This is a genomic window from Kitasatospora sp. LaBMicrA B282, assembly GCF_050325825.1.
Classification (GTDB): Bacteria; Actinomycetota; Actinomycetes; order Streptomycetales; family Streptomycetaceae; genus Kitasatospora.
On the sequence record NZ_JBNQTI010000002.1, the window covers coordinates 1 to 57,671 of the forward strand.

A 57,671-nucleotide genomic window follows, 5' to 3' on the forward strand; every position below is an offset into this window, starting at 1 on the left:
TACCCGCCGCGCCAGGGCCGGCCGGCAGCGGGCACGGCGGGGCGCCGCCCGGCCCGACCGGAGGGACGGGCGGCCCGACAGTCCCGGTCTACCAGTGGGGCCAACCACGCCGCCGGAGTCCAGCCAACCAACTCGGCACCGCACAACCACCCTCATCCCCCGCGCTCGGTCAGGCCCCGACACCGACCCGGCCAGCCACACCCCCGGGGCCACCGGCCGCCACCGGCGGCCCCAACACCGGGCGGCCACAGCAACAACCCAGTGCCCCCGCCGGACCACCGGGGACACCGCCGCCGGCTACCAGGTCCACAGCCCCCACCGCCTTGCGCCCCGCCCGCGTCCCGACTCCGCCTCCACTTCCCCGCCCCGCAGTGCTGCGCCCGCCGCTCGACAGCGGGCCGCCGAATGGGACCCGTCGCCCTAGGAAGCCGAAATGATCAACCGCCTCGACGGCGATGAGCCGTGGACGTCACTGGTCAAGATCCCTGCCGACGTCGACAAGGACGACGCTGTCCTCGGGCCGCTCACCGCTCGCCAGGCCGTCCACCTCGGGGCGGTAGTGGCGGTGCTGTGGCTCGGCTACCAGGTCAGCAAGCACCTGGTGCCACCCCTGCTCTTCGCCGCCATGGCGCTGCCGGTCGGCACGGCCGCGACGCTCGCCGTCCTCGCCCGCCACGATGGCCTGCCCTTCGACCGCTGGTTGCTCGCCGCCTGGCGCCACCATCGCGCGCCCAGGCACCTCACGCCGACCGGCGGCAGGACCACAGCCGGCGTCCTGCCCTGGCAGCACGAAGTCACCCAGCACCACCAGGTGCCCGAACGCATCGGCAGGTTGGCCCTGCCCCTCGCCGACGTCCGCGAGGATGGCCTGCTCGAACTGGGTCCCGCCGGGAGCGCTGCGCTCAGTGAAGCCAGCACGGTGAACCTCGCGTTGCGCACTGGCGGAGAGCAACAGGTCCTGATCGCCGCGTTCGGCCGCTGGCTCAATGCACTCAGTGGGCCGGTCCAGATCCTGCTGCGCACCCGTCTCCTCGAACTCGGCCGGACGGTGTCGGCGTTGCGACAGGTCGCGCCCGCCTTGCCGCATCCGCTCCTGGAACAGGCGTGCCTGGATCATGCCGACTTCCTCGCTGCCCTCACCCATCAGCACGAGCTGTTGCAGCGTCAGGTGCTGATCGTGCACCGCGAGCCCGGCCTCGACCGGGGAGCCGACGCACGGGCTGTCCGTCGCCGGGAGGAGAGTGCTGCGCTGCTGGCCGCAGCCGACGTCCCCGCCCAACCTCTCACGGGGCGCGCGGCGTTCGCAGTACTCGCCTCGGCCTGCGATCCCGACGCCCCCCAGCACCCCGATCCAGCGCTCCCCCACACGCCCGTGACCACCGCAACCGCCTTCGGAGAGGTCTGGTGAACGTCATGCTCCTGAAGCCGCATCAGGAAAGGCACGAGGCAGGGGGGCTCGGCCTCGGCCCGGACTCGGTTCAGGTCGAGTCCCGGGTCATTTCCGTCGGCGACCTGCTGGCCACCACCTTGATCGTGACGGGCTACCCCGCCGAGGTCATGGCGGGCTGGCTGGATCCGCTGTTCACCTACCCCGGCCGCCTCGACGTCTCCCTCCACATCGAGCCCGTCCCACCCGCCGTGGCCAGCGACCGGCTGCGCAAGCAGCGGGCCCGTCTGGAATCCAGCCGCCGCAGCGGCCAGCGTCACGGCCGGCTGGAGGACCCCGAAACCGAGGCCGCTGCCGAGGATGCCGCCGAGCTCGCCTGGCGCGTCGCCCGCGGTGAAGGAAAACTCTTCCGCGTCGGCCTCTACCTCACCCTCTACGCCGCAGACCGTGAATCCCTGGCCGGCGAACTCTCCGCCGTGCGCGCGCTCGCCGAGTCCATGCTGCTGCGCTGCCAGACCGCCACCTGGCGCGCCCTCCAGGGCTGGACCACCTGCCTGCCGCTCGGCATCGACCAGCTGAACAGCACCCGCACGATCGACACAGCTGCGCTCGCCAGTTGCTTCCCCTTCTCCTCCCCCGCCCTGCCCGCGGCCGACCCGAGTGCAGCGACCGGCGTGGGCGAGGTCCTCCTCGGGCTGGACACCGCCGCCTCCGGACTCGTGCTCTGGGACCGGTTCGCCCAGGACAACCACAACTCCGTCACCCTCGCCCGCTCCGGCGCCGGCAAGTCCTACCTCACCAAACTCGAAGCCCTGCGACTGCTCTACCAGGGCGTCCAGGTCTTCATCATCGACCCGGAGAACGAGTACACCCGCCTCGCGCAGGCAGTAGGCGGCACCCTGATCTCGCTCGGCCAGCCCGGCACCAGCATCAACCCGCTCTCTCTCACGCTGGACGGCAGCGCCGACCAGCTCACCCGGCGCGCCCTGTTCCTGCACTCCTTCCTCGCCGTCCTGCTCGGCACCACCCCGTCCCCGACGGAGAAGGCGCTGCTGGACTCGGCGATCCTCGCCGCCTACCGGCAGGCCGGAATCACCCTGGACCCGCGCACCCACACCGCCGCGGCGCCCCTGCTCGCCGACCTCGCCGACGCCCTGACCGCTGCCGGTCCGGAGGGCGAAGCCCTCGCCGCCCGCCTGGCGCCCTACACCACCGGCACGCACCGACAGCTCTTCGACGGCCCCAGCACCCCGCACGCCAACACGCACCTGACGGTGTGCTCACTGCGCGACGTGCCGGAAGAGCTGAAGACCGCCGCGATCATGCTCACCCTCGACCGGATCTGGCAGACCGTCACCAATCCGCACGACCGGCGCCCCCGGCTCGTCGTCATCGACGAGGCGTGGCTGATCATGCACGACGCCCACGGTGCCCGCTTCGTCTACCGGATGGCCAAGTCCTTCCGCAAGCACTGGGCGGGCCTGTCGGTCGTCACGCAGGACACCGCCGATCTTCTCGCCACCGACCTGGGCAGGGCCGTCGTCGCTAACGCCGCCACCCAGATCCTGCTGCGTCAGGCGCCCCAGGCCATCGCCGCGGTGACCGAGGCGTTCCGCCTCTCCGCGGGCGAGGCCGCCTACCTCCTGGCCGCGGGCAAGGGCGAGGCCCTGCTCTCCTCCGGCCCCGGACGGAGGGCCGCGTTCACCGCCCTCGCCTCCGGCATCGAACACGAGCTGATCACCACCGACCCCGGCGAACTCGCCGACTCCAGCTCCTCGGGAGGGGATCGGTGACAGCCGATGGGGGGCCGCTCGGCCACCTCCTCACCGACCCGGGCCACTGGCTGCCCACCACCCTCACCTCAGCGAGCACCATCAACTGGTCCGTGCTCCTCCCCTCGGTCGTGGTGACAGCCGGTGTCGCGATCGCGCTGCGTCGCGTGCTTCACCACAAGCAGCAGGTCAAACTGACCGCCCACGGCAGCACACTGACCGTGCTCTGCCCGCCCAAGGTCGACCCGATGGCCGCGGCAGCCTTCTGGAGCCACCTGGTCGGCCTGCTCCGCCCCTGGTACGGGCGGCTGTTCTCCGGGCAGCCGCACCTGGCCTTCGAGTACCACTTCACCACGGGCGGGCTGACCATCAGGCTCTGGGCACCGGACTCGGTACCGCAAGCACTGCTGCGCCGGGCCGTCGAGGCAGCCTGGCCCGGCGCCCAGGCCCAACCCGAGGACGGCCCGGTTCCGCTCGGCAAGGAGCAGCTGTTCAGCACCGGCGGCGCCCTGCGCCTGGCCCGCCCGGAGATCCTGCCACTGCGCACCGACCACGACAGCGACCCACTGCGCGCGCTCCTCGGTGCCGGCCTCGCCCTGCAACCTGGTGAGTCCGCCACGGTCAGCGTCCTCGTCCGGCCCGCGACCGGGGCGCGGGTGCGCCGGGCCAAGAACCGGATCAAGCGCATGAGGACCGGCGCTGACGGGCCCGCCCGGGCGGGCCGAATGCTCGACGTCCTGAGCCACCAGCCCTCGCGTACCACGGCCGGCTCGCGGGATCCGGAGCAGTACGCCGAGTTGCGCTCCGCGCTCACCAAAGCTGCGGGACCGCAGTGGGACACCGCAATCCGATACGCGGTCACTGTCCCGGTGCGACCCAAATCCGCCGATGCGGTGGACGGGGAGCAAGAGTTGCGCGCAGCCGTCGCTGCGGCAACGGCCCGGGCTCGCGGGCGGGCGCACGCCGTCGCCTCCGCTTTCGCCGTGTACTCCGGCCGCAACTTCTACGCCCGTCGCCGACTGCGCCGCCCCGCGGAGCGCTTGGAAGCACGCCACTTCCCGCTACGCGGAGATCTGCTGAGCATCCCCGAGCTCGCGGCCGTCGCCCACCTTCCTCTCGATGGTTCCGCCCCAGGCGTGCAGCGCGCAGGAGCCCGCTCCCTCCCTCCCGTCCCGGCCATCCCGCTGCCCGGACCGAGCGTCAAACCGGTGGGCACAGCGGACGCCGGACCCGCCCGTGCCATCGGGCTGGCCGTCGCCGACGGGCGGTACCACCTGCACATCCTCGGCTCGACCGGCTCGGGCAAGTCCACCCTGATGGCCAACATGATCCTCGATGACGCCCGCGCCGGCCGCGGGGTCCTGGTCGTCGACCCCAAGGGGGACCTCGTCACCGACGTCCTCGACCGCCTGCCCCAGTCCGCGCTCGGCCGCACCGTCGTACTCGACCCCGGCGACCACGCGGCCCCGCCCAGGCTGAACGTGGTCGAAGGCTCCGATCCCCACATCGTCGTGGACAACCTGCTCGGGATCTTCGGCCGCGTCTTCGCCTCCTTCTGGGGCCCGCGAACCGACGACGTGATGCGTGCCGCCTGCCTGACCCTGCTGACCTCGCCCACCACCCGCGACAGCGTGACGCTCGCCGACGTGCCGCGCCTGCTGACCGAGCCGACTTACCGCCGGCGCTGCACCGCGGGTGTCGAGGACCGTGTTCTGCGCGGCTTCTGGGCCTGGTACGAGGAGCTCTCCGAACCCGCCCGTGCCGTGGTCACCGCCCCGTTGCTGAACAAGCTGCGCGCACTGCTGCTGCGACCGTTCGTCCAGCAGACGATCGCCGGCGGGCCTTCCACCTTCGATCTCGCCGAGGTCCTCGACGGTGGGGTCGCACTGGTCCGGCTCCCCATGGGCGTACTGGGCGACGAAACCGCTCGTCTTCTGGGCTCGTTCGTGGTTGCCAAGACCTGGCAGGCCGCCCGTGGCCGCGCCGGGACTGCTGAAGCCGAGCGTCGGGATGCGGCCGTGTACCTGGACGAATGCCACAACTTCCTCACGCTGCCGTACCCGCTGGAGGACATGCTCGCCGAGGCACGTGGCTACCGGCTCGGCTTCGTCCTCGCCCACCAGAACCTTGCTCAACTCCCGCGACACCTGCGAGAAGGTATCTCGGCGAACGCCCGGTCGAAGATCATCTTCAATGCCTCCCCCGAGGACGCTCACGACCTCGAACGCCATATGGCCCCGGGGCTCAACGCCCACGACCTCTCGCACCTCGGCGCCTACCAGGCAGCCGCCCGGCTGGTCGCCACCGGGGCCAATACTCCCGCCTGCACCCTACGCACCATCCAACTGCCGTCCCTCACTCCTGGACGGGCCACCGCCGTCCGCCGCTCCTCCCGCGCCGCTTACGGCCCCGACGCAAGGACGTGACAGCACCCATGACCACCACCTCGACGAGCCGCCCCCGCGGTCGCGTCCCGCTCGACGCCCTGATTCGGCGCCTGACCGCCCGGGACATCTGGGTCCTGGAGATGCTGCTGGAGCACACCTACCTGACCTCCACCCACCTCACCCAGCTTCTCGGGGTCTCCCGACGTTCCGTCAACCGCCGTCTGGCCACCCTCACCGACCTCGGCCTCCTCAGCTCCTTCCGCCCTCACCACCGCCCCGGCTCCGCCCCCGAACACCATCTCCTCGGCGCCACCGGCGCCAGCCTCCTCGCCGCCCGCTACGCCACTACACCCGCTGCCCTCGGCTGGCACCGCGACCAGGCCACCCGCGCCCTGTTCTCCCCGTTCCTCACCCACGACACCGGCTTGCGAACCTTCTTCATCCAGCTCGCTCGACCCACTACCGGCGGCCAGCTCACCGGCTGGTGGTCGGAACGGCGCTGCGCCCGGCTGTGGGGTGACCTCGCCGCCCCCGACGGCTACGGCCACCACACCGGACCGCACGGGCAGACCGCCTTCTTCGTCGAATACGACACCGGAACCGAACCCCTGCCCCGGCTCGCCGCGAAGCTCGACAACTACGCCGAACTCGCCACCGCCACCCGCACCCGACCCCTGCTGCTCTTCACCCTCCACAGCACCACCCGCGAGATCAACCTCCACCAACGCCTCAACCACCACCCAGCCCTCAACCGCATCAGCGTCGCGACCACCGGCCGCGACCAACACCACCCTGCCGAGCGCGCCTGGCTCCCCCTCACCCACAGCGCAGCCCGCGCCAACCTCGCCGAACTTCCTGGCGCCTGGCCCGAGCACCAGCACCCGGCTCGGGCCGCCTTCACCGAGGAGCAGTCGACTCAACCGAGCACCGGTGCGCGCCATATCCCCGCTCCCGGGCCGGTGCCGCCACCCCACAGCACGGCCGTCGACCGACTCCGATAACCGGCAACTGACATGGAGTCCACCGCCGCCCGTATCGGCATCGCGGCCGGAGCCGGCTGCCTTGCCTTCCTCACCGTCATCACAGCCGCGGCGACCGCCGCAGTCTCCACCCTCGCTGGCGGCGGACTCCTCAGCTTCCTGTTCGGCGACGACAGCTCTCCCAACGGCACTGCGGCCTCCGACATCCCACCGGCGATGCTGACCCTCTACGAGCAGGCAGCGCCGGAGTGCCCTGGACTGCCGTGGACCGTCCTCGCCGCCATCGGCAAGGTCGAGACCGACCACGGCCGCGCCCCCGACATGGTCTCCAGCGCCGGAGCCGTCGGACCGATGCAGTTCCTCCCCGACACCTTCAACCAGTACGCCCAACCCGTCCCACCCGGAGGCGCCACCCCGCCAACCCCCTGGGACCCTACCGACGCCGTCCACGCCGCCGCCCGCCTGCTCTGCGCCAACGGCGCCCGCAACGGTCACGACCTGCACGCCGCCATCTACGCCTACAATCACGCCGACTGGTACGTCGACAAAGTCCTCGCCCAAGCCCACGACTACGCCCAGGCCGCCAGCCCGGGCGCCGCAACCAGCCCGGCCGCAGCAACAGCCATCACCTTCGCCCGCTCCAAGATCGGCACCCCCTACGAATGGGGCGGCACCGGAGATCCCGGCCACGGCTACGACTGCTCCGGCCTCACCCAGGCCGCCTACGCCGCCGCCGGCATCCAACTCCCCCGCGTCGCACAGGACCAGTACGCCGCCACCCCCAAGGTCCCCACCCCCGCCCCGCTGCTCCCCGGCGACCTCCTCTTCTACGGCACCGACCTCCAGCACATCACCCACGTCGGCCTCTACACAGGACACGGCCAGATGATCGACGCCGCCCACACCGGCACCACCGTCCGCACCGAACCCGCGCGCCACCACGACGACCGCTACCTCGGCGCCGCCCGCCCCACCCCCAACCAGCAGACAGCACGGCGGTGATCGCTGTCGATGGGACAGGTGCGCACCGCTGGGCACCCGGTGCGCACCAACAGCCCACCCCGCCAGCACCAGAAGCCGCACCGCCCGTGTCCTACCCACCCCCACGCGTTCTGCCGACCGCCACCGAGCTGCGCCACACCGGCCAAGTGATCACCCTGGGAACCTGGATCCTGATCACCGCGGTGTGCACCTTCTCCGCGATGACCGGCGCCCAGTTCATCGGTGCGCACTCTCCCTGGCCATGGTCCGGCTGGATCCTGGCCGCCGGCATCGACGCCGCCTTCGTCATGGCCCTCCAAGCCGACGCCGCACTCGCCCGCTGCGGCACCACCGGCGGCCCCTGGCCCACCGCCTTCCGCTGGACCACCGGCGCATGCTCCGTCTTCGTCAACACCGGCGACGCCGCCCTCCGCCACGATCCGGTCGGCATCACGATCCACCTCATCGCGCCTATCCTCCTGCTCGTTCTGGGCGAAGCCGGGCCTGCTTGGCGCCGCGAGCTGACCAACTTCGAACCCCCTACCACGGTGGTCACGAACCGCTCACCGACAACCCCTGATCCAACGAGACCCCGCCCCGGGTCCACCAGCGCGAACCCCGAAGGTGCCGACCAGCCCGCCCAGTTCCGTCCGCACCCGGTCACCATTTATGCCGAGCACCCGACCGCAAGCGCCCCAGATGCCCTTCCGGTGACCTCAACACCTGAGGTGGGCACCCCGCGCACCGCGTTCGGAGACCTGGTGCGCACCCCTCCCTCGGACGGCGGCACGCACGCGCCCAATGACGCCGACGAGGCCCGTGCCCGCATCCTCCAGGGCCGGTTGAACGGCCTCAGCCAACGCGAGACCGCCCGCCTCGCTCACCGCAGCCCCAGCTTCGTTCGCAAGGTCTGGACATCCCTACCGGAACAGGAACCGGCTACTGCCCCACCAAATCCCTGAAAGGCATTTCCGAGTAGCACGAGAAGGCTGCCGAATTTGTGAGACCACCTGCTGGTCGGCTAACGTTTCCGCGCGGCAAGGGCCTATAGCTCAGACGGTTAGAGCGCTTCCCTGATAAGGAAGAGGCCACAGGTTCAAGTCCTGTTAGGCCCACCAGCACTGAACGCCCGGAGTGGATACGCACTCCGGGCGTTCGGCATTCGCCGGTTCAGCCGGCTCCTGGCCCGTCGTCCGCAACGGGACGGGCGGCCTGGTAGCGGCGGGGCTTGTCACACGTCATGAACGCCTCCCCCCGGTCGACCATGGTGCTCAGGGCGTTGCCGATGGCCCCGGAGGACCGGCCGAGGACCCTGGCGATGCCGGTCGGGGTCCATTCCTGACCGGAGTTGGCGCGCAGGTGGTCCAGCACCATCTGGTGCAACTGCCCCGGCGCGAGCCTGGGCCCGCCGCTGCTCGCGGGGGCGGCCGGGCGCTTTCGCGAGCGAGGCCGCATCGTGTTGCCACAGCTGCAGGTGCAAACGTGTTCGGCGATCGCGTTCGAGGATTCGCTCCCCTCCCCCGTGGTCTGTGCCTGGGCACTCAGGTTCGGCTGGTCGTCGCTGCCAGCGGGCTCCGTCGGCCCGCTGGGGTGCATCCCGGACGCCCCTTCCAGAGGCAGGGGCTGCCCGGGGCTGTCCGCGGCGGACAGCGGCTCGGCGCCGGTCTCAACCGTCGTCGGCCCGACCGCCGCCGCACCGCTCTCGGTGTCCATGGGCAAGGTCTCGCCGCTCTCCGACACGGAGGGGCCCTCGCTGCCGCCCGTGCGCACGTCGTCGCCGCTCGGGTCGCCATCGGCCTTCGGGACCTCCGGCGTGAGCGGGGCCTCGTCATCCAACTCCGGCCACTGTGCGGTGGCCTTGGCGTTGCCGGGCACCGGCTGGTCGATCGGGGCCGCGGTGACCTCCGGGCCGACCGGGTGGTCGGGCGTCAGCTGCCGCGGGAAGCCGACGCCACCCGTGTCCGCGGCGGACTCGCCGGCGACGCTCGGCAACTCGTTGGCAGCGGAGGTGTCCTCGGCCGGCTCGGCCGGCTGGTCGACGCCTCCGGCCTGCGTGGGGGCACCCGGGTTGGTGGGGGACCAGAGGTCGGGCAGGCGGCGGGTGCGGTCGTTACCACCGAGGGCTCGGCGGGCGAGGCCTCGCTGCTCGAGGGTGACGAGGGCCTTGCGGGCCGCGGACGGGCTGACGCCGGCAGCGAGGGCCAGGAAAGCGGCGGTGACGCCCTGCTGGCCGCAGAGCTCGGTGTAGATGTCGGCAGCGGCACCCGTGAGCGCGGTGACCGGCTGGATTGTGGTCGGGATGGAGTTGGTGATGGTGTCGGACATGTTGCTGGCTCCTCGGCCTGCTCGGCGGGTTGGGACGCCTGGGGCCGTCGGCGAGATACGGCCCCAGGCTGGTGAAGGGTGGGTATCAGCGGCGGCCGCAGCCGGAGTGGCCGCAGCCACGGCAGAACCCGCCGGTGGCGCAGGCGCACGAGCACCCGGCGGTGCGCCTGCGCTGCGGCGGCACCCGGTCGATGTGGCCGTCGATCACCGCGAGTACGGCCGGGCGGGCGGGGTTGGGGCGGACCGCGATGAGGATCAGGTCGGCGAGGTCGGTGCGCGTGGCGGTACCGGTGGCTCGGGCGAGAGTGAGGTCCAGGCCCGGGGCGAGGGCTCCGGTGACCGGCAGCGCGAGGCTGAGGGCGATGCGCAGGGTGAGTTCGCGCTCGAGCAGCAGCTCGTACCCCCCGGGCAGGCCGCCGGCCTCGTGCTGGGCAGCCATGGCGAGTGCTCGGTGGAGCGTGCGGACCTCGGGGGCGGTGGTGCGCAGGAGGATGGCGGCGCGGCGGGCCGCGCCGTGGAGGAGGTGGGCGAGTCGAGGCGTGGCCGGGGCGTGGCCCTGGGGCAGCCGGCCGGCCTGGTTGGCGGGAACGTCGGCGGCGGGGGCAGGAAGGTGGGCGAGCGCCGTGAGAAGCGCGGAGCGGCGCACGGGTCGGGGCCAGGCGCGGTCCCGGTTGTCGAGACCTTGGGCGAGGTTGAGGGTGAGGAGCCCGCAGGGTGCGAGGTGGGCGGCATCGGCGAGCCGGAAGACGGCTTCCCGGCGGAGGAGTTCACGGTGGCCGGGCACGGAGACGTTGGCGGAGGCGGCGGTCTGGGCAGCCTGGTAGGCGGTGGCGAAGCGGTCGTCGGTGGTCAGGGCCGTGGTGACGGCCGTGGTGAGGACGGTGGCGGTGAGGGAGCGCAGGGCGTGCAGGTGCTCGGTCACTGGGGTCTCCTGACGGTTGGTCGGAGGTTTGGTGGGTGGGCCGAGGCCTGGTTGGCCCCGGCCCGGTTCGCGTCACCGTGCGGCGGACATTCGAGATCGGCCGTGCGGTGGGCGGTGGCCCGGCGTAGCCGCGTGATGCGGTGCCGGTGTGTGGTGTCGCTCAGGCGGCGTGCGGCGCGTCGTCGTCCGGTTCGCGGTGGAGGGCGACCCAGGCCTCGGCGGGCAGGTGGCCGATCTGGCCGCCGTCACCGATCCACACCGTGCCGAGCCGCTCGGCGACCGTGGTGCTCGGGGCGCTGGTGGGCGGGATGTCGGGGGTGGGGGTGACGGGTCCGACGTAGTGCTCGAAGGGCCACTCGGGGGACAAGGCGAGACGGACGGGGGTGTGCGGGTGCAGGCCGGTGAGGCTGGCGAGCAGGTCGGCGACGGTGAGGTGGAGCTGGGTCACGGCAGGAGTTCCTTCCTGGTCGGCTGGGCTGGGTCAGTTGGGGGTGTGGAGCTGGTCGTAGGTCTGGATGAGGCGCTGGAGGTGGCGGGCGTGGACCTGGGCGATGCCGCCCATGAGGTCGAAGGCGACGGCGTTGACCGCCGTGTTCGGGATGTCGTTGGTGGGGCTCAGCACGCCGGCTCCGGTGAGGGTGTCCAGGCGGTGGGTGATGTGGCCGAGCCCGTCGCGGAGGTAGTCGACGGCGGCGTCGAGCTCGCGGGCGGTGTGGGCGATGAGGCGGGCGATGCCGTCGAGTGCGTCGCCCAGGGCGGTGCCCTCATGCGGACGGTGGGTGCGATGGGCTTCGAGCACGCGCAAGGCCATCGAGACGCCGGGCTGCCAGATGGGGTCGGGCGCGGTGGGCTGGGCGTCGGTGGTCATGGTCGGGTCCTCTCGTTGTGGTGCTGACTGGCTGGCGCGCTGGCCGGGGCGGTTGGTCATCAGGTGCCTGACCGCCTGGCCAGCTGCAGCGTCCTCGCGGCGGGGTTCAGGTCCTCGCCGCTGGAGGGTGGACAGAGGAGGTCATGAGCAGGAGGTGGCTCGCCCAGTGCTGGGTGCACTTCCTCCAGTTCGTGTCCGGGCCTTCGGGCTGGTACGGGACTGCGGGCCCTGGCATCCTGGGAGGTGGTGCCGCCCCCGATTCGAGCGGGGACGGCACCGCCTGGCTTTGTGTCAGGCGCGGGTGACGACGTCGCGGCAGATGCGCGGGATCTGGTGCTCCTCCCGGATCAGCGGGATGGGGTCAACCACGGCCTGGCAGAAGGCGGCGATCAGTCCCGTCGGCGTACTGGTACTGAAGTCCGCGGCCCACAGCCGCCGGCGGTAGGGCGCGGGGGCCGCCCACACGGCCCACCGCGCTACTCCGCCGAGGATCTCGCGCTCGATCCCGCCGGAGGCCCGCACGCGCAACTCGAGTCCGGCAAGGCCACCCGGAGCCGTCCACAGCTCAACCGCGTGGCCGATGCCGGTCGTCGGGTCACGGTCCCAGCCGGCCTCCCGGAGAACCGTCAGGACCCGCTCAATGCCGTCACGGTGACCGTCGTCGGGCTCGGCGAACGCCGGGTCGTCGGGACGGTATTCCGCGGCCCAGCGGGCGGTGAAGGCGCGCACGAACTCGTAGGGCAGGTCATCGGAGAAGGTGGCCATCCAGGTCCGCGGGCCGTAGTGGTCGGGGCGCACCCAGGCCTTCCAGATTCCCACCGGCTCCGGGTTCTCCTCCGGCAGGAACCCGAAGTAGGCACGGCCGCACGGGCTGGTGACGTGCATGTTGGCGACTTCGTCGGCCCAGACGTGCCATCCGGCGTCCGCCAACGGGGTCATCACCGACTCCGCCAGCGGGCGCTCCGGCGCGTCCTCTTCCTCACCGGCGCCGGCGAGGAAGCGGGGGGTGATGCTCAGCTGGCGCGCCAGCTGGGTACCCGGGGCAAGCGGCTGCGAGACCGAACCGGCCGAGGCCGGCTTGGGCGTGAGGTCGAGGCGGTTGATGGGCGGGGGCACGAAGGCGGCGGGGACGGGGGGCGTGCTGGTCATGGTGCTGTTCTCCGTTCGGATTTGCGGTGGTGCGGGTGGGCGTGGGGTCAGCGGGCGATGGGCTGGGGCAGGGTGCGCACCATGGCACTCAGCCCCATTTCAGGCTCTCTTTTCATTGGGATGCGGACACAATTCACCCGCCATGCCAATTTCGTGGTTTCTGGTGGAATTTCCACCCCCGGGCGTTCCGGGCACATTTAAAAGGTAGCTCGACCACGGGACGATGTGAAGTCGTTGCCCAGGCTTGGAAATGCTGGAGTTTCGAGGATTTCACGACACCTTGTGTCGTCGAATTCCGGCGGCTCGACGCATTCGCTCGTCGAATCGGGACCGCACGACCGATTGACAGGACACGCCCCGCCACGGCGGCCCGAATATCACCCGTTCGGGGGATAAATGGTGCCCCAGAGCGCCGGCGGTTCCGCCCCCGGGCAGGCACCCCCGGGCAGGCACCCCCGGGCAGGCACCCCCGGGCAGGCACCCCCGGGCAGGCACCCCCGGGCAGGCACCCCCGGGCAGGCACCCCCGGGCAGGCACCCCCGGGCAGGGCGCTCGCCCACCGCTTCGCGGGGGCATCGCGCCTGCCAAGGCCGCACCATTCCGCTGGCCCGCCAGCAGTCACAGGTCATGGCGGCCAGGAAGACGCCGGAGATGTTCGCGAACCGGGACGGGACCAGGCAGGCGGGCGGCGCGCAAGACCGGGTGGGACCTACCCACCAGGTATTGAGTCTGGCTGCGCCGGGCTTACCCAGCTGGCCCGTGACCTGCGGCTACGGCGCGGGACAGGGCGTCCGCCCTATGACTCGACACCAGGAGGGACGTCCATGGAACGACACCCATGGCTGGACACCCCACAGGCCACCGCGTTCGCCACTACACCGACGGCGGGACAGCCCTTGAGTCAACACAGCCCGGTCCCCGCATCAAGCAAGCCCAGACTCATCGCGGAACGGGAGCACCAGTCCCCGGCCGAACAGCTCGGTTCCCTGCCACCGGGTAGGGCCGCTGCACACCCGCACGACTCGGAATTGGCTGGGAAGGCGTGGGAACCAGGAGGTCCTGGAACGCCCGAGTGGCGGCCGGCGTGGGGCGCTCGTCGATCTCAGCCAGCTTGGTGCGTAGGCGCTCCTGCGTGCGGCGAACAGCCTCGCTGCGGCCCAGTGCGGTGTGTTGACGGGCGAGGCGCAGGTGGAGCTGCTCGTTGTACGGGTCGTGGTCCAGAGCACGTTCGAGCAGACCGAGGGCTTCCTCAGGGTCGCTCGCACTGGCGGCGAGGGCGCCCAGAGCGTTTAGGACGCGGCGGCGAGTGTCCTCACGCGGGGCGGTGAGCCAGGGGCGGTCCAGGCCCTGGCAAAGTTCGCCGTGGTAGAGCTCGACGGTCCGGCGGTGGGCGGCGGTGCGCTCGGCCGGGTCGGTCGTGGTGGCCGCGCGTCGAGCGACAGCGTGGAACTGTTCGAGGTCGGTCTCGACGAGTGCGGGGTCGAGCCGCCACAGGCCACCGGCTTGTAGGAGCACCGGCGCGGAGGTGGTTGCGCCGAGTGCGGTTCGGAGCGCGCCGCGGATGCTCTTCTTCGCAGTGTGGAAGGCCTCGGTGCCCGTGGTGGCCAGTTCCTTCTCGGGCCAGATGGCTTCGAGGACGGCGTCCTTGGTCGAGCCGGTGGGGCGAGTGGCGAGGTAGGCGAGGAGTTCCCCGGCGTAGCCCGTGAGGCCGCGAGTGATCAGTTCTCCTCGGACGGTGGTGGCCAGGGGGCCGAGCAGGCTGATGCTGACCGGCCGCCTCGCCGGTACGTCGTCTGATGGCACTGGCGGAATTTTGCGTGGGCTGGATTGCTCAGACGAAGGGCTCGATGGCGCCCCAGGAGAGGCATCGGACTCACTCAGTGTTCCCAGTTTCTCAGTTTCCCGAATTCCTTCCGAGGTATCACCTTTATCGTCCTCGGAATTGGGCACTGAGCTCTCTTTGGCCTCAATCAAAGAACTGTCACCCAGTTCTGGTGCCTCTGTCAGCGGAGACGCTTCTACGGGCTGTCGAGGATCTGGGACCTGCTCATCAGCCTGCGGCAGGAGGGCAAGAAGGATGTCCGCGGTGGCAGTCGGCACGTGGAAGAGACGGAGCGAGTCCGGTTCGTGCGTGCTTGTGGCAGTGGCGCTGCCGTCGGAGGCCACGTAGTAGACCAGCGCGTCGGCTGGTGGGACGGCTGCGTCGGTCAGCACCACGGCCGCGAGGCCGTCAGCGCGGCCGACTTCGACGAGTGTCCGCAGGCGCTGATGGTGGCGCGGCTCATAGCCAGTGAGCAGGATGAGCAGTTGGGGGTCGGCTTGGTCGGCTGGACCTGTGCCTTCGTGGTGTTGGCGAGCGCGGTGCAGGTGCTCGTCTTCCAGTGCGCTGATGGCGGCTTCGGTGTCGGGCACGAGACGGCAGTGGTGGAGCCGGCTGTCAGGGAGGCCTGGCGCCAGGCGAGCGAGCTCCGTGCGGGGCAGCAGCACGCGTGCGGTCGCGGTGAGCGCGCTGACGAGCAGCGCGCGGGCAGCGTCCTCGGCGCCGGGGCCGGCGAGTGCAAGCATCCGGTGGTCGTGCTTGGTCAGCAGGTCGAGAAGGCCTTGCTCCTTGGTACCGCGGGCCCCGACGGGGACGTCGGGAGTCTCGGCTCCGGGCGGGACGCTGGTGGCGGCGAGGTCCTGCTGGTGCCGGCTGATGCCGCGCATCGCTGCGACGAGGGACGTCTCCTCTGGGCGGGGCTCGTTCGCGCTGGTCACGTCGTCGAGTTGGAAGTCGCGGCGCCGGAGGAGGGTTCGCCGGACAGCGGCTGCGCTGAGGGTGGCGGCCACCGTGAGCGCGAGGTAGCCGGCCCCGCTGGGCAGTTGGACTCCGGTCGCACGGGAATGCTGCGGTACGACGGTGGGGCGGTCTGACTGGCTGGTCTGCCCTGCTGTGTGCGGTGCCTGCGCGGGCGTCGGTCGCGCAGGCCGTCCGGCAGGCGTAGGCGCCGGAGCCGGGGCTTGGGTGGTGCTCGGTGGGGCTTGGACGGGCGCCGGTGGGGCGGGGCTGGGGGTCGCCGGGGGCCCGGATGGCAGGAGGAAGGTCCAGCCCGGAGTGATCCTGTCTGGATCGCTGAGGCGGGTACCGTCAGCCTGAAGTCTCTGCTTGTTGAGTGCGTAGATCTCACGCCAGCGCAGGGGGTTGTCGAGGTGGCGCTCGGCAAGGTCCCAGAGGGTATCGCCGAGCTGGACCGTGCAGGACGCGGCTGGCTGAGCCGCCGGGCCCGCCGACGCCTTCGGTGCCTGGTCGGTGATCGGCGCGGCGACCGGGACGGCGGGCGCGGTGGCGACGACCGGGGCGGTCCATGCCGCGAGTGTGGTGCTGGTGCGAGCAGCGGGTGTGGTTCGCAGGCTGGTAGCGATGGCGAGGGCGATCGTGCCGACGAGCAGCCCGGCGATGGTACGCCGGGCGGTCAGCGCGAGGAGGTTCGGCCCGGCGCCGTGGCTGAGGGTGGGGAAATTGGCGGCTTGCCAGAGGACTTCGCGAAGCGTCTGCAGCACGAGGTAGGTCCACAGCAGCCAGCACAGGCAGTAGAGGATCTGCAGGAGCAGGACCGCAGAGAGTGGGTTGGCGGCCCAAATAGTGACTTCGGCGAGGTCGGGGACGTGCCGAGGTCGGAACGGGGCGGCCCAGACGAGCAGGGCATACGGGAGGCCGGCGAGCAAACCGAGCAGGGCGGCCCCCGCCGCAGCGGCGCGTAGGAAGGCGGCGATGCGGCCGACGTGCGGGGTCACTGGCCGGTCTCCTCAGCGTGCGCGGTGGCGGTGGCGGTGACGTTGATGGTCGTGATGCCGAGGAGTGTGAGGATCTGGGTGCGCTGGGAGCGGTGGACGGTGACGGTCACCTGGTCACCGCGGGCGGACGCGCTGCCGGTAGCGCCTGCGGCGCGGAGGTAGGCGGTGGCGGCCTGCTCCGCGTCGGTGCTGCTCAGGGCGAGAGTTTGTTCGTCGCGGAGTTGTTTGAGATCGAGGTGGCGGGCCCCGTCGCGGGCGGCCTCCTGTGCTTCGCCGTAGGCGCGGACTCGTGCGCTCAGGGCGAGCCCACCGTCGACGGTGAGGCCGAGCAGGGCGAACAGACCCACGACGATGACCACGGTGAAGGCTGTCACCGTCCCCTCGTCCCCACTACGGCGCCTGCCGGGCGTGCGACTTCTCACCGGCTCTCCTCCGCACGGTAAGTCTCCATAGGTACGGCGAACGTCTCGGTGAGTGTGTGGGAGCCGGGCCAGGGCAGCTCGGTCAGACCGGCGAGGTCCGCAGTGCAGGCCACGGTGGCGCTGACCTGGCCGCCGGGCCGGAATGCAGTGGTGTCCACGGCGACCGAGAGTCTGCTGCACCCGGTCCCGGCGTCCGCGAGGGCCGCAGCTGCCGATGAGTTCGCCGCGGTGCTCGCCGCTGCCGGGTTACGCGCGAGAGAGGCGGCACGAGCTGCCTGATGGGCTGCATCCGCGACATCAAGGCGGGCCGAGACCAATCTGCCGGCCCCGACGGCCGCCACGAGCAGCGTGATCAGCACCTGGGTGATCAGGACCATCTGCACTGAGGCCGATCCGCGGTCTCCGCGCCGGTGCAATCGGGTGGGCAAGGGTGGGCTCCTCCGGATCAGGCTGTGGAAGACGAGAGGCTTTCGACAGGCCCACTGGCGTGGGCTCGGACGTGCAGGTGGAGAAACGGCAGCACCGCCATCACCCCGCCGGTTACCTCCGCACTCACCTCACGACCGGTTCGCCGCACGGTTACCTGTGGATCTGTCAGGGATCCTGATCTGACCTGCTTGAGAAAGGACTGCCCATCGGCACGACCCGCTGCAGCCGTTGCGTGTTCGGCTCTCGCAGTAGCCAGCGCTCGAGCGGCCGCCGCCTGGGCGACGTGCTGAGCGTGCTCGGCCATCCCGAACTGCATGACGACCGCGATCAGAAACATCAGCAACGCGATACTGCAAGCCACTTCAGTCGTGCTATCGCCTCGATCCCGGTCTGGTGGACCTGGTCTACGCATTGGGGCTCCTAGAAACTGATGCCGTTAACCTTGTCCATGACCTTCGCCATCAGTGCGCCGAGCGCGGCAATCGCCCCGATGACCACCAGGGCGGTGACGACGACGGTCTCCGTGGTGTAGCCGGCGTCCGGCTCGGCCTTGGCTCGAGCGCGCGCGTCGGCGAACGTGGCGGCGACGCGACGCCCGACCGCAGAGGCGAGGGAACGGGCGTAGGTGAGCGTGTCACGCATCGAGGTTCTCCTTGTCGAAAGGGTGGTGCAGGGACGGACGGGTTCAGAGGCCGGAGAGGGCGTGGGCGAGGGCGGGGTAGCCGATGAACAGCAGGAAGCCCGCGGACAGCACGACGACTGGCAGGCTCATGCGCTCGGTGGCGGAGGCTGCTTCGGCTTCCGCCTCGGCCAGTAGGTGTGCGCGTAGCGTGGCGGCCTTGCTGGTCAGCGACGCCTTGACCCTGGCGCCTTCCTGGCCGGCCAGCGCAGTTGTGGCCGCGAGTTCGGAGAGCTCTGGCACGCCGAGGCGCTCACCGAGTTCCCCGAGCGGTTCCCAGGGTGGCGTGCGGGTCAGCTCGGCCTGCGAGAGGGCGCGGCGGAAGGCCGTGAACGCGGGCCCGTGCCCGGCTGCCGCCGCCGCAGTCAGGGCCTGCTCCACGCCAGCGCCGCCGGAGAGCGCGACGACGGTCAGGTCGAGGAACATGGAGAGCGCGTGACGGACTTCAGCCCGGTACCGGTCCGCTCGCTGACGCAGCGACAGATCTGGGGCGAGGAACAGCACAGCGGACACCACCACCGAGCCCCAGGCAGGAACCAGCAGCGGGAGGCCCTCCCCCACGATCGCCAGCAGCACGGTGGCGAACCAGGGCATCAGGACGCCCGCCACCGCGGCGGTCGCCTTCTCAGCAAGGTGCCGCTCAACCGGGATCCCGAGGGCCCGCAGGTCAGCCGCGATCTTCTTTCCGGGCAGGCGGCAGCGCAGCAACAGCGGCACGCACCGCTCACCCAGCCGTGCCGACCAACCACCGGCCTCTACAGCGGCACGCCGAGGGGGTGGCGGTGCGCTGGGGGTGAGGGCCCGGGCAAGGGCAGGGACAGGTGGGCGCCAGCCGAGCCATGCCCACCACACGCCGGCCCCGAAGCCAGCGCCGATTAGCAGGTACATCATGCGGCGGCCTCCGTCCCGGCACCGGCGAGCACGCGGGCGGGCTCGGTGAAGGTCGCGATCCGCCGCAGCCAGGTGAACGCGAGCGCGAACAGCCCCGCGATCACGAGCAGGACCAACTGCCCGGTGGCGGTGTCGAACGGCTGCAAGTAGGAGCGGTTGAGAACGATCAGCGCAAGGGCCATGCCGAGCGTCGTGGCAACGACGATCCGTACCGAAGTCCGGATCCGGGCCCGGGACGTCGCGGTCCGGGCTCGCATCAACGCCTGCTCCCGCGCGGAGCCGGCCAGGCCCGCGAGCAGGTCGGCGAGCCGACCGGACTGCCGGCCGGCGGCGCCCAGGAGCGCGATGACGACGAGGTCGCCGAGCGGATCCGCGAGGTCTGCCTGCAGTTGCCGCAGCGCGTCCGGCAGACGCTGACCGCGCCGGATCGCCTCGGCACAGGCCGCAACCTTCGGGCGAACCGGGAGCGGAGCAGTGGCGGTGGTCGCCAGCAGAGCCTGCTCCAGGCCGGCGGCTGCAGCGAGGGTGTCGCGCAGTTGCTCGGTCCAGGTCGCGATCGCCTCGATCCGGGCCACCGCCTTCTCGTGCTCCTTGTCACGGCCCAGCACCTTGGGCAGCCACCAGGCTGCCGCCGCGGTGAGCGGTCCCGCTACCGGCCAGCCGGTCACCACCAGCATTAGAAGCGTCACGGCCGCCGTGACCGCGACCCGTCGTCCAGGGCGCGCCGGGCGGTGAGCCCGCCACAAGGCCACCAAGCGCCCCTCGGGCCGGTCTGCCGGTGGCTCCGCCGGGCGGAGACCGCTGTGCAGCAGCCACGCTCCCCCGCCGAATCCCGCACCCAACAGCAGCACCAGCAGCAGGCGGGCGCTCACAACCCCCACCCGCCAACGGCGTCGGGGCGCTGGTAGCCGACTGCGATCAGGTCCTCCATGGTCGAGGTGCGCAGCGGGGCCGCCGGCACGGCACGTCGGTCGGGGCCGGGGCGGTAGACCTCGTTCGAGATCAGCTGGCTGCCGTCCGCGTCAACGATCTCCCTGATCGAGGAGACCGCGCGCCGCCCGGCGGCGTCGCGGGCGAGGTGGATGACGAAGTGGACGGCAGAGGCGACCAGCAGGTTCGTGGCCTCCAGACTCAGCCGCTCGGGCGCCTGCACCGCGTATGCGGCCAACTTGCTGAACACTCCGCGTGACGTGGAGGCGTGGATCGTGCTGAGGGAGCCGTCGTTCCCCTGACTCATCGCGTTGCACATCGGCACGACCTCGGCGCCGCGGATCTCGCCGACGATCACCCGATCAGGTGCCATCCGAAGACCCCAACGAACCAGCTCCGCCTGGTCGATGGCCCCTTCTCCCTCGATGTTCGCCTCGCGGGCCTGCAGCGGGACCACATCCGGGTGCAGCCCGTCGAGGTGGAGCCCGAGCTCGAAGGTGTCCTCGATCGTCACCAGTCGCTCGTGGGCCGGGATCTCCGACGTCATCCCTCGCAGCAGCGTGGTCTTTCCGACGTCCGTGCCCCCCGCGATCACGAGGTTCTTCCGCGCCAGAACCAGCGCCCGCAGGAAGCCCTCCAGCTCTGCATCGAACAGGCCCAGGGTTCGCAACTGCGGCAGCGTCGCTCGCGGGTAACGGTGGATGCGGACCGACAGCGAGACCCTATCGGACACTGCCATCACTGCGAACATGCGCTGCCCGCCGGGCAGTTGCAGGTTCAGCCGCGGCACGGCTCGATCGAAGCGGCGCTCCTCGGTTCCGCCGCGGGCCGCGAGCGTACGGATCAGCTCCGCCAGCTCCTCGTCCGAGGAAGCGATCGGCCCAACCTGCTCCTTGCGGCCGTCGGCGTAACGGACGAACACCCGGTCGCACCCGTTGGCGTGGATGTTCTCGACCCCCGGGTCGTCCAGGAGCTTCTGGAGCCCGCCGAGCCCGAACAACGCATCGTGCGCCGCTCGCAGCACCCGCCGCTCCGCGTCCCCGCTCAGCGCCGGACGCCCCTGCGCCAACAGGCCCGCAGTGAGCCGCTCCATGGCGTCGCTCAGCAGCCGCTCGCCCACAGCCCGCCGCTCGTGCACCGACCGAGGCGGCTGACCCGTCTCATCCCTATCCTGCGCGTCGGCCACCAGCTGCTTCGCGACCTCGGTTCGCAACCACTCGCTGAAGTCCTCCTCGCGCTTGCGGCCCTCCTCGCCGGCAGTCGGTGCGGGAGGGTACTGGGGGATCACGCTCATCCTTGATCACCTCGCAGAGCCGTAGCCAGACCCACCGCCGAAGCCGTTCGCGGAAGCTGCTCAGGTTGGTGGGACCCAGCCACGGGGACGTGCAGAAGCCGTTCGAGCTCGACTGCCAGGCTGCAAGCGGCATCGAGCAACGGGTACCGAGCTGCCGGCCGCCACCGGCGCTTCGGCGGCGTCGCCCCGCGCAGCAGGGCCGCACTGACCGCATCGCGCGGCAGCATCACACACGCCGACACGTCCAGCGCCACCGTCACCTCCCGCGCGGGCCAGCGGCAGGGCCCGACGAGCGCAACCACCACGGCTCTGCCCAACCCACGCAACCGTTGCGCGACTTCGGCCGTGTGTGCGAGCGCCTCCACCGCGCCCTCGCTCACCAACACGACGACACCCGCGGCACCGACCACCTCCGCGGTACCGGGCGCGGTGGTCAGCCGACCGCAGTCCGCCAGCACCAGCGTTCCGGCGAGATCCGCGCGTGCCCACGCCGGCGAGAGCGCGCCCAGGGCGGCAGTGCACTGCGCCGACTCGGCGGGCGCGGCCACCACCTCGACACCGCCGGGCAACCGCTGCGCGTGCTCGGACACCAGCGACGCGGTAAGACCCAACCGGCGGGCGGCCGCCGCCATGCTGACCAGTCCGGGGCTCTCCGGCAGGCCAAAGCGCAGCATCGCGTCTCCCCCGGCCACGTCGGTCTCCGCCACCACCGGCCGCACCTCACCCGGCCAGGCGGCCGCCAGGGCCAGCGCACACGTGGTCACCCCGGGCGCACCCTTCGCCGATCCGAGAACAATCAGGCCCATCAGTGCTCACCGTCCGCGCCCGCGGACCCCAGAAGCACCACCGCAGGCTCCTGCAAGGCCACCAACCGGCCCGCCTGGGCGGTAGGCACCTGTAGCGTCGCCACCGCTTCGTCCGACGACCCGCCGGCCGGCCGCACATCGATCGTCATCGCCTCCACTCCCGCCGCAGCGCTGGCGGGTGCTCCGGCCCCGCCCGGTGTCGTGGCCGGGTGGGCCTCGTACACCGCCACCCGGTCACCGGCGTCGAGGATCGGCGGGTAGCGGCCTTCCTTCAGCGCCAGCGGCACCACCGCGGTGCCCGGCGCGGTCGGCCCCTGACCCAGCAAGCCCTCCGACAGCAGCAGACCCGCCGGCAGCGAGGCGTTCACCCTCCGCCCCACCACCTCGTCCCGACGAGCGGCCGGCACCGTCGCGGCCCCGGCCTCCGCCGACAGCAGCACCGGCCGCACGTCGTCAGCCGTCAGCACCTGCCCGGCAACCACTGGTCTTGCCAGCAGCAAGACCTGGCTCCGGTGCCCAGTCGCGATCGCCAGCGCCCCGAACATCAGCGCGCAGACCACCATCACCGCGAGGCCCGTGAACAGCCGCAACCGATCGCGCCGCTTCACTGCCGCGATCCGCACCTTCTCCCCCGCCACGGCCGGAACGCCGGACGTCGCACGGCGGTCCCGAGCCGACGGAATCCTCAACTGCACCATCACCACACCTCCTCAGCTCTCGAAGACATGAATGCGCAGCTCACCGGCCGCCGTCAGCGACCACCAGCGACTGCACCTCGACGACCCTCACCTGCACCACGGACCGCGCCGTCAGATCGGGGAACGACCCTCCCCGGCCGGCGCCCGACCACGCCACCGACCAGTGCGCCGTCACCACTACCTGGAAGGCCCCGCCTGGTTCCCCGGCCGACGGCCGCGAGAACGTGTGCCCGCAGTCCGGAGAGGCCGCATCCGGCTCCGATCCCGGGCCGTACGGAGTCCCCGGCCCCGCACAATCAACCGGATCGGTCCCGTCCCCCAAGTCCCAGGTCACCGACGACGGCTTGGCCGTCGCCTGGACCTCCACGCCGGGTACCTCGACGCTGGAGTGCACCGGCGCCCACGAAGCCGCGTCGACCCACAGCCACGAGGGGACTCCGACAACCTGAGGCGACTTCTCCGACGGCGACATCCGCACCGCGGGTGCGGGCAACTCCAGCTTTTCGACGGCCTGCTGAGCCAGAACAGCTGGATCGACGGGCAGCGGCTGGTCGGTGGGCTTCTGTTCGCCGAAGTCGGTCCACAACGGGCCACCGGTCAGCGGAGTCGACCCAAAACCGCCCTGCGGAAGCGTGCCCCCGCAGTCCAGCTCGTACCACTGGCCCTGATGTCCGTCCCCGAGCGTCAATACGCCGGTCACGGGCTTGCTCAAGCAAACGGGCTGTCCCGCACCCGAACCACCGGCAGCCGCCGGCGCGGCCTGGAGCCCTGGCCTTCCCGCAGTCGCTGATGACACCGTCGCAGAAAGCTGACACGCCCCCTGCGTGCAAGACGTAGAGCCGGAGCCTCCCAGGGTCCCGTCGGCCACCGCCGACGGCACGCCCGCCGCCAGACCCAGGTGGCAGACCATGCCGAGGACGACAAGGCTCGGCCTCAACATGAGCCGACTTCCCCGATGACCTGCTGGTCCACCACCCAGGCCCCGTCAGGCCTACTGACGATGGCCGCGGCGGCGACGTGCCTGCCGCCCGGAACGTTGTCGGCGAGTTGGCCGTCCGGCTTGTACTTCAGCCAGGCACTGTCGTCCAGGCAGTCGGCCACCTCCACCCGATCCGGGTGCCCTTCCGGGCTCACCTTGGTAACCCGAGGACTCCACCGCGGCGCACCGTGGCTCACCAGGCCCCTGGCACGGAGGTCGGCCAACTTGGTGGTCCAGAAGGAGAGTGCTTGGCCGGTCATATGCGCCGCTAGCTGCGGATTCGTGTAGTCCGAAGTCGCTGCCATGGCTGTGATGTCACGCATCATCGCGTCGTAGGCCGCAAGAGCCTCAGGCGGCGCCGGCACACCGCTCCACGCTGGCGACGCCGCAGCAGTCGAGCCCGGCGTCGGCGATCCAGCGGACTCGGCAGCCCCTGCGGTGACCGCCGGAGGACCGGCCTGCACGGAGGCCTCGCGGCTGGGTGTTCCACTGCTCGCACACCCAGTCAGGGCGACGAAGCCGATGAAACCCACCGCCAACCGTGCAAGGGGCCTTCGGCCCCACACCAGAAATAGTCGCACTGCGCGCACACCTCACCCGTCGCTCTGTCCACGGAGAACCTGCGCCACGATTCAGCGGCGACCCGGCTCCATTGCACACCGAGAAAGATCACGAAGGCGATCTTTCTCACACGAGAGAGTGCAAAGTCCGACAAGCTGCCCAGCTGACTCCTGCTCCGACTCCGCGCTCCCTGCTACGGGTCTACTGCGAATCCGGACGACAAAGCCAGGGTGTCATCGGTGGGTTCACGAGCACGGAGGACAGGCTTCTCGAACTAACTGTCCATCCGGAGGGATTCTGAGCGGAAAAACTGGGCGAGATCCTCCGACAGAGCTGTCGGCGCACTTCAAGTCTTCTGACCTCAACGGGGAAAGGCGCTTCCCCGCCCACTGTTAGCCGAGGAACAGTCCCGGGCCGTCGGGCGGCACCTCCCGCCCTGCCGCGTGGGAACGCTCCGGTACCTTCGTGCCTGTCCGGGAGTGACCGAAGGGGTGGCGGCAGTGGTGGCGCGGAGCAGCGACGAGCACAACGGCTACCGGGGATTGATCCTGGACTTCGCGGGAGTGCTCACAACGGGGGTTCTGGAGTCCCAGCAGGCATGGGCCGAGCATCACAACCTGGCTCCCGGAGCCTGGCGAGCTGCCCTCAACGACGACCCCGAGGGGCGACGCCTGTATGCGGCGCTGGAGGTCGGGGAGATCAGCCAGGTCGAGTGGAACGCCAGCACGGCGCCGCTGCTCGGAGTGCAGGACGGGGCGAACCTGATGGGCCGGGCCTGGGCCGGCGTGCAGCCCGCGCTCGACATGATCAAGCTGGCTCGGGCCGCTCGCACGGCCGGCCTGACGGTCGCCATGCTCTCCAACTCCTTCGGGCTGGAGCCCTTCGACCCCTACGCCCACGTCGGGGTGTGGGACCTGTTCGACGTGACCGTGATCTCGGAGCACGAGCGGATCGCCAAACCGCATCCGGAGATCTACCAGCGCTGCCTCGACCGGATGGGGCTTCGCGGCGAGCAATGCGTCTTCGTGGACGACCACCTGGGCAACTTGCCGCCGGCCGAGGCGCTCGGCATCACGACGGTGCACGCCGACGGCCAGGGCGACACCGTGGCTCGGGTAGCCGAGCTCCTCGGACTGGTTCCGGCTGCCGGCTCCTGACCTACGGTCAATAGCTCACCGGTCCCCGGTCGTGAAGTTGACGCGGACGGGCACCGCGGCCTGGGCTCGGGGCGTAACTTCGCCTACGAGACCAGTCTGACGGAACGGAGCCGGCCATGACGCAATGGCAGGATCGCACCACGGGCGAACGGGTCAAGCTGCTTCGCGGCCCGGACATGACGCAGGAACAGCTCGCTGCCGGTGCCGGAGTCTCGGTGAAGACCGTGCAGAAGCTGGAGCAGGGCGGCAATCTGTCGCTGCCGTTCCTGCTGCGCATCGCCGGGGCACTCGGCACCGATGTCTCCACCATCCTCGGCCAGCAGTCACCCCGCCGAGGGATGGACCGGGACGAGCGCAGCGCGCTGCGGTCCATGTCAGCGGCAGTGCACGGGACCGCGATGGGCGACATCGGCGACGTGGAACCGGGACCGCTCGCCGGCATACGGGCTGCGGCCCGACAAGCCGACCGGGCGATGTGGGAGGCCCGCTATCCGGAGATGGGCGGCATCCTCTCGCTGTTGCTGCCGGAGGCCAGGGCGCTGTACGACTCCAGCACCGGCGAGCAGCGCACCGCCGCAGCCGGCGTGCTCGCCGACGCGTACCAGACGGCCGCCTACGCCTCCAACCTCATGGGTGCCCGCGACCTGGCCTACGCGGCGCTGAACTACGGGCGGGCGATGGCAGTCGGGGTGGGTGACGACCTGCGGGCGGCCCACCTGTCCTCGACCGTCGCCTGGGTGAGCCTCCGGGACGGGAACATGGCCCGCGGACTGGCGATCGCGGAGAAGGCGGCGGCCTCGATCGAGCCGCGGATGTCGGAGACCGATCCGGACCGGCTCAGTGTCTACGGCCAGTTGGTGACCAACGCGGCCGTCTCGGCATCCCGGGGTGCTGCTGGCGCGGACACTGCCCGCGACTGGCTGAGCCAGACCCACGCGGTCGCCGCCCGGCTCGGCCGGGAGTACGCCCGCGGCCAGCAGAACCAGCCCTTCGGCCCCTCGTACGCCGCAACGCAGTCCCTGTCGGTCGCCATCGCCCTGGGGGATCACGGGAAGGCACTGCGCTTGATCGACACCACTCGCCTGGACCCGTCGATGCCGTTGTCCACCCTCGCCCGCTGGCACCTCGACGTGGCGCTGGTGCGCACCGAGACCCGGCAGTGGGACGCGGCTCTGGAGGCCCTGGAGGAGGTCTGCGAGATGGCGCCGGCATGGGTCCGGCACCAAGCCCTGCCCGGTGTCATCGTCAACCGGCTGGCCGACGTCTCCGTCACGAAGGTCCGCAAGGTCGCGGCGAAGGCGGGAGTCTCGCTGAGCCTTCGCTGAGCAGCTCCCACGGGGCGTGGGAGCCGCGCAGGGGGTGCTTGCCGAACTCCCACAGCGCGGATGTTCACTGATGGTGATCGGTGCGTGACAGTAGTCGTCATGACCTTGGCCACCGGCCCCAGGCGACCCCGCGTACCGGTCGCCGTCTACCTCTGTACCGGGGAGACCGACACGGTCGAGCTCCTGGCGAACTACTGCCACCAGTACGCCAGGGCCCGGGAGTGGACGATCCACGACACTGTCCACGACCCGGACCGTCGCCAGCAGCTGGCCGAGCGGCCCGGCTGGGCCCAGGTGTTCGCCGCGGTGCGGGGCGGCGAGGTGAGCGGCATCGTCACGCTGTCGTTGCCCATGGTGGCCGCCGGGGTGGACGGATCGCCCGACTGGGAGAGCTACAGCGCTCTGAGGCAGACGATCGCCGGGCTGGGCGGCTTTCTGATCGCCATCCGCGCCGACTGGCACCTGGATGTACGCCGCACCGGCAGCGAGCTGGCCCGGCGCCACACCCTGTCGACTCGCGCCGCGGGTTGGGAGGAGCCGTGACCAGCTCCGACCAGACCAAGCACTCGACCACCCAAGGGCTCGGGCTGGGCACTCGACTCGCGGTGGTCGGTCTCTCCGGCGACCTGCCGGTCTCGCTCCGCTGTGAGCTGCCGGTCGGGTACGAGGCTGCGGGCACCGCACGCGCCCAGCTGAACCGCCACTTCGCCGACCGTTTGACGCCCGCGGAGCAGGACAGCGCGAAGCTGATCCTGACCGAGCTCGTCGCCAACGCCGTGGAGGCTTCGAGCTCCTCGGGCCTCATCTGGCTGGAGGCACAGCTTGCCGCCGGCGAGCTGCTGCTGGAGGTCTTCGACCAATCCGGTGAGGTTCCCCACCGCCGTCCGGCCGATGACCTCGCCGAGGGCGGACGCGGACTCCTCCTGGTCGAAGAGTTGAGCACCCACTGGGGCTGGCGTCCCGAGCCCGGCGGCAAGGTCGTCTGGGCTGTTGCCCGGGCCAGCGCTGCGTAGGCCGCCTCGGCGTCCGACCGACTGGAATCGAAGGAGCCCTCGTTGTCTTCACCGCTTACCCCTGCCCAGGTCGCCGCCCAGGCCCGACGGGCCCTGCTGCTGGACCTCGACGGCGTCCTGTGGGACACCCTGCCCGTCATGCAGGCGGGTTGGGCTGCGGTCCGCAGCCAGCACGGCGTGACTGTCCCGTTCTCCTCGTACCAGGCCCACCTGGGCCGCCCGTTCCACGACATCATGGCGCTGCTGGACCTGGCCGACGCCGATGCTCTGCTGGAGACCTACGAGAACGCCTGCGTGTTCGCGTCGGACCGGGCCCGGATCTTCGCGGGGATCACCGAGGCGCTGCTTGCCCTGGCCAACCGGGGGTGGACCCTCGGCGTCGTCACCTCGAAGGGCCTCCATCGCGCGCTACCGCTGCTCGCTAGGACGGGCGTGCCATTCGCGACCGTCCGCACGCCCGGCAGCGAGCGCGGCAAGCCGGCGCCTGATCCGCTGTTGATGGCGCTGCTCGACCTGCGACTCGACCCCGCTCAGGCGGTCTACGTGGGCGACATGCCGGTCGATCAGGAGTCGGCGCGGCGGGCCGGAGTCGCATTCGTCCACGCCGCGTGGGGATACGGTCGTCTCGGCGAGCCAGCCGTGGCGACCGCGGCTTCACCCGCCGAGCTGCTCCCGCTCCTAGCGGCCGAGGAACAACTGCCGGTGCCCCGGGCGGTGGCGCCGTGACGCCCTCTGGGCCCGACCAGGAGCGCATCCTCGCCCTCACCGAACTCGACCAGCGTGCCGTCGACCGCGCAACGGTCCGGTCCTGCGCCGCGCGCCTGATGACCCTGCTCAAGCTGCAAGCCGCTGATCGGGCGGCCACGCCTGGTGGCGCTTCGTGGCTCTACATCCAGGACGTGCCAGCCCGCCGCCTCGTCACCCAGCTGGTGTGGAAGCTCTTGCGTCTGTCCTCCGAACCGTCGCTCGCCAATTCCCCCGCAGTTCTCCGGCCGGCGCCCGGTGAGGGCCTGCTCGGGCTTCGACCGAGCAGCTTCAACGAGTACCGGGCCTACACCGTCACCTGGTCCGGCGTGGCCTACGTGCTGGGAGCCGATGCGGAGCGGAGTCCTCGGTACCAGCCGGAGCTCCTCCTGAGCCCGGCGGTTCTGCGCAAGCCGGCGTCACTCCGGCCCGAGCTTCCGGCCCATGCAGATGTGATCGCCCTGACCTGGTCCTCACGGCACTGGGCGACCCTCGGGCCGGTGCTGGGGGAGCTCACGGCCCGCGGCCAGGAATGCGTCCTGCTGGATCTGGCGACCGAGGAGGGCCAGCGAGCACCGGACCCGTTCCGAAACGGCATCACGGTGCGATCGGCTCCCCAGGCGCTGCTGACCGCGGTCGGGACGATCCCTGAACCGGCCTGCCGGTCCGCCGCGATCGTGGAGGTCTGCGGACTTCCCGTGCACCTCGACCGGATCGAGCACCTCGTGGTCATGCTGCTCGCGCTGACGGCTGGTGCCACCCAGCCGTCCTGGGCCGCCATCACGGCATTCGAGGGCTGGCTCGACACGCAGCTGGCTGCCCTGGACCCGCACACCCTGCTCGTCAGCAACGACATCAGTCCGCTCGGAGCGCTCGCGGTGCACACCGCGGAACGCCAGGGACGGGTGACCGTCAACGTCCAGCACGGTGCTTGGGCGGCCGACACGCTCTCCAGCCCGGCCCTGCACAGTCGACACCTGGTGGTGATGGGCGAGCGCGACCGAGCCTTGGCCGAGAAGATCGCTCACCATCCTGCGTCACAAGTGCACGTCCTTGGCCAGCCCCGCTTCGACAACCTGACCGGCGAGTCGAGTGCCGCCCAACGGCGCTACCTGGAGGAGTTGCTGGGCGCCGGCGAGGAATGCGGTTCCACCCGCCTGCTCCTCTGGGCCTGCCAGCCGTTCAGTCCCGAGCGCCTGGCTGCGCAGGCGGATCTGATCCGGGCCGGCGTGCTTGCGTCGCACGAGGCGTGGTCGTTGGCGATCGCGCCTCATCCCGCCCAGTCACCCGATTGCTTCGCCCCGATTCGGGCTCACCTCGCCCCGGTGCGGGTAGCGGTCGTCGCCCCCGAGGTCGGCGCCCGAGGCTCGCTTGCTGGGGCGGACGCGCTGGTCACCGTGGCCTCGACCTGCGGGCTGGAGGCGGTACTGCTCGGGGTCCCCGTGCTGGAGCTGCTCTGCGACGGTGTTCCGTCGCTTCGTCTGGCGACACACGGAGCAGCCACCGCCTGCTCGAACGGCGTGGACGTGGCCCGAGCCCTGGACCGGGCCCTCGTCCCGGTCGATCAGGCAGCTCGCGACGCGGTCTGCTACTGGCGCGGGACCAGCTCTGCGGACATCGCCGGGCTCATCATCTCCTCTTCGCTGCAACGCGGTTGATTCCAATCCGCTCAGCTTCGTTACTCCCACAGTTCGAGAAGGACGCCTACACCCATGTCCATCCTGATCGCTGAAACCGTCGGGGACCTCTTCGACCAGGCTGTGAAGCTGGCCAAGTCCGGCCGCCGAGCGAGCCCTCGCGGGATGCCCACCCGCGAAGTCCTGGACGTGAGCATGCGGATCACCCGGCCCCGGGCGCGGCTGCTCCTGGCTCCGCCGGTCCGGGTACTGAACCCGGCGTACGCGGTCGCCGAGACCGTCTGGATCCTCTCAGGCTCCGACGAGCCGTGGATCTACGACTACAACGGCCGACTGGTCCAGTACGCCGACGACGGAGTCCTGCTGGGCGCGTACGGACCACGCCTACGTCGCTGGGACAAGGTCGATCAACTGGCCCACGTCGTGGAGCTGCTGAAGACCGACTCGGACTCCCGGCGCGCGGTCGTCCAGCTCTACGACCCCACCCGGGACTCCGCCGACCACAAGGACGTGCCCTGCACCCTCGGCTTCCGTTTCCACCTGCGCGAGGGCCGACTGCACATGTCCACCACCATGCGGAGCCAGGACGTCTGGACCGGGATGCCATACGACCTGTTCAGCTTCACCGCGATCCAGGAGCTGGTGGCCGGCTGGCTGGAAGCGGATCTCGGTGACTACCACCACCACATCGACTCGCTGCACATCTACGAGCAGAACCTGGAGCAGGCTGACACCGACGCGCCGGCCGCCGGGTACAGCCTGCCCAGCCTCGCGGTCCCCTGGCAGGGCTTCGACACCCTGCTGAGCTCGGTCCGTGCGGGTGAGACCACCGGTCATCCGGGCTGGGACGCCATGGGAACGACGATGAGCAGCTACCGCATGTGGACCGCCGGGGAGCGGAGCCGAGCGCGGGAGACGGCGCTGGAGCTCGGCGGATCGCTCGGGAGCGCGTTGATGGTCTGGTATGACGAGCTGACTCGTCGCCGCGCCGCTGCTCCGTGGCCGGCCACCAGCGCGGCGAGGTGATCCGATGCTCTCGAGTTGTGCTGTCGTGCTGGGCCTGTGCTCGTTCACCCATGACTCGTCCGCGGCGTTGTTCGTGAACGGGGACCTGGCCGGCTTCGTGGAGGAGGAGCGGCTGTCGGGGGTGAAGCACACCAAGCAGTACCCGGAGCACGCTGTCCGGTGGCTGCTCGACCACAACGGTCTCAAGGCGAGCGACGTGACCGCCGTCGCCTACAACTTCCGCCCCGGCCCGTACTTCGCCGAGGTCCCCAAGGCCCTGGCCATGGCCCTCGGAAGTGCTACCCGGCCCCGGGCGCTGCGCAGGGCCGCCGGTTTCGCCAAGGTGGGCCAGCGCACCCGTCGCCGCCTGGCTCAGCTCGCGGTGCGCTTCCCCAATGCGCAGGTGACACCTGTCTCACATCATCGGGCGCACCAACTCGCTGCGTTCGCCGCCTCGGGCTGGTCGGAGTCGGCCGTCCTGGTGGTGGACAGCCTGGGTGAGCGGCAGACGACCACGATCGCCGCCGCTCATGTGGATGCTCGGGGACTGCCGGTCACGCGAACCATGCACGAGGTGCTCGACCCGGCGTCTCTCGGCTACGTCTACGGTGCCGTGACCGAACACCTCGGCTGGCGGCGCGGTGATGAGGAGGGGACCGTGATGGCACTGGCCGCCCTCGGCGACCCGGCACGGTTCCGTCCGCTGTTCGCGCGAGCCGTCCGCACCACCGACGACGGATTCGTTGTGGACCCGTCGCTCTTCCCGCCCCGGGTCCTGACATCCGGGTACCTCCGGACCTCGGAAGGCTTCGCTGCCGAGGCCTGTCCGGCCAGGCGTCCGGACCGACCCGTCACGGAGGTCCACCAGGATCTCGCCGCTGCACTCCAGGAGCGCACCGAGCAGATGATGCTCCACCTTGCCAGAACAGCCCAGCAGTTGACCGGTTCCCGGAGGTTGTGCGTCGGGGGTGGGGTGGCGACCAACTGCGTCAGCATCGGCCGCATCGTGGAGGCGGGCATCTTCGACGAGGTGTTCGTGCCACCGGCGCCCGGCGATGCCGGCACCGCGATCGGGGCCGGCGTCGCCGTCCACGCCGACACCGCCGGGAGCGCGCAACCGCTCACTGGTGTCGCCGGTGCCTGCTATCTCGGCCCCTCGTACCCGACGCCGGATCTCGACCTGCGGGCATACCCGGCGCTGCGGCAGGAGGAACTGGCCGTAGACGCGACGGAGCACCTGGCCGAGCAGCTCGCGCTCGGGCGGATCGTGGGTCTGTTCCAGGGCCGAATCGAAGCCGGTCCGCGCGCCTTGGGCAATCGCTCGATCCTCGCCTCCCCACTGCAGCCCGGCGTGGTCGAACGGCTCAACGCCACGGTGAAGTACCGAGAGCCGTTCCGGCCGTTCGCGCCGATGGTGCCGGCTGAGCACGCCGCGGAGTACTTCACCCTCGGTCAGGCCGCGCCGTTCATGTCGATGGCTTCCCAGGTAACCCCGGCCACCCGGCTCCACGTTCCCGCCGTCGTGCACGCGAACGGCACCGCCAGGGTGCAGACCGTCACCGAGGAGCAGAACCCCTTCGTCCATGCGCTCCTGCTGGCGTTCGGCCGGCGAACCGGCGTCCCGGTGCTGATCAACACCTCGCTCAACATCAAGGGCCAGCCGATCTGCGGTACCCCGGCGATGGCGCTGGACTGCCTGGCCAACTCGGGCCTGGACGCGCTGCTGATCGAGGGGCGGTGGGTCACCAAGTGAGGATCGGCTACAGCTTCTGGGGCTTCCTGGGTTCCGGCGTCACGGACACTCCGGACGGCGGGCGCAGCCACCGCCTCCCGCTGATCCGAGCGCTGATCGAGCGAGGCCACGAGATGGTGTTCCTGCAATCCGACCGGGACCGTCTCGAGGCCGGGGACCCGGTCGCCAGGCCGTACCGGTTCGACGACGGTTATCCCGAGCTGGACGCGCTCGTGGTGGAATGGCGGTGGCGGATCGAGGGCCGGAACACGACACCCTGCAACGCTCCTGGCCACACCTGTGACCTGCACCGTCAGACGTCGTTGTTGCGCCGGTACACCGGGGCGTTGCGGACCCCGACCGTGATCTGGGACAAGGACCGTCGGCTCCGGCCCGATGACGGATGGCGGGCCTCGCCCGGCGTGGTCGTGTGCGAGGCGGCGCTGCATCCGACTCCTGGCGCACACCGCGTGCTCTTCCCGGTCGAGGACGCGCTGCTCGACTCAGCTGACCCACGGGCCCTGGCAAGGACCCCACGGGATCTGCCGCTGGTGTACGCGGGGAACCAGTACGACCGCGACAATGCCTTCGACCGCTTCTTCGCGCCGGTCGCCGCCCGGGTTGACCATCGAGTTCTCGGCAAGTGGACCAATACGGCTCGCTGGCCTCACATTCGTTTCGTCGGTCGCCAGCCGTTCCCCGACGTCGCCCGGTTCCATCACCGCAGCCTGGCCACCGTGTTACTCCTGCCCGATCGGTACGCGGCAGCCGGTCAGATGACCCAGCGGCTATTCGAGGCGGTGCTGGCCGGGTGCCTCCCGCTCGCCCCTGCGACGATCCGCGATGTCCACCGGTTCGTACCGGCCGAGCTCGTGGTCCGCGACGGTGACCACGCGACCGCGGTCCTGGAGGGACTGCTTCGGCAGGTCGGCAGCGCACACCATGTGGGGCTTCTTCGCACCTGCTTGGACCGGCTGGCCCTGTTCCGCCTCAGCGAGCAGGTCGAGCGACTGGAACTGGCGATCACGGCGGCCATCGGGTCGGCGCAGAGCGGAGCACCGTGCTGATGCCACCCTTGACCTCGATCGCTCCCGGACTCCGCGCCGGCCGTCTCGGGCGTGCTCTTCCCCTTACTGTGGAGAACCATGAACAAAGTCGCCGTGGTCGGCTGCTCGGGCAGCGGCAAGTCCCATGTCGCGCGTTCGCTGGGCGCCTCGCTCTGTGCACCCGTGACGCATCTGGACTCCCTCTTCTACGACGCGGACTGGAACGAACTGCCCAAGGAGGAGTTCGCCGAGGCCCAACGGCGTCTGGTCATCGAGCCGCGGTGGGTGATCGACGGGAACTACAACTCGACCCTTCCGATCCGGCTCACCGCCTGCGACACCGTGGTCTTCGTGGACGTCTCCACGGTGGCCTGCCTCTGGGGGCTCCTGTCCCGGCAACTGCGACACGGCAGCGGGCAGAAAGGCAACGGGGTTCACAACCGCATCCACTGGGGGCTTGTCCGGTACGTCGCCACCTACCGACGCACCATGCGTCCCCGGGTCCTGGCCAAGATCGACGAGTACGCCAGCCAGGCAACGGTCGTCCGACTGACCAGCCGTCGCCGGGTCCGACGTTGGCTCAACGGGGTGCAGCCCACCGGCTGAGCGCCACCCGCACCGGGGTGCAGATGTCGTGGGGGCCGGCATGAGCCTCTCCGTACGGCAGTTCGTCAAGCACTACGCCACCCCGCAACGGTGCTCAGCTGCCCACCGCCACCATGCCTGGCTCACCCGGTGTGCACCCGCCCTGGTGCAGCCCGATCTGGTGGCGGTCGAACCGACCACTCTCTCCCTCAGATACGTCCGAGGGCGGCATGCCGAACCAGCGGACCTGCCCCGGTTGGCGTCCATGCTGGGAACGGCGCACGCTCAGGCCTGGGCGCGCGAGCTTCAGCGCGCGGGGCTCGATCGGTCCCATCGCTCGGCCGACGGGACCGTCCTACCGGACTACACCTCGGTGCGGCGCCAAGCACTCGAACGCCGCCTCGCCGAGCACTACCTGCCGGACCGCAAGGCCTTGTGCCGGTTGCTGGACATCCTGGAGCGCACTGCCGAGGGGCCGTCCGCGTTCTACAAGGACACCAACCCACGCAACGTGCTGATCGCCGCCTCCACCATCTTCACCGTGGACACGGACGACCTCACGCTGGCGCCGTTCGGCTATGACCTCGCCAAGCTCGTCCACACCCTCGCGCTCAGCTACCACCCGCTCAAGCCGGCAGCGGTCGACTCAGCCATCCAGCACTACAACGCTGCGGCTGCCGAGACCGACGGGTGCCTGACGGTGCTGACATCCTCGCGCTTCGACGAGTTCCTGCTGCTTCACCGCGTGCTGACCGCGCCGTACCTCCACCGTGACCACTACCGTCGCGGTGCTCCCCAGCCTCTGTTCCGGGAGACTCGATGATCATCCGCGAGCTCGTGTTCATACGCCATGGTCAGGCCCAGTGCAACGTCGATGGCGTCGTGGGTGGGCCCGCCGCCTGCACCGGGCTGACCGAATTCGGTCACCGGCAGGCGGGGCGGGCGGCCCGTTGCCTGGCCGACGAGCAGGCACTACGTCCCTTCACCGCGCTGTACGCGGGTCCGCGGCTGCGGCTCCAGCAGACCGGCCAGATCCTGGCACGGGCCTTGGGCCTGAGGCTGGTGGTCGAGCCCCTGCTCGACGGCCCCCTGCACGGGGAAGCCGATGGCCGGCCCTGGCGCGAGATCAAGGACGCATTCGGCGGCGGGCCCCACACTCGGCCCGACTCACCGTGGGCGACCGGGTCCGACACATGGCGCGGCTACCTACAGCGCGCCGGCCAGGACATGCACGAGCTCCTGAACCGCCATCAGGAGGGTCGAATCCTGATCGTCGCCCATGGCGAGACCGTCATCGCCGCACACACGCTGCTGCTCCGGCTCGCCCCCGAATCGGCCGGGTTCACCGTGGACCACGCCTCGTTCACCCGCTGGCAGCAGCACCGGAACCGGCGAGGCCAGCAACGCTGGCTCCTCCACTCCCACAACGACACCGCTCACCTCGCCGAGCTTTCGGACCGCCCATGACCACGGAACCGGACGACCTTCGCCTCGTCCTTGCCCGCCAAGCAGTCGGGGTGGTAACGGTCATCCCCGATGCCACCGTGCCCGGCCACGTACTCCACCTCACGGATGCTCACGGCATCCACTACTTCGCCAAGCAGCACCACCGTCTCTCGCGCCTTCAGCGTGAAGTGACTGCCTACCGCGAGTGGACCCGCCACCTCGCCTGCCAAACACCCGAGCTGATTGCTCATCACCCCGACAGCGGAATCATCCTGCTGACAGCTGTCGCAGGTCAGCGGGCCGACACCCTGCCCATGGCGTCCGACGCGGAGAAGCGGGCCCACCGCGCGGCCGGCGTCACGCTGCGCTCGCTCCACGACGCCACCACTGTTGCGAACGCCCAGCTGGGAACCGAGATCAGCGACCGTCTGGCGAACTGGATCGACCAAGCGGTGCAGCTGGCCCTCGTGTCCCGTGCCCAGGAGTGGGTCCTGCGCGCACACGCCCGCCAACTCCGCGGTCAGGACGTAGAGTCCGCGGTCTGCCACCTCGACTACCAGCCTCGCAACTGGTTCGCCGGACCCGCCTTCGCGGTGATCGACTTCGAACACACCCGCCTCGACGCGCGCGTTCGCGACCTGGCCCGCCTCGCCCACCGGTACTGGCCCAGTTCCCCTCACCTTCGCAAGGCCTTCCTCAACGGATACGGCCGGCTCAGCGACGAGGAGGAGGAACTTCTCCAGCACTTCGCCGCCTACGAGGCCGCCACGGCCCTGGTCCGCGGCCACGAGACCGGCAATCCCGTCCTCACTCAGCACGGCCGCGCCATCCTGACACTTCTGCTCCCCTGACCACTGTCTGCCCAGGAGCCACCGACATGCCCACCAACCATCTCCCCCTCCCCCAGCGCGCCCTGGTCACCGGATCCGCCGGTTTCATCGGATCGCACCTGGCCCAGAGCCTTCTCGCCAACGGCGCCACCGTCATCGGCGTGGACCGCCGTGACCGGGACGAACCCATCGCCGCAACCAACCTCGGCCAGTTGCTCAGCCACCCCGCCTACCACCACGTCACCGCCGACCTCCGCACCTGCGCCATCGAGCCCCTGCTGGTCGGCACCGACACCGTCTTCCACCTCGCCGGCATCCCCGGCGTTCGCCCCTCCTGGGGCACCGCCTTCGGCGACTACACCGAGTCCAACCTCCTGGCCGCCCACCGCCTGCTGACCGCCGTCACCCACCTGCGCATCCCACGCGTAGTCGTCGCCTCGTCCTCCAGCGTCTACGGGCCCACCGACGGCAGCCCCAGCTTCGAAGGCGACTGCCCGAGCCCGGCCTCCCCGTACGCCGTCACCAAGCTCGCCGAGGAACAGCTCTGCCTCGCCCACGCCAGCCGACCCGGCTCGCCCACCACCGTGGTCGCCCTGCGGTACTTCACCGTCTTCGGCCCCCGCCAGCGCAGCGACATGTTCATCCACCGCGCCCTCCACGCCGCCAGCACCGACACTCCCCTGCGGCTCTACGGCAGCGGCCGGCAGCAGCGCGACTTCACGTACATCGACGACGCTGTCACCGCCACGATCGCCGCCGCCTCGCCGCAGGTCCCCAGCACGGTGATCAACGTCGGCGGCGGAGCCACCGCCTCGCTCCTGGACGTCATCCACCTCTCCCAGGAGCTCACCGGTCAGCCGATCAAGCTCGACCCGCACACGACCCGCAACGGCGATGTCCCCGTCACCCGAGCCGACCTCGACCGCGCCACCCAATTCCTGGACTACCGGCCGTCGGTTGACCTCGCGACGGGCATGCGACACCAACTCGCTGCCCTCAACAGCCCACTCATCACCACCTGACCACCCAACTGGAGAACCCGATGCTCCCCGCCTCGACCCACCGGCACATCGCCGTCATCCCCTGCCGATGGGGCGCCGCCCGCTTCCCCGGCAAGCCGATCGCCCTACTCGCCGGCAAGCCCCTGTTCTGGCACGTCTACCAACGCTGCCTTGCCGCCACCACGCTCGCCCACACCGTCGTCGCCACCGACGACCAGCGCATCGCCGCGGAGTGCGACACCTACGGCATCCCCTGGATCATGACCGGCCTTCACCCCACCGGTACCGACCGCGTCGCCGAAGCCGCCGAACACCTCGACGCCGACGCCTACCTCAACGTCCAGGGCGACGAGCCCTTCATCGACCCCGGTGCCATCGACGCCGTATCCACCGCCCTCACCGAGCTGCCCCCAGGCGCCGTGGCCGTCAACGCCTGCACGCAGCTCACCGATCCCGCCGCCGTCCAGGACCACAACGTCGTCAAGGTCGTCACCACCCCGGACCAGCGCGCCCTGATGTTCTCCCGCCAGCCCATCCCCTATCCGAAGGCCGATCGCCCGATCTACCTCCGCCAACTCGGCCTCTACGGCTTCACCCCAGCAAGCCTCCACACGTTCCGAACCCTCCATCCGGGCCCCCTCGAGCACACCGAAGGCGTGGAAATGCTCCGCCTCCTCGAACATTCTCACCACGTTCAGATGGTGCTGACCGCTGACGCCGGCCTCGCCATCGACACCCCCAACGACCTCACACGCGCCGAAGCCCACCTGCGCTGCGGGGCGTATACCAGATAGCATGCCGCCGAATGACGCGCGCCCAACAGGTGATCTTTTGCCGCCGGAAGGTACGACGAGCAGCTCGGGCAGGACGCACCGCGCGGCCATCAGCGCGAACCGGGACTCCCGTCCCCTGCACAGCGGGCACGCGCTCGTCGCGGAGCAAGGCCCCGGCGATCTGCTCGCTGAACCAGCCGTCCCCCTGGGACGTAGGCGTCGGTCTGGTCGGTGACAGGCGCGAAGCTCGTTCGACGGACCGGTTCCGGGCGGTCATCAGGGTACTGACACGCCCCGTCGGGGTGGCGAGCCGCCCCGGCCTACCTCGCAGTCGACACACTGCCGACCACTGAAATCACCCCCATGGAACAGCATGCCATCGATCCGTGACGTCCTGGACCCCGCAGCGACCCGCAACTGCCCGCACTGCGACCAACCGATCACCATCGTCCCTGCTGGCCAGCCCGAGGCCGCTCGGCCCGTCATCCACCCAGCGCGCGAAGCGCCCTCACTGCGACGGGTTCTCTGACCCGGGCACCTGACCCGCCGTCCAACTGCGGGCCCCGCCGACCTTCGGGCGGCGGGGCCCGCGCACGTGCTCCCTGATCCCCACCTCCCCACTCATTTGACCTGGTCAAGCAAGTGGGGAACCTGATCGGTCCTAGGGAATCGAGGATCCTCATCACTGCTTCCAGATCAGGCGGCGGTACTTGTCGTGGTCGTAACCCCGGTTGTCTACGGACGACGTGGTACTTGCTGCCCGGCCGCGCGCGGTCGACCGTACTGGGGCCACTTTTGGGCCCCGTCGGGCTGCCCGCAGATGCCTGGAGTCGATCTCCACACGGGACCAGTCCAACTGCCGCGTGGATTAGAGCTGTCGCAGTAGGAACAGATGGAGCCGGTCCCACACGCCAGCCCCGTTCCAAGCCACCAGTCTGCCGCCAGCAAGTGAAGCCGAACCGAAGCCGAGCTCCTGGGTCAGGTACTCGCACTGGAGCACACAGTTGAACGCCCCCACGAGCGACACCGCCTCCAGTCCGTCGTCTTCGAACTACGATACGTTACACTGATAGTCGCAGGACAACTGCAGGTGTCCATGCTCCAGGGGAACGTTCGACTGAGCCAACTGCGGGTCACACGGTATGCAGGCGCGACTGGCAGCCCTGGTCGCGCCCGGGGGGGCACAAGGTGAGTTTTGAGATCGGGCTGCTCGGCCCGCTGGAGATCAAGGCTGATGGCGAGCTGATTGGCATCAGCGCACCAAGGACTCGGCGGCTGCTGGCAGTGATGTTGCTCAATCCGGGCTCGATCGTTTCGACGGACCGTCTGATCGACGCGCTATGGGACTCGCCCCCGCAGACGGCACGCCAGCAGGTGCACAACGCTCTCGGCCCGCTGCGCAGCCTCCTCCGCGATCACGATGGACCGGATATCGCAACGGTGGACCTCGGGTACCGGATCGATGTGTACCCGGAGCAGGTGGACCTGTCCGTATTTCGCTCTCTCCGTCAGCAGGCAGCCGAGGCAACTGCGGTGGGCAAGGCTACCGAAGCTATCCGAGCGCTCGAGTCCGCCCAGAAGCTGTGGCGCGGTCCAGCCCTCTTTGGGCTGGAAGGCTCCTACTTCGAGAGCTTTGCCTCGCGGCTCGAGGAGGAACGGCTCTCCTCCCTGGAGTTACTCCTAGAGCTCCAGGTGCGCGACGGCGATGGGTCTGAAGTCACTGGCGAGCTGATGGAGTTGGTGGCCGAGCACCCGCTTCGCGAGTCACTTCGAGCGAGCCTCATGGCGGCGCTCTATGCAGCTGGCCGGCAGACGGATGCGCTCGCCGTCTACGAAACCGGCCGGCGCGTGCTCGCCGATGACTTCGGGCTGGACCCAGGTGTACGGCTCCGCGAGCTTCACACCAAGATCCTCGAGGGCCGGGAGCTAGAGTCGTTCGGCTCGAAGTCAACCCGGCGCGGGCCGGCTGAGGCCACGGCGACCGCCCCATTGACCGCCAGCGAGAGCGGCGCCGCGCGCATCCGGCAACCCGTGGATGCCGTTCGCCGTGCACGAGGGCAACGGAGGTTTCTGCCACACGAGGCGCGCGGGTTCGCGGGCCGGGCACGTGAGCTTTCGCGCCTGTTGGAGGACTCGCGTCAGTCTGGGCAGACCTCGCTGGTGATTTCAGCGATCAACGGGATGGGCGGAATCGGCAAGACGGCGCTGGCCGTGCGGTTTGCGCACTCCGTTGCCGAGGACTATCCGGACGGCCAGTTCTTCGTCGACCTGCGCAGCTTCACCATGGGCAAGGAGCCGATGTCGGCGGACGAGGCTCTGGGGTTGCTGTTGGGACAGCAAGGGACAGCCGGGGAGCTCATCCCGCCGGACGTTGACGGCCGGGCCGCTCTGTGGCGTGCGGAGATGGCAGGCAGGCGGGCCATTGTCGTGCTGGACAATGCTGGAGGCCTCGATCAGGTCAGACCGCTGCTCCCGGGAGCGAACGGGCCACTCGTACTGATAACCAGCCGACGTCGATTGCCGGAGCTCGAGGGTGCGCTTTCGCTGCCGCTAGAATTGATGCCCTTGGACGATGCGGTCCAACTGTTCGTCACCGCAGTCGGTGACGCGCGAGTGGAGGGCCGCGAGGACGCGGTCTGCGAGATCGTTGAGCTGTGTGGTCGGCTCCCCCTGGCCATCCGGATCGCAGGTGCCCGGTTCCGTGAGCGCACCAGTTGGACTCTCGACTATCTGGCTGCCCTACTGAGCGACCAACAGCGGCGATCCCGTTTTCTCGGCCTCGGCGAGAGCAGCGTCTCGGCTGTGCTCGCCCTCTCCTGTCGCTATCTCACCGAGCAGCAACAGCGGACCTTCCGTCTGCTGAGCCTGCTCCCTGGCCCTGACATCACGGCGCCGGCCGCAGCGGCGGCCGCCGGCATCTCCGCGGACCAGGCGCAGGACATCCTTGAGACACTTTTCGATGCCAACCTCATCCTCGAACGAGAACCAGGCCGCTACTACCTTCACGATCTGGTCCGAGACGCGGCCGTCATGCTGTGCGCGCAGGACGAGGACGAGGCGAGTCTGCTCTTGGCGTCTCGCCAAGTGATCGACTTCCATCTGCAGTGCGGGACCGCGTGGGGAGCCGCCCTGGCTCAGGGCCCGTTCCGGTTTACCCCCAAGATCGAATATCCCGTAGACCTCATCGAGACGCCGCGCGATCCAGCTGAAGCCATCGAAGTTCTGATGCGCGAGTATGTGAACCTCACGGAGGTAGCCCGCTTCGCGCTGGACCTCGGCGATGCGCGGCGCGCCTGGCAGCTGGTCTGTGCGATGCAACCGCTCCTACGTCGTACCAACTATGCTGGGCCCGCACTTGAGTTGTTCGAGGGAGCGCTAGCCGCCGCACGTGCCGACGGCGATCTGTCCGGTCAGTCGATGTGCCTGACGGGGCTGGCGGGTGCATTGAGTGAGCGGCGTCAGACTGACAGGGCCGAGGACTGTCTCGAGGAAGCTCTGACGATCAGCCGCCGCACGGGGGAGCAAACCTTTGAGATGTACCAGCTTGCCAATCTCGGAGGCCTACTGACGGCCGACGAACGTTACCCCAAGGCTCTGGCTACCTTTCGCGAGGCGCTGAGGATTGAGAGCGGCCATGAAGACGAAGGGCTCAGGGCCACCTTGGGGAACAACATGGGTGTTGTCTGCACCGAGTTGGGCCTGTTCCGAGAGGCCGATGAGTACCTTGCCACCGCCCTGTCCACGCATCTGGCCAGCGGCCGGCGGGACGAGTCGGAGATCTACATCCGCTTGAATCGTGGCGGATTGAGACTTTATCAGGGCCGCTACATGGAGGCCACCACCGACTTCCTCCGAGCCGTCGCGCTGGCATCGAAGGTCCACCTCACGCGGATTGAGGCAGTCGCGTACGGCGGGCTGTGCGTTTCCGCACGGGCCACTGGAGACCTACCTGGCGCCCTCGACCACGGTCGACGGGCTCTAGCCCTTGCTCGTGAGCACCGGTTGGCACAGGCCGAGTGTGATGCGCTCAACGCACTGGGCGAGACACACCTGGCAGCCCGGGACGACGCTTCCGCCGCGACCGTGTTCGGCTTCGCAGCCGAGGTCGCCGCAAAACACCGATTGCGCTCTGCCGCGGCAAGAGCCAGCGAAGGATTCGCCCACCTGGCCTTGCGCCGCGGCGATGAGGAGGCTGTCAGCGGCTTCGAACGCGCGCTCGGGATATATCCGGAAGAAGTGGTCGAACGCACGTTTTGTGAACCACACCGCGCTCGCCCTCAGAATGCCGTGACATTCTGCCCCAGGTGTCTTTGTGCTGAGCCGTCCTGACGGCGTGACAGCTGTTCGGCGCCCGTCAGAACGGCCGTCCCCCGTCAGCTCAATGCCTCGGCCAGCGAGGCAGCGGTGGTCTCCACCCAGATCACGCGGCGGATGATCTGGTAGCCGATCGCGTCGTTGACTGCGATCATGTGGACGTTGTCCGCGTTGGTGCCCGTCATGATCCGCCGCACCTGTGGGCGCTCAACGACGAGCCAGCGCATCATGGCCGCCTTCATCACCCGGCCGAGGCCGTTCCCGCGGTGAGCGTTCACCACGGAAGTGTCGTTCTGGTAGGAGTTCTCCGGGCGGTAGGCATAGGTGAGGATACCGGTGACACCGACGATCTCGCCGGTCGCCTGGTGGATCGCAACCACCACCCGCTCCTCGGCACCCTGCTCGGCCAGTTGACGCTCCTCCCGGCGGATCCGCGCCGGGTCCCAGGTGGGGAGCCGGATGCTGGACTCGCCCAGCGGCGCATCCTGCACTGCCTGCCTGGCGGCCGCGTACGACTCGATCAGTTTCTCCGGCGTAGAACCGGCCCAGCGCGCCAGGCGGTATCCCTCGGGAACCGGTACGTCCCACAGTTCCGGCTTCGTCTCGTCGATGACCAGCCGCATGACCACGGAGCGGTTCACCTCCCGGAAGCCGAGACCGCCTGCCCATGCGGCGCCGGGCGAGCCGGCCTTCATCGCGTCGCTGTTGACCGTCGGCCGTCCCGAATCACGCACTGCGGGCATGACCGCCCGCAGCAGTTCGGTCCCTACCCCCCGGCGCCGGAACCCGGGATGCACCATCACGTCGATCTGCGCGATCCCGCTGTTCTCCCCGTCCGGCAGCGCGAGCCTGCCCAGCCCGACCAGGGTGCCGTCGACGTAGCCAGCCCAGTACCGGCACTCCCCATCGCTCGGCCACGGCGTACGCAACCGGCCGACCGTGGCCTCATAAGTGACTGGCGGGTCTTCGGGGGACTCGAGCAGCAAGCTCGCAACCCGTGCGAGATGGTATTCGGAGAACTCGCGCTCGGAAGCCGTCTCCGCATCAAACGGCCTGATCTGGACGCTCATAAATGCCTTTCCGGGACTGGTTCACTGTTTCCGATTTTCGGCGGTCGTGGATTAATTTCTGGCGCGCAGCCGAGGTGGCCATGGGCCCATGCCGTCGACCCATAGCACCAGCGTCGTGGAGATCATCGTGACCGCGAAGCTAATGAGGCCCATCGAGACCATAATGCCGAGGTGCAGCACGCAGGCGAGAAAGAATCCTATCCGACGGAGTCGGATTCCAGGCAGCGCGCAGAGCGCAATTCCGAGTTCCAATGCAATCGTCCCCCAGGTGATCGACGCAATGACGACACGCGAGACGAGCAAAGGCGCTGCAAGATCACGCAAACCAGCTGGCAAGCCGGCGTTCGGGTCAACGAATACGGTATACATGGCAGACCCGTCCCGCCACTGCGGAACTGCCAGCTTCGAAAGTGCGGCATCTACGTATATCAGAGCAATCTGCATGCGTATAATTAATAAGGCTGCATATGCACTCCCTCGCCATGACGGCGATATTGGTGGATCAAGACGCCCCCACTGCCATTCCCGGAAGTCGCCAAGCGACGGCGGGATCAGGAGCATGGTAACGATCGCTGCTATATTATTGCCCCCCTCGGGCATTGGCATGGCGATCGCCATACTCGTCGTGACATACCACTGAGGGATGCAGGTCCAGCGCGGCCGATAGCCAGACAGCGCTGCGACAAGCACAAGGATTGTTCCCAGCCGGGACAGATGCATACCGCCAGCGCTCGACCCGGCGAGGCACCACAACGAAATATCGTGCAACCCAGAACATCGGATCCCAGTCGGCGTGGCAGAGTCAGAGAAGAAAAGGGCGTGGTCTGGCGTGAAAACCAGAGTGATGAGTTGAGACAGAGCCAGACCCGATCGCGCCACAGCCAACGGCAGGCTACGAGGCTCGAAGCTCGCTACACGAACTTCGACCCGGGCGGTCAGCGCGCGCATGTGATCTCAAGATTCACCACTTCAATGACCCTCCAATCATTCATCCAAGCCCTCGCATCCGCGGTCCAGCGCAAGGGGCTTTCCATAGCGAGCACCACATGCCCACACAGGGTACGATTAGAGCTTGCAAGGTCGATCTCCAGAATGGTCGACCGCACCGCGTGTGACTTGCACACGACTGGCGTATCCGCACCGCACTGCAACCAGTCCTCGCTGGGAACTCGAGTGGCAACTTCTCCCAGCTCGACAAAATGAGCCAGACTTGAGTTGCTTAAGCCCCAGTAATTTTTTCCAGAGAACTGCCGTTCATCGATCCGGCTGATATTTCCATTAGCCTCCACCCGGTACGCGACATACACGCTGGCAGTCGGCTCGTGCGCGAAGAATCCCCAACCCTGAGGCCAGAAAGTGCCAATGGCAGTACGACTGGATTGCATACCTGAGGGAACTGCCCAGGCTGGCAGATAATTCGAAGCAGAGGCGACCAGCAGGAGGAATAATGTGGCGGCTGTGAACCAGAACCCCTGCGCGCTTGTCAGCCGTTGCACATGCCACAGACCATATCGGGGCGCACTGCACCCGCAGGAGTGGACGCGGCAGTTGAACTCTGGCTTACGAAGACCGAAGATGCGATGATCAATAAAAGCCCGACGAACAGTCCTGCAATCAATGCCTTCATGGCGTACTGCATATCCCATCAGTGGGCCACCGGCGATCTCGCCCGTGAACTAGTTGCTGTAGATGGGGCCAGCTTAGTCAATGACCTCTACTCGCCCGCTACTCTGAGCTTGTCGTTTAACCGTTTGTAGCGGTTCGTCGCGATTTAGCCTCGATCTTTCATGACGGTCTGTCAGTTCGCTGGCAGGCTGTTTGGGCTGGTAGCAGGCATGTCTGTGGTCCCGCTGTCGCGCCGGATGGGCGCCGGGTTCCACGGCTCCGGCATGGGGCCATCTCGTTGGGACGGGATGTCGTTGCTGGTCAGCCGGGGTGCGGCAGTGAATGCAGTCACTCGAACGCGATGGCGATCACCTGGGTCCAGGGCCAGTGCCGGGCAAGCCGGAGACAACGGCGTCGGCCGGTGGTGACGAGCTGACCAACGGTGGAGAAGAGGCGAAGTCGCAAGCGTTTGGGCTCCCAGCGCCGGGAGGGTCCGTCCAGCGCGAGCATCGGCATCCAGGCCAGCAGGTCGAGGGCGAGCTGAACGACCTCCAACCAGATCTGGTTCTGGGCCGCGTCGTGCAGGGGCAGGTTGCGCAGGCCGGTGTCGCGGGCCGCCCGGATGCGGTCCTCTTCCCTGGCCCGCTGGCGGTGCCGCAGTTCCAAGTGCGCGATCGGGGCATGGGCGGTGTTCGTGTCGAGGCAGGTGATCCGCATGCCGTCGGCGTCGGTGATGCGTAACCGGGCGCCGGGGTGAGGGGCGAGCCCAGCGACCAGGTGCCCTCGCGCACGGAGCCGTCCGGCTCCACGGCCGGTGTCCAGGCGGGGCGGAGGCCAGGAGGACGGCTTGGTGGATCGCCTCGGTGATGACCATCCCGACCGAGTAGGACAGCCACCGCCCCCGCATGGTCAGCCAGTTGAGGAAGCTCATGGGTGCCGCCGCCGGAGTCGGTACGGATCAGCGTCCTGCGTCCGCGCCGGTGCTGCTTGGGCAGCTGGGCCAGTGCCAGGCGGGCGGTCTCGATGTGGTCGGCAGCGCCCGGCCGCAGCATGCCCGCGACCGGCTCGCCCGAGCCCTGTCGGCCATGCTCGATGAACGCGATCAACGGGTGGTGGCCGAAGTTCCTCTTCCAGGTCGCGGTCGCATCCTGCTTCTCGGAGTGGGCCAGGACCAGCACGCCGTCGATGTCCACAACCACCTCCCCGCCTGCGTTCAGTGCCGCGTCGCCGGCCAACGTCCAGACCCGCTCGCCGACTTCAACGCGTGCCCGCCGCACGGCGGCCAGCGCACGCGCGCCGGCTGCAGCGAGGGCGTCGACCGGTCGGGAGACGGTCGGGTCGAACGCGACCGGCCCGAACAAGGCCGGGCTCGGCCCGCAACACCGCTACGTCCGACAGGCAGTCCCCGCCGAGGGCGACCGCCAAGGAGAGGTCGATCAGAACCTTGCCTGGGTCGTGCACCGCCCGTGGCTTACCACGGCTCCAACGCCGCCGATAACGCGGTATCCAGGCCGATCCGGCGGACGGTCCCCACCAGCAGCACCCCACCTGCCTGCGACACCACGCGCCCACCGCCGCCCCGGACGCGGACAAGCGGATAGGAGGCACTACGCTTCTTCGCCTGGAGAGTGCTTCGTTTCAATGCGGCGACAGGACCCTAGAAAAGCCCTATCGTCGCAGGTCAGAAGCACTTTCTTGCGTTCTGGCGACCAGTCAGATCATCACCTCGTGAAAGTCCGAGGCTAGAAGCGTTGCCTGCACGGCGGCCGGTGGTCACGACGTCGGCGTTGTAGAACCGGCTGCCGGCACCAACGGTCACGGCCCACTCGCGCCGGCCTGGACGGCGGCGGGCGCGTCGGATGGTGAAGGGACCGGCCCCGCGGACGCCGGCGACCTTGGCCCGCCGCAGCCGAAGCACCGCGATCACAGGCCGGGCCAACGGTGTGCTCAGCGTGGCCAGGATCGGGAGCGGGCTCCGCAGGCCCTTCAAACCACCCGACCTCGGCGCCTTGCTTGACGCATTCAAACACCCGCCCGGTGAGTGGGGAACCTCTCCCAACCTAGGTCCTACTCTCGAGCTACTCGGCGGCGGATCGCGGGCGAGTACCCCGCCGATGAGGCCCTGCCTCATGCTTGATGCAGAGCCTCTCCGCATGGATGTGCGAGCTCAACAGCTCCTGCCGCAGGACGCGCCGGGATCCACCTCTTGGAGCGACACAAAGAGCTAATAGTGTGTTGAGGCCGAGTGACACACCATGCAGCTCAGACCCAGCCTCATCGCATCTGACTGGGCATTTCCTTCCTCGCAGACGGCATCCCGAGCACTCAGCACATCACGGAGGCCCCCGGTCGCCGGAGGACACCGGTATCGCCACCGGTGGCGTCGACCGCTCGGTCAGCGCTCAGGCTGCGGCGATCCCGAGACACACGGCAAGGCAATCGCTCCTCTATCCGTGGGCGCGAATGAAAAACTGACATTCACACAGCAAGACCCGATGCCTTGCCGCTAGCTTCTCACCACTGGAGGACACCCTTGGCCGGACCAGATACCGAAGGCGGACTCGTCTCGACCAGCACTGATACGGGGGATGCTGGCAACGGTCGACCGCCCCGCGGGCTCGGGGCAGTCCTGGCCGCCAAGACGATCAGACGAGCCTTGGTAGGTGTCTTCGCCGGGCGACTCGCACAGGCGATGTATCCCTTGGCGTTGCTGCTGATACTCCAACGGCGTTTCAGTGGAGTCTCGGCCGCAGGAACGGTTGTGTCAGCGTTCACCCTCGCCGTGGCCATCTGCGGACCGATGTGGGGAAGACTGATCGACCGCCGCGGGCCAGCTGCCCTGGCCGTCGCGTCAGCGGCTGCGCCGATCAGCATTGGCGCACTGGCTCTCGCGGCTCGGCACGGGTCCACCGTAGAGCTCTGGGTGGTCGCGCTCCTCGCGGGCGCCCTGCAGCCTCCGGTCTCGTCGGTGCTGAGGTCCCTGATATCGGCTACTTTCGGAGATACGGAAGTTCGCACCGCTGCTTACAGCGTCGACTCAATCAGCACCGAGGTCTGCTTCATTCTCGGCCCTGCTGTCGTCGGTCTGTGCGCATCTGCGGCATCGCCCGCAGCCGCGCTGCTGTTTGGGGCAGCCTTGACCCCGCTTGGCGCCATCGTGCTCCTGGCCGGCACCCGGGGAAGCCTTCAGAGCTCTGGCCAGCGGCCGAACGGTGATTCCGCTTCAGCCTCGGAAGCGCCGGTGGCCTCACGCCGTCCGGTGTGGGTGATCTGTGCCCTTGCCTTCGTGCAGTTCCTGGCCGTCGGGATGGTCGAGGTAGGCGCGGTCGCCCGCGCTGCAGAACTGGGAAATGCCGCAACAGCAGGCGGGCTGCTGGCCGTCTGGGCCCTCGGCAGCGTCGGCGGCGGCCTGGCCCAGAGTCTCGCTGGCTGGCGAGCTTCGATTCGTACCCAGTACGCGGTCCTCTCTCTGTCGTGCGCGGCCGGCTTTGCCGTGCTTGCGGTGGCACCCGACTTCCTCGTGCTGGCGCCGTTGATGTTCGTCGCCGGGCTCGCCGTCGCACCCACAGCGGCGCTTGCTGCAGGTCTCGTGAGCCAGAACGTACCGGCGGCCTGGCGGACGGAGGCATTCACCTGGATGAACTCCGCCAGCGCGGTGGGCGGCTCCGCCGGCTACCTGGCGGCGGGAACGGTCGCCCAGCAGCTGGGCGCCAGGGCGGTGCTGCTCGCCGCTGCAGCGCTCCCGCTGATAGCCGCAATCGGTGCGAAGGCCCTTCCTACCGGCTCCCGGCTAGCAGAGGAAGCCCGCGAGACCCGTCCCCACTAATCGAGTCACACGTACCGCCGCGCCAGCGGCATCGCATCAACCCGGCGTCATCAAACGTGGCGCCGCCACAGAAGGATTTTGTCATGAACCTGTCTACGCTCGGGGAGCGAGGTGCTCCAGCCCGCGTTCTCGGAGAAGAAGCGGTAGCCGAGCTCTTGACGGCGACCCGTGAACCTCGCGCCCTGCCAGGCCTCGCCTACACCTCCCCCGAGCTGTTCGAGTGGGAGCGCCAGCGGATCTTCCAACATGGCTGGGTACCCGTCGGACGCGTCGCCGATTACGCCGATAAGGGCTCCCAGGCGGCCGTGATGTCGGCCGGGCGCAACGTCCTTGTCGCCGGAACCGGCGAAGGCGTGAACGTGTTCGTCAACGCCTGCCGTCACCGGGGGCACGAACTCGTGACTCAATCCTGCAAGGTCCGCCGGGCACAGGTGTGGTGCGCCTACCACGCCTGGGTGTATGGGCTCGACGGTGCCTTGCGCAGTGCACCTCGGTTCGAGGAGCTCGCCGAAACGGACCCGCGGGGTTTGGGGCTGCTCCCGGTCCGTTCGGCCGAATGGAACGGATGGCTCTTCGTCAACCATTCTGGTGACGCACCCAACTTCCCCACCTCACTCGGCAACCTCACCACGGTCCTGGATGCCTATCAGCTCGGCGAGCTGCGTCGGGTGGGCACCGAGGAGTACGAGGTCGAGGCCAACTGGAAGCTGATCGTCGAAAACTACCTTGAGTGCTATCACTGCCCCAGTACCCACCCCGAGCTCAGCAAGGTTCAACGCACGGTCAACGGCGAGGGATTCACCAGCACCGGACTGTGGCTCGGCGGCTCGCTGGACCTCAAAAACTCGGCGGACACCATGTCCCTGAACGGCTCGGGGCCCACCTGGGCCTTTCCGAAACTCGATGAGGACCGCGCCCGCCAAGTGTGCTACTACGCGGTACTGCCCGGTCTGTTCATCACCGCGATGCACGACTACGTCGTCACCCATCGCCTCGACCCGCTCGCCCCAGACCGCACGCGCGTCATCTGCGAGTGGTTCTTCTCCGACGAGCTGCTTGACAGCCGGGGCTTCAAGCCAGACTACGCGGTCGACTTCTGGAAGACCACGAACCTGCAGGACTGGGCCGCCTGTTCCTCGACGCAACGTGGGGTCTCAGACTCACGGTACGTCGCAGGCCCGCTGGCGCCGAATGAGGAGGAACTGCGCACGTTTCTGCAGGCGCTGGCCGACGCCTACGAACGCGATGCCGGCCTGCGTCCGCTCTGGTCAGCCGAGGAGCACAACGCATGACCTCCGAGATTTCGCCAGAGCAGGTCGAGATCGTCGTGGTCGGTGCGGGGTTGTCCGGACTTTGCGCCGCGGAAGAACTCTCGGCGCGCGGGCACGATGTCCTCGTCCTAGAGGCGTCCGAACAGCTGGGCGGTCGAATCCGCACGGAGACGACTCTTGGCCTGGCGCTGGACTGCGGCGGAGCCTACGTCGGACAGCACCACACCGAGGTCAGGCAGCTGGCGGATCGGCTCGGGATTCCGCTCCAACGCACAGTGGCGGAGGGCGCCTCACTCTTCGACTTGGCCGGTCGCCTACACCGAAGCGACGGTGAGTACGCGCCGTTCAGCGCACTGGCCTTCGGCCTGGCTCTGGACCGGATCGAGGAGCTCGCCGACCAGGTCGACCTGCAATCCCCTGGGGCATCCCCGGACGCCGAGATGCAGGACCGGATCACTGTGCATAGCTGGCTGCACGCAGAGGAGATGCCCGCTGACGCGTGCATGTTGATCGAGCAGATCGTGCGGGAGATGCTCGCCTCGGATCCCGACGAGGTGTCGCTGCTTCACTTCCTCTTCTACGTGAAGTCGGGGGGCGGGCTGCCTTTTCTCACAGCCTTCGCCGGCGGGGCCCAGGAATTCCGCCTGGCCGGCGGAGCGCAGGGGCTGTGCGAGCGGCTCGCGGCCCGCCTCGACCGGCAGGTGCGCACGGGTAGCGCGGTGCGCCGCATCACGCAGACAGCCGACTCGGTGCAGGTTCACGCGGACGGCCTCCGGGTCGAATGCGCTCAGCTGGTGCTGGCAACAGGCCCCGGGCAGGAGCGGTCCATCGAGCTGGACCTTTCCACCGCGCAACCGCCTGTCGTGCCCGCATCCAAAGGCGGTTCGGCGGTCAAGGTCCACCTCGTCTACCGCACGCCGTTCTGGCGGAACAGTGGCCTCAGCGGCTGGGTCACCGCGGACCGGCCCCCGATCCGCTTCCTGGTGGACGACTCCAACGACAGGGACGGCCTAGGCGTGCTGGTCGGCTTCCTCACTGGTGCGGAAGCACGAGTGTGGAGCAGCGGCAGTGTGACGTGGGGCGATCTCACGGCCAGACTCGCTGAATGGCTCGGTGCCGACGCCCTGGAGCCGCTTCACGTGCAGGCCCAGGACTGGCTTCGGCAACCGTGGGTCCAAGGATGCTACGCGGCGGTTCCGGAGCTCGGAGCATGGGCTGGCGTGCGATCGAACAGACATCCAGGCGGCTTCGCCGGGCCGATCCATCGGGTGGGATCCGAATACTCGCCGTACTTCTACGGCCATCTCGAAGGAGCCGTCCGCTCGGCGCGGACGGTGGCGCAGCAGGTCGCGCGCGCCGGTATCGCCAGTTCGGGGGCTTCGCGATGACCGGGTCGCCGGAGGTCGGCATGCAACACGGGCTGCTGCTCCCCAACGTCGGGTACTACGCCGATCCGTCGCGGCTAGTGGAGTTCGCGGTCCGCGCGGAGGAGGCCGGTTGGGACGGCGTGTTCCTGTGGGACCACCTGATGATGTCCCGTGAGCTACGGCTGCCGGCTGTCGACGCCTGGACGGTCGTCACGGGGATCCTGACCCGAACCAGTCGACTGAGGAGCGGTCCGCTGGTCACCCCGCTGGCCCGGCGCCGGCCCTGGAAGGTCGCCCGCGAGACGGTGACGCTCGATCACCTCTCCGAGGGGCGGCTCGTCCTCGGGGTGGGCTTGGGCGCCGATGCGGATCTCGACTTCGCCGCCTTCGGGGAGGCAGGAGGGCTGCGCACCCGGGCCTCCAAGGTCGACGAAGCCCTGCAAGTGATAGCGAGTCTGTGGCGCGGAAGTGAGTTCAGCCACACCGGCGAGCACTACCGCGTGGATCGCGCCACCTTCTTGCCTGAGCCCCGCAGCACCTCTGGGCGAGGAGAACCGGGTGTCCCGATCTGGGCGGCTGCAACCTGGCCCGCCTCACGTCCCGGGGCTCTCCTGCGAGCAGCACGGCAGGACGGCATCGTCCCTATGGTCCGTGGACACGGCGGCCACCTGCGCGGCCCCGACGCGGTGGAACTGGCGGACATCCTGGCGCGCCTGGCAACGCTGGCACCTCAGGAAGCGTCGGTGCGGACCCGCGACGTAGTGGCGATCGACAGCGTGACGCCCGGCGATGGGGCCGCTCACGAGAGATCCGCCGCCCTGGCCGAGGTGGGCGCGACCTGGCGCCTGGAGGCGTTCGACCCCTGGCGCCGATCACCGAAGGAACTGACCGCCTGGCTTGATCACGGGCCACCCCGCCTCACAGCTCGATTTGTCCATGCCCAATGACCTGTCAAACCTCTGCCGGAACGTGTTTGGAGAGCGACATGACCGTGGCGTCGTCGCCAGTTCGCCCTGCCCACTCATCGAACGTGGGTACGAATACCTGGCCGGATCCGCTGAGCTCGTGGGGCGGGAGTGGTCTTCCACCGGTACCTGCTCGATGCGTCCACGACCTGGTGTCCGAGCAGGCTCGCCGAACCCCCGACGCTGTCGCCGTCTCTTGCGGCGGTGAGCAACTGACCTACGCCGATCTGGAGGCCAGCGCGACGCGACTGGCCATCCACCTGGTGGAGCGTGGAGTCGGCCCGGATCGGGTCGTCGCCCTCCTTGCGGAGCGCTCCCCGCGTCTGATCACCGCTCTGCTGGCCATCCTGAAGGCCGGCGGGGCGTACCTGGCGCTCGAGCCCGACGCTCCCCAGGAGCGCCTTGTGCAGCTGGTCTCCGACGCCGAGCCGGTACTGCTCCTGGCCGAGACAGGGCCGTGGGAGCGGCTCGCGGAGGTGGACGTCCCCACCGAGGAGCTCAACCGCCTCCTCGCTGAGCCAACCCACTCCTCGCTGCGGGCCGCGCCGACCACGCCGGAGAATCTCGCCTATGTCAGCTACACCTCGGGGTCCACTGGCGAGCCCAAAGGGGTCTGCGTACCCCATAGGGCGGTGGCCCGGCTGGTGCAGCAGCCTGACTGGGCTCAGTTCACCTCGGCCGATGTCTTCCTGCAGCTCGCACCGGTCGCGTTCGACGCCTCCACCCTGGAGATCTGGACCCCGCTGACCCTCGGTGGTCGGCTCGCAGTCCAGCCGCCTGGGCGCACCACCCCGGACACTCTGGCGCAGACCCTGAGGGCCGAGCAGGTGAGCGTGCTCTGGCTGACAGCCGGGTTCTTCCATCAGATGGTCGACGCCCACCTCGAGGCACTCGGAGGGCTCCGGCACATCCTCGCGGGCGGGGACGTGCTCTCACGTGACCACGTGAGTCGAGTGCTCACGGCGCATCCCCATCTCGCCTTCACCAACGGCTACGGGCCGACCGAGAACACGACGTTCACCGCCTGCTGGACGGTACGCGGGCCCGTCGGTGCCGACGGGCCGGTACCCATCGGGCGCCCGGTCAGTGGAACGGGGGTTGCCATCCTCGACACCGACCGCCGCCCCGTGCCTGTGGGCGCCGAAGGCGAGCTGTACGCCTTCGGCGACGGCTTAGCCCGCGGCTATCTGGGGCGCCCCGAGGCGACAGCGGAACGTTTCGTCCTGGCGGCCGGGCCAACCGGGGCCGTGATCCGCATGTACCGGACCGGCGACCTGGCACGCTGGCAGGCCGACGGCACCATCGAGTTCCTCGGACGTGCCGACCGACAGATCAAGATCCAGGGCTTCCGCGTCGAGCCGGGCGCCATCGAGGCAGCCCTGACCCGGTTGCCCACCGTGAGCGACTCAGCGGTCGTCGCACGATCTGACGACTCCGGCGCAAAGCGCCTGCTGGCGTACGCAGTTCCGAGCCCCGAGGCGCTGGCGGACCCGGAGCTGGCCGCTCAGTTGCGTGAACAGCTACGCGACGTGCTGCCGCCCTACATGGTCCCGCAGTCGGTGATCGTGCTGCCGACGCTTCCACTCGGTCCGACGGGCAAAGTCGACCGGTCCGCGTTGCCCGACCCTCGCCGCGCCCCCCGCACCTGCACCGCCCCCTACCGAGCACCCGACACCCCGCTGGAGCGCAGCCTCGCCGAGCTCTGGTCGGATCTTCTCGCAGTCGAGCCGATAGGCGCGGACGACGACTTCTTCGAGCTCGGCGGCCACTCCCTGCTGGCCGCCCGCGCCCTGCACGCGACACAGCGCGAGCACGGAGTCCGGCTGGCCTACTTCGACCTGCTCGAACAGCCCACAGTGGCAGGCCTGGCCGCCACGATCGAGGAACTCACCCCATGACCTTGGCGGACCACTCACCATCCGTCGGAGCAGCAACTGCGCGGCCGCATCTGGCCCCTCCCGCCGCAGGAGAAGCAAATGACTGACATCGCGATTCACTCATTTCCGTCGCAGCTCACCGCACCTTCCGGGACCGAACTCGCGGCTGCCCTGGGGCCGGCACTCCCCGAGCAGCCCTACGCGTACCAGAGCCGAAGCCTCGTGGAACCCGACTGGCGTCGCTTCCCCGGCTGGCGCAATGTCAGCACCGCAGACTGGCACGACCCACGGTGGCAGCGCGCCCACTGCATCAAGTCCATCGCGCAGTTGCGCCAGGCTGTCGGCGACCTGCTCGACGAGTCCTGCTATGCCGACCTCGAACGGGACCAGCGCGAGCGGGCCACGATGTCCATACTGCTGCCACCGCAGATGCTCAATACGATCGCACCGTCGCTCGATACGGCAACCCGCGGAGGGCTCACCGAGGCGTTCCGGGCCGACCCGGTGCGCCGCTACATGGTGCCGATGTACTCCGACCGGCGAAAGGACTGGCCCTCCCACCCCTTCGCAGAGCGCGACTCACTGCACGAACAGGACATGTGGGCCGTGGAAGGGCTCACTCACCGGTACCCGACCAAGGTCCTTGCCGAGGTAGTCGCGACCTGCCCGCAATACTGCGGGCACTGCACCCGCATGGACCTGGTGGGAAACTCCACCCCGCAGGTGGCGAAGGCGCGGTTCGTCATGCGGCCGGCCGACCGCCTCAAGGCCATGCTGGACTACCTCTCCGCCACCCCCGGCGTGCGCGACGTGGTGGTCTCCGGCGGCGATGTCGCCAACCTGCCGTGGCCTCGGCTCGAAGCCTTCGTCTCGGAGCTGATACGCATCCCCTCAATCCGCGACATCCGGCTCGCGTCCAAGGCCGTGGTGGGCCTCCCGCAGTACTGGTCGTCCGACGAGGTACGACGCGGCATGGAGCGGCTGGTTCGGCTGGCGCGCAGCCACGACGTACAGCTCGCGGTGCACACTCACGCGAACGCGGCACAGCAGATCACGCCAGCGGTGGCCGCCGCCGCACGCGGCCTCCTCGACACGGGGCTCCGCGACGTGCGCAACCAGGGCGTGCTGATGAGCGGCGTGAACGACTCCGTCGAGGCCCTGCTTGACCTGAGCTTCGCCCTGCTCGATGGAGCAGCGATCATGCCCTACTACTTCTACCTCTGCGACATGATCCCGTTCAGCGAGCACTGGCGCACATCGGTGTCACACGCTCAGGACCTCCAGCAGGGGATCCTCGGGTACCTTCCCGGGTTCGCCACCCCACGGATCGTGTGCGATGTGCCTTTCATCGGCAAGCGATGGGTGCACCAGGCGCTTCAGTACGACCGGGAACGCGGCATCAGCTACTGGACCAAGAACTACCGCACCTCGCTCGAGAAGGGCGCGGAAGAGCCCGGGAATGTGGCCATCCACCAGTACTTCGACCCGATCCACACGCTGCCCGAGAGCGGCCAGGACTGGTGGCGCCGTCACGCCCCCATGGTGGAGGTCGACTGATGACACCGCAGCGAACGGCGACACCGGAATCCGGGCAGGCCGTGCGCCTGCCCCTGACTCCGGGACAACAGCGCATCTGGTTCGCCGAGACCTTCGAGGACGCGACTCCCGCATACAACGTCCCGGTGGCTGTGCGGCTGGGTGGCCCGCTGGACGAGCAGCGGCTCAGGACCGCTCTGGACTCGCTTGCTGTGCGGCATGCGGCGTTGCGAGCCCGGTTCAGTGTGGACGAAGGCGGCAACCCCTGGCAGTGGATCGCCCCAGTAGCCCCGTTCGACCTTGAGGTCCTGGACTCGGCCAGCCTCGACGACGCGGACATTCGGGCGACCGTCGCCGAGTTCGCCTGGCAGCCGCTGGATCTCGAACGAGGACCGATCGCACGGGCCCGACTGATCCGGCTCGGCTCCGACGACCGGATCCTCCTCCTGAATGTCCATCACATCGTCTTCGATGACTGGTCAACCGGCGTGTTCCTGAGGGCCCTCGGCGCTGCCTACCGGGATGGATCCGGATGGTGCGGACCGGAGGTGGACTACGCGGACCTGGTGCGACTCGAGTGCGGGCGTCTCGCGGAGCTGGACACCGAACGGCACTTGCAGTACTGGGAGGACCGGCTCGCCGGCTTGCGGCACCTGACGGTGCCCACCGAACGGCCTCGCCATCACCACCGACGCGGCTCGGGCGCCGCGGTCCACTTCTCCATACCTGCCGCGACCGCGACCGGGATCCGTGAGCTGGCCAGGACCACGCGGTCCTCCGTGTACATGGTTCTGCTCGCCGCGTTCCAGGCGCTGTTGGGCAACTGGGGCGGGAGCGCGGACGTCGCGGTCACGTCCCCGGTGGCCACCCGCGCGGTCGCCGGCAGCGATGACGTGGTCGGTTACCTGGTGAACACCGTGGTGCAGCGCGTCCAGCTCGCCCCCGACACGACGTTCCAAGGGCTGCTGTCCGAAGTGCGTCGGACCACATTGCACAACTACGCCCATCAGGACCTGCCTTTCGATCGGGTCGTACGCAGGCTGCGCCCGCAGCGCACATCGACCGGTACTGCGCTGTTCCAGGTGGGCTTCAATTACCAGAACGCGGTCGGGGCACCCCTGACGCTGCCCGGGGTGGACGTCACTACCTTTCCGGTACCGCGAGCCACCGCGAAGTTCGACCTGCTCCTCGACATCGCGGACGAGGCCGACGGGATGACGGCGTTCTTCGAGTACGACTCAGGGCTGTTCGACGAGGCATCCATCGCTCCCCTCAGCGAAGCGCTCGTACGGGGGCTCAACGCGGTCGTCGC

The 57,671-nt window shown here is 69.4% G+C and carries 48 protein-coding genes, 1 tRNA gene and 2 pseudogenes (1 of these 51 running past the window's edge); 30 read left to right on the forward strand and 21 right to left on the reverse strand.

Going from position 1 to position 57,671, the window contains the following annotated elements:
- Window positions 1–433 precede the first annotated feature (433 nt).
- The 7 genes from ACQRUO_RS00680 to ACQRUO_RS00710 all read left to right on the forward strand — a co-directional run bounded on the left by ACQRUO_RS00680 (window position 434) and on the right by ACQRUO_RS00710 (window position 8,625).
- Entirely contained in the window at window positions 434–1,408 is a 975-nt protein-coding gene (locus ACQRUO_RS00680; RefSeq protein ID WP_428313646.1) for a PrgI family protein, read from the forward strand.
- Window positions 1,409–1,413: 5 nt separating this feature from the next.
- Window positions 1,414–3,180 carry a VirB4 family type IV secretion system protein gene (locus ACQRUO_RS00685; protein WP_428313647.1) on the forward strand — a complete coding sequence of 589 codons (1,767 nt, stop codon included), beginning with the start codon at window positions 1,414–1,416 and terminating at the stop codon, window positions 3,178–3,180.
- Entirely contained in the window at window positions 3,177–5,585 is a 2,409-nt protein-coding gene (locus ACQRUO_RS00690; RefSeq protein ID WP_428313648.1) for a type IV secretory system conjugative DNA transfer family protein, read from the forward strand. The genes ACQRUO_RS00685 and ACQRUO_RS00690 overlap by 4 nt, the downstream gene beginning before the upstream one ends.
- A gap of 8 nt (window positions 5,586–5,593) precedes the next feature.
- Window positions 5,594–6,547 (forward strand): replication-relaxation family protein, encoded by a 954-nt coding sequence (locus ACQRUO_RS00695; RefSeq protein ID WP_428313649.1) that lies wholly within the window; start codon window positions 5,594–5,596, stop codon window positions 6,545–6,547.
- Between the two features lie 12 nt (window positions 6,548–6,559).
- The gene (locus ACQRUO_RS00700) at window positions 6,560–7,528 is read left to right on the forward strand and encodes an NlpC/P60 family protein (RefSeq protein WP_428313650.1); all 969 of its coding nucleotides are present in this window, start codon (window positions 6,560–6,562) and stop codon (window positions 7,526–7,528) included.
- Between the two features lie 146 nt (window positions 7,529–7,674).
- Complete coding sequence (locus ACQRUO_RS00705) at window positions 7,675–8,469, forward strand: helix-turn-helix domain-containing protein (protein ID WP_428313651.1); 795 nt, start codon at window positions 7,675–7,677, stop codon at window positions 8,467–8,469.
- A gap of 79 nt (window positions 8,470–8,548) precedes the next feature.
- Window positions 8,549–8,625 (forward strand) — tRNA-Ile (locus ACQRUO_RS00710).
- A gap of 52 nt (window positions 8,626–8,677) precedes the next feature.
- Here ACQRUO_RS00710 and ACQRUO_RS00715 read toward each other — a convergent pair.
- The 17 genes and pseudogenes from ACQRUO_RS00715 to ACQRUO_RS00795 form a co-directional block, all read right to left on the reverse strand.
- The gene (locus ACQRUO_RS00715; protein ID WP_428313652.1) at window positions 8,678–9,832 is read right to left on the reverse strand and encodes a hypothetical protein; all 1,155 of its coding nucleotides are present in this window, start codon (window positions 9,830–9,832) and stop codon (window positions 8,678–8,680) included.
- An 85-nt stretch (window positions 9,833–9,917) separates the two neighbouring features.
- Window positions 9,918–10,754, reverse strand: a complete 837-nt coding sequence (locus tag ACQRUO_RS00720; RefSeq protein ID WP_428313653.1) for a hypothetical protein — start codon at window positions 10,752–10,754, stop codon at window positions 9,918–9,920.
- Between the two features lie 160 nt (window positions 10,755–10,914).
- The gene (locus ACQRUO_RS00725) at window positions 10,915–11,202 is read right to left on the reverse strand and encodes a hypothetical protein (protein WP_428313654.1); all 288 of its coding nucleotides are present in this window, start codon (window positions 11,200–11,202) and stop codon (window positions 10,915–10,917) included.
- Between the two features lie 33 nt (window positions 11,203–11,235).
- Window positions 11,236–11,622, reverse strand: coding sequence for a hypothetical protein (locus tag ACQRUO_RS00730; RefSeq protein ID WP_428313655.1), 387 nt, complete (start codon window positions 11,620–11,622; stop codon window positions 11,236–11,238).
- Between the two features lie 291 nt (window positions 11,623–11,913).
- Window positions 11,914–12,771, reverse strand: coding sequence for a DUF317 domain-containing protein (locus tag ACQRUO_RS00735; protein WP_428313656.1), 858 nt, complete (start codon window positions 12,769–12,771; stop codon window positions 11,914–11,916).
- A gap of 939 nt (window positions 12,772–13,710) precedes the next feature.
- Entirely contained in the window at window positions 13,711–16,545 is a 2,835-nt protein-coding gene (locus ACQRUO_RS00740) for a BTAD domain-containing putative transcriptional regulator (protein WP_428313657.1), read from the reverse strand.
- Entirely contained in the window at window positions 16,542–16,919 is a 378-nt protein-coding gene (locus ACQRUO_RS00745; protein ID WP_428313658.1) for a pilus assembly protein TadG-related protein, read from the reverse strand. The genes ACQRUO_RS00740 and ACQRUO_RS00745 overlap by 4 nt, the downstream gene beginning before the upstream one ends.
- Window positions 16,920–16,963: 44 nt before the next feature.
- Window positions 16,964–17,125 carry a hypothetical protein gene (locus tag ACQRUO_RS00750; protein WP_428313752.1) on the reverse strand — a complete coding sequence of 54 codons (162 nt, stop codon included), beginning with the start codon at window positions 17,123–17,125 and terminating at the stop codon, window positions 16,964–16,966.
- 120 nt (window positions 17,126–17,245) lie between these two features.
- A pseudogene (locus tag ACQRUO_RS00755) lies at window positions 17,246–17,350 on the reverse strand (TadE/TadG family type IV pilus assembly protein); the annotation flags it as partial.
- A gap of 466 nt (window positions 17,351–17,816) precedes the next feature.
- Window positions 17,817–18,038, reverse strand: coding sequence for a hypothetical protein (locus ACQRUO_RS00760; protein WP_428313659.1), 222 nt, complete (start codon window positions 18,036–18,038; stop codon window positions 17,817–17,819).
- Between the two features lie 43 nt (window positions 18,039–18,081).
- Window positions 18,082–18,792 carry a type II secretion system F family protein gene (locus ACQRUO_RS00765; protein WP_428313660.1) on the reverse strand — a complete coding sequence of 237 codons (711 nt, stop codon included), beginning with the start codon at window positions 18,790–18,792 and terminating at the stop codon, window positions 18,082–18,084.
- A gap of 170 nt (window positions 18,793–18,962) precedes the next feature.
- Window positions 18,963–19,838 carry a type II secretion system F family protein gene (locus ACQRUO_RS00770; RefSeq protein ID WP_428313661.1) on the reverse strand — a complete coding sequence of 292 codons (876 nt, stop codon included), beginning with the start codon at window positions 19,836–19,838 and terminating at the stop codon, window positions 18,963–18,965.
- Entirely contained in the window at window positions 19,835–21,190 is a 1,356-nt protein-coding gene (locus ACQRUO_RS00775) for a CpaF family protein (RefSeq protein WP_428313662.1), read from the reverse strand. Before ACQRUO_RS00775 ends, ACQRUO_RS00770 begins: the two co-directional genes overlap by 4 nt.
- The gene (locus ACQRUO_RS00780; RefSeq protein WP_428313663.1) at window positions 21,187–21,996 is read right to left on the reverse strand and encodes a hypothetical protein; all 810 of its coding nucleotides are present in this window, start codon (window positions 21,994–21,996) and stop codon (window positions 21,187–21,189) included. Before ACQRUO_RS00780 ends, ACQRUO_RS00775 begins: the two co-directional genes overlap by 4 nt.
- Complete coding sequence (locus ACQRUO_RS00785; RefSeq protein ID WP_428313748.1) at window positions 21,996–22,694, reverse strand: SAF domain-containing protein; 699 nt, start codon at window positions 22,692–22,694, stop codon at window positions 21,996–21,998. Before ACQRUO_RS00785 ends, ACQRUO_RS00780 begins: the two co-directional genes overlap by 1 nt.
- A 40-nt stretch (window positions 22,695–22,734) precedes the next feature.
- Window positions 22,735–23,406: a hypothetical protein gene (locus ACQRUO_RS00790; RefSeq protein ID WP_428313664.1), complete on the reverse strand. Its 672-nt coding sequence runs from the start codon at window positions 23,404–23,406 to the stop codon at window positions 22,735–22,737.
- Between the two features lie 221 nt (window positions 23,407–23,627).
- Window positions 23,628–23,996 carry a hypothetical protein gene (locus tag ACQRUO_RS00795; protein ID WP_428313665.1) on the reverse strand — a complete coding sequence of 123 codons (369 nt, stop codon included), beginning with the start codon at window positions 23,994–23,996 and terminating at the stop codon, window positions 23,628–23,630.
- A 717-nt stretch (window positions 23,997–24,713) separates the two neighbouring features.
- On the opposite strand from ACQRUO_RS00795, the gene ACQRUO_RS00800 reads away from it, so the two are divergent.
- From ACQRUO_RS00800 to ACQRUO_RS00875, 16 genes are all read left to right on the forward strand, one after another.
- On the forward strand, window positions 24,714–25,391 hold the full coding sequence (locus tag ACQRUO_RS00800; protein ID WP_428313666.1) for an HAD-IA family hydrolase: 678 nt from the start codon (window positions 24,714–24,716) through the stop codon (window positions 25,389–25,391).
- Between the two features lie 116 nt (window positions 25,392–25,507).
- Window positions 25,508–26,716, forward strand: a complete 1,209-nt coding sequence (locus ACQRUO_RS00805; protein ID WP_428313667.1) for a helix-turn-helix domain-containing protein — start codon at window positions 25,508–25,510, stop codon at window positions 26,714–26,716.
- Between the two features lie 99 nt (window positions 26,717–26,815).
- Entirely contained in the window at window positions 26,816–27,259 is a 444-nt protein-coding gene (locus tag ACQRUO_RS00810) for a hypothetical protein (protein ID WP_428313668.1), read from the forward strand.
- Complete coding sequence (locus tag ACQRUO_RS00815; RefSeq protein ID WP_428313669.1) at window positions 27,256–27,729, forward strand: ATP-binding protein; 474 nt, start codon at window positions 27,256–27,258, stop codon at window positions 27,727–27,729. Before ACQRUO_RS00810 ends, ACQRUO_RS00815 begins: the two co-directional genes overlap by 4 nt.
- A gap of 42 nt (window positions 27,730–27,771) precedes the next feature.
- Window positions 27,772–28,455, forward strand: coding sequence for an HAD family hydrolase (locus ACQRUO_RS00820; protein WP_428313670.1), 684 nt, complete (start codon window positions 27,772–27,774; stop codon window positions 28,453–28,455).
- Window positions 28,452–30,131 carry a hypothetical protein gene (locus ACQRUO_RS00825; RefSeq protein WP_428313671.1) on the forward strand — a complete coding sequence of 560 codons (1,680 nt, stop codon included), beginning with the start codon at window positions 28,452–28,454 and terminating at the stop codon, window positions 30,129–30,131. The genes ACQRUO_RS00820 and ACQRUO_RS00825 overlap by 4 nt, the downstream gene beginning before the upstream one ends.
- A 54-nt stretch (window positions 30,132–30,185) precedes the next feature.
- Entirely contained in the window at window positions 30,186–31,136 is a 951-nt protein-coding gene (locus tag ACQRUO_RS00830) for a thymidylate synthase (protein WP_428313672.1), read from the forward strand.
- A gap of 4 nt (window positions 31,137–31,140) precedes the next feature.
- Window positions 31,141–32,868, forward strand: a complete 1,728-nt coding sequence (locus tag ACQRUO_RS00835) for a carbamoyltransferase family protein (RefSeq protein ID WP_428313673.1) — start codon at window positions 31,141–31,143, stop codon at window positions 32,866–32,868.
- Entirely contained in the window at window positions 32,865–33,914 is a 1,050-nt protein-coding gene (locus tag ACQRUO_RS00840; protein ID WP_428313674.1) for a hypothetical protein, read from the forward strand. The genes ACQRUO_RS00835 and ACQRUO_RS00840 overlap by 4 nt, the downstream gene beginning before the upstream one ends.
- A gap of 78 nt (window positions 33,915–33,992) precedes the next feature.
- Complete coding sequence (locus ACQRUO_RS00845) at window positions 33,993–34,499, forward strand: topology modulation protein (protein WP_428313675.1); 507 nt, start codon at window positions 33,993–33,995, stop codon at window positions 34,497–34,499.
- Window positions 34,500–34,539: 40 nt separating this feature from the next.
- Complete coding sequence (locus tag ACQRUO_RS00850; protein ID WP_428313676.1) at window positions 34,540–35,301, forward strand: phosphotransferase; 762 nt, start codon at window positions 34,540–34,542, stop codon at window positions 35,299–35,301.
- Window positions 35,298–35,945 (forward strand): histidine phosphatase family protein, encoded by a 648-nt coding sequence (locus tag ACQRUO_RS00855; RefSeq protein ID WP_428313677.1) that lies wholly within the window; start codon window positions 35,298–35,300, stop codon window positions 35,943–35,945. The genes ACQRUO_RS00850 and ACQRUO_RS00855 overlap by 4 nt, the downstream gene beginning before the upstream one ends.
- Complete coding sequence (locus ACQRUO_RS00860) at window positions 35,942–36,775, forward strand: aminoglycoside phosphotransferase family protein (RefSeq protein WP_428313678.1); 834 nt, start codon at window positions 35,942–35,944, stop codon at window positions 36,773–36,775. The genes ACQRUO_RS00855 and ACQRUO_RS00860 overlap by 4 nt, the downstream gene beginning before the upstream one ends.
- A 26-nt stretch (window positions 36,776–36,801) precedes the next feature.
- Window positions 36,802–37,776: an NAD-dependent epimerase/dehydratase family protein gene (locus tag ACQRUO_RS00865; protein ID WP_428313679.1), complete on the forward strand. Its 975-nt coding sequence runs from the start codon at window positions 36,802–36,804 to the stop codon at window positions 37,774–37,776.
- Window positions 37,777–37,796: 20 nt separating this feature from the next.
- Complete coding sequence (locus ACQRUO_RS00870; protein WP_428313680.1) at window positions 37,797–38,549, forward strand: 3-deoxy-manno-octulosonate cytidylyltransferase; 753 nt, start codon at window positions 37,797–37,799, stop codon at window positions 38,547–38,549.
- A gap of 1,167 nt (window positions 38,550–39,716) precedes the next feature.
- Entirely contained in the window at window positions 39,717–42,857 is a 3,141-nt protein-coding gene (locus ACQRUO_RS00875; protein ID WP_428313681.1) for an AfsR/SARP family transcriptional regulator, read from the forward strand.
- 44 nt (window positions 42,858–42,901) lie between these two features.
- On the opposite strand, the gene ACQRUO_RS00880 is transcribed toward ACQRUO_RS00875, so the two are convergent.
- From ACQRUO_RS00880 to ACQRUO_RS00895, 4 genes and pseudogenes are all read right to left on the reverse strand, one after another.
- The gene (locus tag ACQRUO_RS00880) at window positions 42,902–43,912 is read right to left on the reverse strand and encodes a GNAT family N-acetyltransferase (protein ID WP_428313682.1); all 1,011 of its coding nucleotides are present in this window, start codon (window positions 43,910–43,912) and stop codon (window positions 42,902–42,904) included.
- 51 nt (window positions 43,913–43,963) lie between these two features.
- Window positions 43,964–44,860, reverse strand: coding sequence for a sporulation-delaying protein SdpB family protein (locus ACQRUO_RS00885; RefSeq protein ID WP_428313683.1), 897 nt, complete (start codon window positions 44,858–44,860; stop codon window positions 43,964–43,966).
- Complete coding sequence (locus ACQRUO_RS00890) at window positions 44,848–45,408, reverse strand: SdpA family antimicrobial peptide system protein (RefSeq protein WP_428313684.1); 561 nt, start codon at window positions 45,406–45,408, stop codon at window positions 44,848–44,850. The genes ACQRUO_RS00885 and ACQRUO_RS00890 overlap by 13 nt, the downstream gene beginning before the upstream one ends.
- Before the next feature lie 457 nt (window positions 45,409–45,865).
- A pseudogene (locus ACQRUO_RS00895) lies at window positions 45,866–47,159 on the reverse strand (IS1380 family transposase).
- A 1,014-nt stretch (window positions 47,160–48,173) separates the two neighbouring features.
- On the opposite strand from ACQRUO_RS00895, the gene ACQRUO_RS00900 reads away from it, so the two are divergent.
- From ACQRUO_RS00900 to ACQRUO_RS00930, 7 genes are all read left to right on the forward strand, one after another.
- Window positions 48,174–49,343 (forward strand): MFS transporter, encoded by a 1,170-nt coding sequence (locus ACQRUO_RS00900; protein WP_428313685.1) that lies wholly within the window; start codon window positions 48,174–48,176, stop codon window positions 49,341–49,343.
- Between the two features lie 83 nt (window positions 49,344–49,426).
- On the forward strand, window positions 49,427–50,635 hold the full coding sequence (locus tag ACQRUO_RS00905; RefSeq protein ID WP_428313686.1) for an aromatic ring-hydroxylating oxygenase subunit alpha: 1,209 nt from the start codon (window positions 49,427–49,429) through the stop codon (window positions 50,633–50,635).
- Window positions 50,632–52,002 carry a flavin monoamine oxidase family protein gene (locus ACQRUO_RS00910; RefSeq protein WP_428313687.1) on the forward strand — a complete coding sequence of 457 codons (1,371 nt, stop codon included), beginning with the start codon at window positions 50,632–50,634 and terminating at the stop codon, window positions 52,000–52,002. Before ACQRUO_RS00905 ends, ACQRUO_RS00910 begins: the two co-directional genes overlap by 4 nt.
- 20 nt (window positions 52,003–52,022) lie before the next feature.
- Complete coding sequence (locus ACQRUO_RS00915; protein ID WP_428313688.1) at window positions 52,023–52,928, forward strand: LLM class flavin-dependent oxidoreductase; 906 nt, start codon at window positions 52,023–52,025, stop codon at window positions 52,926–52,928.
- Between the two features lie 170 nt (window positions 52,929–53,098).
- On the forward strand, window positions 53,099–54,844 hold the full coding sequence (locus ACQRUO_RS00920) for an amino acid adenylation domain-containing protein (RefSeq protein ID WP_428313689.1): 1,746 nt from the start codon (window positions 53,099–53,101) through the stop codon (window positions 54,842–54,844).
- A 78-nt stretch (window positions 54,845–54,922) separates the two neighbouring features.
- A complete protein-coding gene (locus tag ACQRUO_RS00925) occupies window positions 54,923–56,380 on the forward strand; it encodes a KamA family radical SAM protein (protein ID WP_428313690.1) in 1,458 nt (485 codons plus the stop codon).
- Window positions 56,380–57,671, forward strand: partial view of an amino acid adenylation domain-containing protein gene (locus tag ACQRUO_RS00930; RefSeq protein WP_428313691.1) — the start only. Its footprint extends 3,286 nt past the window's final position; the window shows 1,292 of its 4,578 coding nt (coding positions 1–1,292); the start codon lies at window positions 56,380–56,382; its stop codon lies off the right edge, out of view. Before ACQRUO_RS00925 ends, ACQRUO_RS00930 begins: the two co-directional genes overlap by 1 nt.

Coding starts and splice junctions, on each gene's coding strand:
- ACQRUO_RS00925 (WP_428313690.1), top strand. CDS start 54,923: ATGACTGACATCGCGATTCACTCATTTCCGTCGCAGCTCACCGCACCT.
- ACQRUO_RS00775 (WP_428313662.1), bottom strand. CDS start 21,190: ATGAGCGTGATCCCCCAGTACCCTCCCGCACCGACTGCCGGCGAGGAG.
- ACQRUO_RS00865 (WP_428313679.1), top strand. CDS start 36,802: ATGCCCACCAACCATCTCCCCCTCCCCCAGCGCGCCCTGGTCACCGGA.
- ACQRUO_RS00810 (WP_428313668.1), top strand. CDS start 26,816: ATGACCTTGGCCACCGGCCCCAGGCGACCCCGCGTACCGGTCGCCGTC.
- ACQRUO_RS00780 (WP_428313663.1), bottom strand. CDS start 21,996: ATGGGCCTGATTGTTCTCGGATCGGCGAAGGGTGCGCCCGGGGTGACC.
- ACQRUO_RS00785 (WP_428313748.1), bottom strand. CDS start 22,694: ATGGTGCAGTTGAGGATTCCGTCGGCTCGGGACCGCCGTGCGACGTCC.
- ACQRUO_RS00835 (WP_428313673.1), top strand. CDS start 31,141: ATGCTCTCGAGTTGTGCTGTCGTGCTGGGCCTGTGCTCGTTCACCCAT.
- ACQRUO_RS00795 (WP_428313665.1), bottom strand. CDS start 23,996: ATGCGTGACATCACAGCCATGGCAGCGACTTCGGACTACACGAATCCG.
- ACQRUO_RS00680 (WP_428313646.1), top strand. CDS start 434: ATGATCAACCGCCTCGACGGCGATGAGCCGTGGACGTCACTGGTCAAG.
- ACQRUO_RS00700 (WP_428313650.1), top strand. CDS start 6,560: ATGGAGTCCACCGCCGCCCGTATCGGCATCGCGGCCGGAGCCGGCTGC.
- ACQRUO_RS00850 (WP_428313676.1), top strand. CDS start 34,540: ATGAGCCTCTCCGTACGGCAGTTCGTCAAGCACTACGCCACCCCGCAA.
- ACQRUO_RS00905 (WP_428313686.1), top strand. CDS start 49,427: ATGAACCTGTCTACGCTCGGGGAGCGAGGTGCTCCAGCCCGCGTTCTC.
- ACQRUO_RS00830 (WP_428313672.1), top strand. CDS start 30,186: ATGTCCATCCTGATCGCTGAAACCGTCGGGGACCTCTTCGACCAGGCT.
- ACQRUO_RS00910 (WP_428313687.1), top strand. CDS start 50,632: ATGACCTCCGAGATTTCGCCAGAGCAGGTCGAGATCGTCGTGGTCGGT.
- ACQRUO_RS00885 (WP_428313683.1), bottom strand. CDS start 44,860: ATGCGCGCGCTGACCGCCCGGGTCGAAGTTCGTGTAGCGAGCTTCGAG.
- ACQRUO_RS00735 (WP_428313656.1), bottom strand. CDS start 12,771: ATGACCAGCACGCCCCCCGTCCCCGCCGCCTTCGTGCCCCCGCCCATC.
- ACQRUO_RS00805 (WP_428313667.1), top strand. CDS start 25,508: ATGACGCAATGGCAGGATCGCACCACGGGCGAACGGGTCAAGCTGCTT.
- ACQRUO_RS00760 (WP_428313659.1), bottom strand. CDS start 18,038: ATGCGTGACACGCTCACCTACGCCCGTTCCCTCGCCTCTGCGGTCGGG.
- ACQRUO_RS00870 (WP_428313680.1), top strand. CDS start 37,797: ATGCTCCCCGCCTCGACCCACCGGCACATCGCCGTCATCCCCTGCCGA.
- ACQRUO_RS00685 (WP_428313647.1), top strand. CDS start 1,414: ATGCTCCTGAAGCCGCATCAGGAAAGGCACGAGGCAGGGGGGCTCGGC.
- ACQRUO_RS00730 (WP_428313655.1), bottom strand. CDS start 11,622: ATGACCACCGACGCCCAGCCCACCGCGCCCGACCCCATCTGGCAGCCC.
- ACQRUO_RS00845 (WP_428313675.1), top strand. CDS start 33,993: ATGAACAAAGTCGCCGTGGTCGGCTGCTCGGGCAGCGGCAAGTCCCAT.
- ACQRUO_RS00715 (WP_428313652.1), bottom strand. CDS start 9,832: ATGTCCGACACCATCACCAACTCCATCCCGACCACAATCCAGCCGGTC.
- ACQRUO_RS00860 (WP_428313678.1), top strand. CDS start 35,942: ATGACCACGGAACCGGACGACCTTCGCCTCGTCCTTGCCCGCCAAGCA.
- ACQRUO_RS00915 (WP_428313688.1), top strand. CDS start 52,023: ATGCAACACGGGCTGCTGCTCCCCAACGTCGGGTACTACGCCGATCCG.
- ACQRUO_RS00695 (WP_428313649.1), top strand. CDS start 5,594: ATGACCACCACCTCGACGAGCCGCCCCCGCGGTCGCGTCCCGCTCGAC.
- ACQRUO_RS00855 (WP_428313677.1), top strand. CDS start 35,298: ATGATCATCCGCGAGCTCGTGTTCATACGCCATGGTCAGGCCCAGTGC.
- ACQRUO_RS00880 (WP_428313682.1), bottom strand. CDS start 43,912: ATGAGCGTCCAGATCAGGCCGTTTGATGCGGAGACGGCTTCCGAGCGC.